At 74.3% G+C, this 57,219-nt stretch carries 48 protein-coding genes (2 of these 48 running past the window's edge); 29 read left to right on the forward strand and 19 right to left on the reverse strand.

The window, feature by feature from the left end:
• Positions 1–118, forward strand: partial view of an NAD(P)-dependent oxidoreductase gene (locus IFT77_RS14120; RefSeq protein ID WP_192042500.1) — the final stretch only. The gene continues 899 nt to the left of window position 1, outside the view; the window shows 118 of its 1,017 coding nt (coding positions 900–1,017); its start codon lies off the left edge, out of view; its stop codon occupies positions 116–118.
• 18 nt (positions 119–136) lie between these two features.
• On the opposite strand, the gene IFT77_RS14125 is transcribed toward IFT77_RS14120, so the two are convergent.
• Entirely contained in the window at positions 137–1,051 is a 915-nt protein-coding gene (locus tag IFT77_RS14125) for a sugar-binding transcriptional regulator (RefSeq protein WP_192042501.1), read from the reverse strand.
• A gap of 125 nt (positions 1,052–1,176) precedes the next feature.
• On the opposite strand from IFT77_RS14125, the gene IFT77_RS14130 reads away from it, so the two are divergent.
• The 3 genes from IFT77_RS14130 (at position 1,177) to IFT77_RS14140 (ending at position 4,734) form a co-directional block, all read left to right on the forward strand.
• Positions 1,177–2,481 (forward strand): MFS transporter, encoded by a 1,305-nt coding sequence (locus IFT77_RS14130; protein ID WP_192042590.1) that lies wholly within the window; start codon positions 1,177–1,179, stop codon positions 2,479–2,481.
• A 62-nt stretch (positions 2,482–2,543) separates the two neighbouring features.
• On the forward strand, positions 2,544–3,197 hold the full coding sequence (locus IFT77_RS14135) for a class II aldolase/adducin family protein (protein ID WP_371741070.1): 654 nt from the start codon (positions 2,544–2,546) through the stop codon (positions 3,195–3,197).
• 22 nt (positions 3,198–3,219) lie between these two features.
• Positions 3,220–4,734, forward strand: a complete 1,515-nt coding sequence (locus IFT77_RS14140; RefSeq protein ID WP_371741071.1) for an aldehyde dehydrogenase family protein — start codon at positions 3,220–3,222, stop codon at positions 4,732–4,734.
• Between the two features lie 203 nt (positions 4,735–4,937).
• Here IFT77_RS14140 and IFT77_RS14145 read toward each other — a convergent pair whose 3' ends face one another.
• Entirely contained in the window at positions 4,938–5,312 is a 375-nt protein-coding gene (locus IFT77_RS14145; protein ID WP_192170331.1) for a hypothetical protein, read from the reverse strand.
• A gap of 51 nt (positions 5,313–5,363) precedes the next feature.
• Here IFT77_RS14145 and IFT77_RS14150 point away from each other — a divergent pair, with 51 nt between their 5' ends.
• On the forward strand, positions 5,364–5,987 hold the full coding sequence (locus IFT77_RS14150; protein ID WP_192170332.1) for a DUF6518 family protein: 624 nt from the start codon (positions 5,364–5,366) through the stop codon (positions 5,985–5,987).
• 51 nt (positions 5,988–6,038) lie between these two features.
• On the opposite strand, the gene IFT77_RS14155 is transcribed toward IFT77_RS14150, so the two are convergent.
• Entirely contained in the window at positions 6,039–6,383 is a 345-nt protein-coding gene (locus IFT77_RS14155; protein WP_192042504.1) for a hypothetical protein, read from the reverse strand.
• A gap of 201 nt (positions 6,384–6,584) precedes the next feature.
• Between IFT77_RS14155 and IFT77_RS14160 the strand changes: the two genes are divergently transcribed.
• Entirely contained in the window at positions 6,585–7,547 is a 963-nt protein-coding gene (locus tag IFT77_RS14160; protein ID WP_192170333.1) for a RimK family alpha-L-glutamate ligase, read from the forward strand.
• A 161-nt stretch (positions 7,548–7,708) separates the two neighbouring features.
• Here IFT77_RS14160 and IFT77_RS14165 read toward each other — a convergent pair whose 3' ends face one another.
• The 5 genes from IFT77_RS14165 to IFT77_RS14185 form a co-directional block, all read right to left on the reverse strand.
• Positions 7,709–8,002, reverse strand: a complete 294-nt coding sequence (locus tag IFT77_RS14165) for a DUF2470 domain-containing protein (protein WP_197980863.1) — start codon at positions 8,000–8,002, stop codon at positions 7,709–7,711.
• A complete protein-coding gene (locus tag IFT77_RS14170) occupies positions 7,999–8,811 on the reverse strand; it encodes a heme oxygenase (biliverdin-producing) (RefSeq protein WP_371741072.1) in 813 nt (270 codons plus the stop codon). Before IFT77_RS14170 ends, IFT77_RS14165 begins: the two co-directional genes overlap by 4 nt.
• Positions 8,808–9,824 (reverse strand): HtaA domain-containing protein, encoded by a 1,017-nt coding sequence (locus tag IFT77_RS14175; RefSeq protein ID WP_192170334.1) that lies wholly within the window; start codon positions 9,822–9,824, stop codon positions 8,808–8,810. The genes IFT77_RS14170 and IFT77_RS14175 overlap by 4 nt, the downstream gene beginning before the upstream one ends.
• Positions 9,817–13,029, reverse strand: a complete 3,213-nt coding sequence (locus IFT77_RS17350; RefSeq protein ID WP_192170335.1) for an HtaA domain-containing protein — start codon at positions 13,027–13,029, stop codon at positions 9,817–9,819. The genes IFT77_RS14175 and IFT77_RS17350 overlap by 8 nt, the downstream gene beginning before the upstream one ends.
• 160 nt (positions 13,030–13,189) lie before the next feature.
• Positions 13,190–14,395 (reverse strand): hemin ABC transporter substrate-binding protein, encoded by a 1,206-nt coding sequence (locus IFT77_RS14185; RefSeq protein ID WP_192170336.1) that lies wholly within the window; start codon positions 14,393–14,395, stop codon positions 13,190–13,192.
• A gap of 23 nt (positions 14,396–14,418) precedes the next feature.
• Between IFT77_RS14185 and IFT77_RS14190 the strand changes: the two genes are divergently transcribed.
• From IFT77_RS14190 to IFT77_RS14200, 3 genes are all read left to right on the forward strand, one after another.
• Positions 14,419–15,534, forward strand: a complete 1,116-nt coding sequence (locus IFT77_RS14190) for a FecCD family ABC transporter permease (RefSeq protein ID WP_371741073.1) — start codon at positions 14,419–14,421, stop codon at positions 15,532–15,534.
• On the forward strand, positions 15,531–16,412 hold the full coding sequence (locus IFT77_RS14195; protein ID WP_197980864.1) for a heme ABC transporter ATP-binding protein: 882 nt from the start codon (positions 15,531–15,533) through the stop codon (positions 16,410–16,412). The genes IFT77_RS14190 and IFT77_RS14195 overlap by 4 nt, the downstream gene beginning before the upstream one ends.
• Before the next feature lie 87 nt (positions 16,413–16,499).
• Entirely contained in the window at positions 16,500–18,209 is a 1,710-nt protein-coding gene (locus IFT77_RS14200; RefSeq protein ID WP_371741074.1) for an FAD-dependent oxidoreductase, read from the forward strand.
• A gap of 31 nt (positions 18,210–18,240) precedes the next feature.
• Here IFT77_RS14200 and IFT77_RS14205 read toward each other — a convergent pair whose 3' ends face one another.
• Together IFT77_RS14205 and IFT77_RS14210 are read right to left on the reverse strand one after the other, a co-directional pair.
• Positions 18,241–18,462 (reverse strand): hypothetical protein, encoded by a 222-nt coding sequence (locus tag IFT77_RS14205; RefSeq protein WP_192042509.1) that lies wholly within the window; start codon positions 18,460–18,462, stop codon positions 18,241–18,243.
• 181 nt (positions 18,463–18,643) lie between these two features.
• Positions 18,644–19,792, reverse strand: a complete 1,149-nt coding sequence (locus tag IFT77_RS14210) for an NAD(P)-binding domain-containing protein (RefSeq protein ID WP_371741075.1) — start codon at positions 19,790–19,792, stop codon at positions 18,644–18,646.
• Positions 19,793–20,061: 269 nt separating this feature from the next.
• Here IFT77_RS14210 and IFT77_RS14215 point away from each other — a divergent pair, with 269 nt between their 5' ends.
• The 5 genes from IFT77_RS14215 (at position 20,062) to IFT77_RS14235 (ending at position 32,060) form a co-directional block, all read left to right on the forward strand.
• Positions 20,062–26,946, forward strand: a complete 6,885-nt coding sequence (locus IFT77_RS14215; RefSeq protein WP_192170337.1) for an IPT/TIG domain-containing protein — start codon at positions 20,062–20,064, stop codon at positions 26,944–26,946.
• A gap of 115 nt (positions 26,947–27,061) precedes the next feature.
• Entirely contained in the window at positions 27,062–27,715 is a 654-nt protein-coding gene (locus IFT77_RS14220) for a hypothetical protein (protein WP_192170338.1), read from the forward strand.
• Between the two features lie 183 nt (positions 27,716–27,898).
• Entirely contained in the window at positions 27,899–29,530 is a 1,632-nt protein-coding gene (locus IFT77_RS14225) for an APC family permease (RefSeq protein ID WP_192170339.1), read from the forward strand.
• On the forward strand, positions 29,527–30,798 hold the full coding sequence (locus IFT77_RS14230) for a saccharopine dehydrogenase family protein (RefSeq protein WP_192170340.1): 1,272 nt from the start codon (positions 29,527–29,529) through the stop codon (positions 30,796–30,798). The genes IFT77_RS14225 and IFT77_RS14230 overlap by 4 nt, the downstream gene beginning before the upstream one ends.
• Positions 30,799–30,890: 92 nt before the next feature.
• Positions 30,891–32,060 carry an AI-2E family transporter gene (locus IFT77_RS14235; RefSeq protein WP_192170341.1) on the forward strand — a complete coding sequence of 390 codons (1,170 nt, stop codon included), beginning with the start codon at positions 30,891–30,893 and terminating at the stop codon, positions 32,058–32,060.
• Positions 32,061–32,119: 59 nt separating this feature from the next.
• Here the strand turns inward: IFT77_RS14235 and IFT77_RS14240 are convergent, their stop codons facing one another.
• The gene (locus tag IFT77_RS14240) at positions 32,120–32,590 is read right to left on the reverse strand and encodes a hypothetical protein (protein ID WP_192170342.1); all 471 of its coding nucleotides are present in this window, start codon (positions 32,588–32,590) and stop codon (positions 32,120–32,122) included.
• Between the two features lie 433 nt (positions 32,591–33,023).
• On the opposite strand from IFT77_RS14240, the gene IFT77_RS14245 reads away from it, so the two are divergent.
• The gene (locus IFT77_RS14245; protein ID WP_192042516.1) at positions 33,024–33,293 is read left to right on the forward strand and encodes a GlsB/YeaQ/YmgE family stress response membrane protein; all 270 of its coding nucleotides are present in this window, start codon (positions 33,024–33,026) and stop codon (positions 33,291–33,293) included.
• Positions 33,294–33,361: 68 nt separating this feature from the next.
• On the opposite strand, the gene IFT77_RS14250 is transcribed toward IFT77_RS14245, so the two are convergent.
• On the reverse strand, positions 33,362–34,387 hold the full coding sequence (locus IFT77_RS14250) for a substrate-binding domain-containing protein (RefSeq protein ID WP_192042517.1): 1,026 nt from the start codon (positions 34,385–34,387) through the stop codon (positions 33,362–33,364).
• Between the two features lie 146 nt (positions 34,388–34,533).
• Here IFT77_RS14250 and IFT77_RS14255 point away from each other — a divergent pair, with 146 nt between their 5' ends.
• From IFT77_RS14255 to IFT77_RS14270, 4 genes are all read left to right on the forward strand, one after another.
• Positions 34,534–35,823: an ABC transporter substrate-binding protein gene (locus tag IFT77_RS14255; RefSeq protein WP_192042518.1), complete on the forward strand. Its 1,290-nt coding sequence runs from the start codon at positions 34,534–34,536 to the stop codon at positions 35,821–35,823.
• Positions 35,824–35,830: 7 nt separating this feature from the next.
• Positions 35,831–36,853 carry a carbohydrate ABC transporter permease gene (locus IFT77_RS14260; protein ID WP_123546985.1) on the forward strand — a complete coding sequence of 341 codons (1,023 nt, stop codon included), beginning with the start codon at positions 35,831–35,833 and terminating at the stop codon, positions 36,851–36,853.
• Positions 36,850–37,791, forward strand: coding sequence for a carbohydrate ABC transporter permease (locus IFT77_RS14265; RefSeq protein ID WP_192170343.1), 942 nt, complete (start codon positions 36,850–36,852; stop codon positions 37,789–37,791). Before IFT77_RS14260 ends, IFT77_RS14265 begins: the two co-directional genes overlap by 4 nt.
• Before the next feature lie 122 nt (positions 37,792–37,913).
• Complete coding sequence (locus tag IFT77_RS14270) at positions 37,914–40,250, forward strand: glycoside hydrolase family 3 N-terminal domain-containing protein (RefSeq protein WP_244638845.1); 2,337 nt, start codon at positions 37,914–37,916, stop codon at positions 40,248–40,250.
• 141 nt (positions 40,251–40,391) lie between these two features.
• Here IFT77_RS14270 and IFT77_RS14275 read toward each other — a convergent pair whose 3' ends face one another.
• Positions 40,392–41,861: a hypothetical protein gene (locus tag IFT77_RS14275; protein WP_192170344.1), complete on the reverse strand. Its 1,470-nt coding sequence runs from the start codon at positions 41,859–41,861 to the stop codon at positions 40,392–40,394.
• 29 nt (positions 41,862–41,890) lie between these two features.
• The gene (locus tag IFT77_RS14280) at positions 41,891–42,859 is read right to left on the reverse strand and encodes a helix-turn-helix domain-containing protein (RefSeq protein WP_192170345.1); all 969 of its coding nucleotides are present in this window, start codon (positions 42,857–42,859) and stop codon (positions 41,891–41,893) included.
• A gap of 110 nt (positions 42,860–42,969) precedes the next feature.
• Between IFT77_RS14280 and IFT77_RS14285 the strand changes: the two genes are divergently transcribed.
• Entirely contained in the window at positions 42,970–43,563 is a 594-nt protein-coding gene (locus IFT77_RS14285) for an isochorismatase family protein (RefSeq protein WP_192170346.1), read from the forward strand.
• A 97-nt stretch (positions 43,564–43,660) separates the two neighbouring features.
• On the opposite strand, the gene IFT77_RS14290 is transcribed toward IFT77_RS14285, so the two are convergent.
• The 3 genes from IFT77_RS14290 to IFT77_RS14300 all read right to left on the reverse strand — a co-directional run bounded on the left by IFT77_RS14290 (position 43,661) and on the right by IFT77_RS14300 (position 46,824).
• On the reverse strand, positions 43,661–45,205 hold the full coding sequence (locus IFT77_RS14290; protein ID WP_192170347.1) for a PepSY domain-containing protein: 1,545 nt from the start codon (positions 45,203–45,205) through the stop codon (positions 43,661–43,663).
• On the reverse strand, positions 45,202–46,005 hold the full coding sequence (locus IFT77_RS14295) for a DUF1775 domain-containing protein (RefSeq protein ID WP_192170348.1): 804 nt from the start codon (positions 46,003–46,005) through the stop codon (positions 45,202–45,204). The genes IFT77_RS14290 and IFT77_RS14295 overlap by 4 nt, the downstream gene beginning before the upstream one ends.
• 123 nt (positions 46,006–46,128) lie before the next feature.
• Positions 46,129–46,824: a hypothetical protein gene (locus tag IFT77_RS14300; protein ID WP_244638826.1), complete on the reverse strand. Its 696-nt coding sequence runs from the start codon at positions 46,822–46,824 to the stop codon at positions 46,129–46,131.
• Between IFT77_RS14300 and IFT77_RS14305 the strand changes: the two genes are divergently transcribed.
• The 5 genes from IFT77_RS14305 to IFT77_RS14325 all read left to right on the forward strand — a co-directional run bounded on the left by IFT77_RS14305 (position 46,823) and on the right by IFT77_RS14325 (position 51,298).
• Complete coding sequence (locus IFT77_RS14305; protein ID WP_192170349.1) at positions 46,823–47,560, forward strand: SDR family NAD(P)-dependent oxidoreductase; 738 nt, start codon at positions 46,823–46,825, stop codon at positions 47,558–47,560. The genes IFT77_RS14300 and IFT77_RS14305 overlap by 2 nt on opposite strands.
• Before the next feature lie 203 nt (positions 47,561–47,763).
• A complete protein-coding gene (locus IFT77_RS14310; RefSeq protein WP_192170350.1) occupies positions 47,764–48,582 on the forward strand; it encodes an SDR family oxidoreductase in 819 nt (272 codons plus the stop codon).
• Positions 48,583–48,726: 144 nt separating this feature from the next.
• The gene (locus IFT77_RS14315) at positions 48,727–49,422 is read left to right on the forward strand and encodes a DUF2071 domain-containing protein (protein WP_192170351.1); all 696 of its coding nucleotides are present in this window, start codon (positions 48,727–48,729) and stop codon (positions 49,420–49,422) included.
• 221 nt (positions 49,423–49,643) lie between these two features.
• Positions 49,644–50,681 carry an SDR family NAD(P)-dependent oxidoreductase gene (locus IFT77_RS14320; protein ID WP_192170352.1) on the forward strand — a complete coding sequence of 346 codons (1,038 nt, stop codon included), beginning with the start codon at positions 49,644–49,646 and terminating at the stop codon, positions 50,679–50,681.
• Between the two features lie 23 nt (positions 50,682–50,704).
• The gene (locus tag IFT77_RS14325; RefSeq protein WP_192170353.1) at positions 50,705–51,298 is read left to right on the forward strand and encodes a TetR/AcrR family transcriptional regulator; all 594 of its coding nucleotides are present in this window, start codon (positions 50,705–50,707) and stop codon (positions 51,296–51,298) included.
• A 32-nt stretch (positions 51,299–51,330) separates the two neighbouring features.
• Here IFT77_RS14325 and IFT77_RS14330 read toward each other — a convergent pair whose 3' ends face one another.
• Both IFT77_RS14330 and IFT77_RS14335 read right to left on the reverse strand, forming a co-directional pair.
• Positions 51,331–51,615, reverse strand: coding sequence for a hypothetical protein (locus IFT77_RS14330; RefSeq protein WP_192170382.1), 285 nt, complete (start codon positions 51,613–51,615; stop codon positions 51,331–51,333).
• Positions 51,616–51,789: 174 nt separating this feature from the next.
• Positions 51,790–53,973: an alpha-galactosidase gene (locus tag IFT77_RS14335; protein ID WP_192170354.1), complete on the reverse strand. Its 2,184-nt coding sequence runs from the start codon at positions 53,971–53,973 to the stop codon at positions 51,790–51,792.
• 127 nt (positions 53,974–54,100) lie between these two features.
• Between IFT77_RS14335 and IFT77_RS14340 the strand changes: the two genes are divergently transcribed.
• From IFT77_RS14340 to IFT77_RS14355, 4 genes are all read left to right on the forward strand, one after another.
• Positions 54,101–55,279: an ROK family protein gene (locus IFT77_RS14340; protein ID WP_192170355.1), complete on the forward strand. Its 1,179-nt coding sequence runs from the start codon at positions 54,101–54,103 to the stop codon at positions 55,277–55,279.
• Positions 55,280–55,358: 79 nt separating this feature from the next.
• Positions 55,359–55,928, forward strand: coding sequence for a helix-turn-helix transcriptional regulator (locus IFT77_RS14345; RefSeq protein WP_192170356.1), 570 nt, complete (start codon positions 55,359–55,361; stop codon positions 55,926–55,928).
• Entirely contained in the window at positions 55,925–57,070 is a 1,146-nt protein-coding gene (locus IFT77_RS14350) for a serine hydrolase domain-containing protein (protein WP_192170357.1), read from the forward strand. Before IFT77_RS14345 ends, IFT77_RS14350 begins: the two co-directional genes overlap by 4 nt.
• A protein-coding gene (locus IFT77_RS14355) for a hypothetical protein (RefSeq protein ID WP_192042535.1) crosses the window boundary here: on the forward strand, positions 57,067–57,219 show its beginning. The gene runs 213 nt beyond the window's last position; the window shows 153 of its 366 coding nt (coding positions 1–153); its start codon is at positions 57,067–57,069; its stop codon lies beyond the right edge, outside the window. The genes IFT77_RS14350 and IFT77_RS14355 overlap by 4 nt, the downstream gene beginning before the upstream one ends.

Raw genomic sequence — 57,219 nt, forward strand, 5'->3', positions numbered from 1 at the left:
CGACGTCATCGTTGAGCACTCGAGGATCGCGGCGGAGGCGCTGCGGGCGTGGCACGCGGACGAGCCCGTCCGAGCCGTCGCGAACCAGCGCGACCTCGCGGCAGCCGTGTCGTCCTGACCCGTCCGCGCCCGCTCGTCAGCGCAGGAGCACCCGGGCGGTCTCGACGTCGGTGACCAGGGCCGTCGCGAGGCCGCCCTCGAGCGCGGCCCGGAGGGGCTCGACCTTGGCGGGCCCGCGAGCGATGACGAGGCGACGCGGGATGCGCCGCAGGGCGTCGAGGGTGAGGCTCACCACGCGGCGGTCGAGATCGCTGTCGATCGGGCGGGCCGAGCGGTCGAAGTACCGGCCCGCGAGGTCGCCGACCGCGCCCCTCTTCGTCAGGTCGTTCCGCACCTCCTCGTCGAGGGAGGGCAGGAGCAGGCCTTCGCCCAGGGACATCCCGCCGAGGCCGGAGATCATGACGTCCGCCTCGGCGGCGCGTGTCATCACGGCTCTCACCGACGGATCACTGAGGGCGAGGCGCGCTGCCTCCTGCGTCGCGGCCACCAGTGGCGCGGGGACGTGGAAGGCCTGCCCGCCGGTGCGGGCGGCGAGCTGCAGCGCGAGTTCGTGGGGATTGGAGGCGACGGCGCGACCGCCCGTGGAGCCGCCCAGAGGGACGAACTCCGCGCCCGGCCGGGGATGGTCCCCGAACGCCGCGACGGCCGCCGCGACGGCGCTCGACAGGCTCAGGGCGACGACGGTCTCTCCGTCGGTGACCGACTCGACGGCCTCGGCCCCGACCGTCGCGAACGAGCGGGCGTCCTTCTGCTGGTCGCCGATCGACGGCGAGAGCCACACCTGGGAGAGGCCGAACCGGTCCGTGAGGGCATGCTGCTCGTCGGCGAAGAGCGGCTCGTCGCTGTGCACCGTGATCTCGACGATTCCCTGTGCCCGCGCATCGGCGAGCAGCCGTGTCACCCGGATGCGCGACAGCCCCAGGGCCGTCGCGATCTCCTGGTGCGTCATGCCGAGCTCGTAGTACATGCGTGCGACGCGACCCAGGAGCATCTGGCCATCTTCCCACCCGCTTGACACCGACGCCGTGCCGCCCCAGGATAAGTGCATCGGTTCAGAACCTTGAACATATGTTCACCATCAGGTCGGCCACCGATCCACTCAACGAGGAGTACGACATGGTCAGCACCCCCGCCCCCGTCAGCGAGGGCCGCTTCGCGCGGCTGCTGCGCACCCAGGGAATCTCCCGCCCCATCGCCTGGGGCTTCGTCGCCGTCACGATCTTCATGGTGGGCGACGGCATCGAGGCGGGGTTCCTCTCGCCCTACCTGGACGAACTCGGCTTCTCGAACGGGGACATCGCCCTGCTCTTCTCGGTGTACGGCATCGTCGTCGCGGTCGCCGCCTGGCTCAGCGGGGCACTCGCCGAGGCCTGGGGCCCGAAGCGGGTGATGATGCTCGGATTCGGCATCTGGTTCGTCTTCGAGATCGTGTTCCTGCTGTTGGGGGTCATGCAGCAGAACTTCGCGGTCATGCTCCTGGCGTTCGGCATCCGAGGCCTCGGCTACCCGATGTTCTCGTACGGGTTCCTGGTGTGGGTGACGATGGGCACCCCCGAGCCGGTGATGGGCAGGGCGGTCGGCTGGTACTGGTTCTTCTCCACGCTCGGCCTCGGCGTGATCAGCTCGTACTTCGCCGGCGCGGTCATCGGCACCCTCGGCGAGCTCGGCACCCTCTGGACGTCGCTGGCCTTCGTCACCGTCGGCGGCCTGATGGTCGCGTTCCTGCTGCGAAATCCCGTCCGCGAGCCGGTCACCCTGAGCAACAGCGTCCGGGGAGTCGTCAGCAGCATCACGATCGTCGGATCACGACCCAAGGTCGGGATCGGCGGAGTCGTGCGCATCATCAACACGCTGTCGTTCTACGCCTTCGTCGTGTTCCTCAGCACCTACATGGTCCGCGAGATCGGCTTCACGCAGGGGCAATGGCAGGTCATCTGGGGCACGATGCTCGCGGCCAACGTGGCCGCCAACCTCATCTCGGGGTACCTCAGCGACTGGATCGGCCGCATCAACGTCATCGCGTGGGCGGGCGGCATCGGCTGCTTCGCGACCGTCCTCGCGCTGTTCTACGTGCCCACGGCCCTGGGCCCGGCCTTCGGCGTCACGCTCGTCATCGGCATCTTCTACGGTCTCGCCCTCGGCATGTTCGTGCCTCTGTCGGCGGTCGTCCCGCTCCTGGCCCCGCGCAACAAGGCGGCCGCGGTCGCGATCCTCAACCTGGGCGCCGGCCTCAGCCAGTTCGCCGGGCCCGTCATCGCCGGCCTGGTGACCCCGCTCGGCGTCCAGGGGACCGTCTGGATCATCGCGTCGTTCTACCTGGTCGGCTTCGTCCTGACCTTCTTCCTGCGGCAGAACGACGCCGAGCGGGACGAGGCCCGGGCCATCTCGGACGAGGAGGCGGCCCTGGTCGCCGCCGTCTAGCCGCACCCCGTCCGGCCGGGTGCGCCCTGCGCCCGGCCACCGCCTCCTCGGAAGGAACCACCGTGACCACCACCACCACCACCACCGACGTCGACCTCGACCTCGACGCGACGATCGCTGAGCTCATCGACGTGGGCCGCACCGCCGTCGACCGAGGCCTCGTCCTCGCCTCGGGCGGCAACCTCTCCGCCCGGGTGGGCGCGGACCGGTTCGTCGTGACCGGCGCCGGCACCTGGCTCGACCGGCTGACCCCGGAGCAGTTCGCCCTCATGGGCCTCGACGGCGAGCACCTGGGCGGCGCCGAGAAGCCGTCGAGCGAGTGGAAGCTGCACCAGCGCAGCTACCAGGTGCGCAGCGACGTGAACGCCGTCGTCCACGTGCACCCGCAGGCCGCCGTGCTGCTCGACGCGCTGGGGCACCAGGTCCGGCTCTTCACTCTCGACCACGCGTACTACGTCAAGAGCGTCGGCAGGACCGACTTCCACCCCAACGGCTCGGACGCCCTAGCCGACTCCGCCGCGGAGCAGGCGACGGAGCACGACTGCATCATCATGGGCCACCACGGCTGCTCGGCCCTCGGCGAGAGCATCGAGATGGCGTTCCGTCGGGCCCTGAACCTCGAGGAGGCGGCGACCGCGACGTTCCGTGCGCTCCAGCTCGGGGACACCACGACCACCTTCCCCGCAGCGGCCTTCGACGCGCTGCACCACGCCTGAGTCGCCGAGGAGCACCCACATCGTGACCACCGCCGCGCCCCACACCGTCGACGACCAGATCGACGCCACCACCCGCGCGTTCCTCGAACGCCCCCCGCGCCTCCTCATCGACGGCGAGCTGGTGGAGGCCCGGTCCGGCCGGACCCTCGACGTCGTCGACCCGGGCACCGGGCAGAAGATCGCCGTGGCTGCCGCCGGCGACGCGCTCGACGCCGACCGGGCCGTCGGTGCGGCGCGTCGTGCGTTCGAGCCGGGCGCGCCGTGGCGGACCATGTCCGCCCTCGACCGCGGGCGCCGCATCGAGCGCTTCGCCCGCCTGCTCGAGGAGCATGCCGACGAGATCGTCGCCCTGGAGGTGCTCGACGGCGGCAAGCTGCGTGGGGCCGTCGTCGCGGGAGACCTTCCGCTGGCGGTGAAGCACCTCGACTACTTCGCCGGCTGGGCCTCGAAGATAGAAGGGAACACGATCCCCGTGTCGGTGCCCGACACCATGGTCCGTACCGAGCGCGAGCCCGTCGGCGTCGTGGCGCAGATCGTGCCGTGGAACTTCCCGCTGCTGATGGCCATGTGGAAGATCGCCCCGGCGCTCGCCGCGGGCTGCACGATCGTGCTGAAGCCGGCCGAGAACACTCCGCTCACCGCGATGCGGTTCGGCGAGCTGGCTCTCGAGGCCGGCATCCCGCCGGGGGTGCTGAACATCCTCACCGGCTTCGGCGCCGAGGCGGGGGAGGCGCTCGTCGACCACCCGGGCGTGGACAAGGTCGCCTTCACCGGCTCGACCGCCGTCGGCATCCGCATCGCGCAGAGGGCGGCGTCGCAGGTCAAGCGCGTCACCCTCGAGCTCGGCGGCAAGAGCCCGAACATCGTCTTCGCCGACAGCCCCGTCGAGGAGGCCGCGCTCGGCGCCGCGTCCATCTTCGGCAACGCGGGTCAGGCCTGCTCCGCCGGCACCCGGCTCTACGTCGAGCGGAAGTCGTTCGACGACGTGGTCGGCCGGCTGAGCGAGATCGCCTCGGGCATGCGGATCGGACACGGCCTCGCCGAGGGCAGCGACCTCGGGCCCGTCATCAGCGATCGCCAGCACGAGCGCGTCCGCGGGTACATCGACGGCGCGCTCGAGCAGGGTGCGACCCTCGCCGCCGGCGGGTCGAGCATGCCCCGCGGGGTCGACGACCGCGGCTACTACGTGCAGCCGACCGTCCTCACCGACGTCGACGACACCTTCACCGCCGTGCGCGAGGAGATCTTCGGCCCCGTCGTCGTCGCCCAGCCGTTCGACGACCTCGAGGACATCGCTCGACGCGCGAACGACTCGCCCTACGGTCTGGCTGCCGGCATCTGGACCCGCGACATCGCCCGGGCGAACCGCTTGGCGCGGCTGCTCCAGGCCGGCACCGTCTACATCAACATGTACGGCCAGACCGACGCCGCTGCACCGTTCGGCGGCTACAAGCAGTCGGGCTACGGCCGCGACATGGGGCACGCCAACCTCGAGAGCTACCTCGAGACGAAGACCGTCTGGACGAGCTTGGCCTGAACCGCCGCGAGCGGCCGTCAGGGGACTCGAGGCCTGCCCGACTCGTCGGATAGTCGGCAGAGGGTCGTCTCGCTCACGGAGCGAGGCACGGACGTCAGGGAAGCCATGATCGACGCCGTCATCGCGCACGGTCCGCTCAGCACGCTCGACCAGGACGAGCTCGCCGTCGTAGGGCGGCTCCTGGCCAAGGCGCTCCGCCTGAGCTAGTCCTTGACGGCCGGAGGCGCGGGGCGAGGGTGCCGGATCGTCGCGACGGTGCCCGTCACGCAGACGGCCGTGGCGACGAGCAGCGCGACGAGGATCAGCACGTCCACGAGGGCTGCGCCGCCCTCGTCGGTCGCCATCCTCACGATGACGCTCACCACGCAGGACAGCCACACGACCGCGGCGATGCCCCAGCCCACGGAGGAGCCGCGGAACGTCGGCTTCTGCAGCCGGAGTCGCCCCTGGTCGCGGTTCGTCTCGTCGTCCATCGTCGTGGTCCCCTCGTCGTCGTCGACCTCTCCACCGTACGTCGGGCCCCCTCGCCGGCTCAAGGGCCGGGCCGCGAGCGGGTCCTCCTCCAGGATGGCGAGCATCGTCCGCGCGAGAGGGTCGGCGCGCGGCCGCCGACCTGTGATGCTCGCTGGATGACCCGTTCACTGGTGACGACCCTCGCGTGGTGGCTGCTCGGCGCGGCCGTGGGGCTCGTGCTCGGCGGTGCGACCTCACCCGGCCAGCAGTACCTGCCCGGCGGGCTGAGCTCGTTCGCGAACTCGAGCGGCGGCTGGACGATCCTCACCTTCGCGACGGTCGTTGTGGTCACCCGCAGGCCGAGCGCCCGGAGGTGGGGGACGGCAGCCGGGCTCGGTCTCGTCGTCTTCCACGCCGCGGTCCAGGGCTACGTGGTCGTGTCCACCCTGCGGGGCTTCCCCGACTCGTACGGTCCGGGCGACTTCTGGTTCACGGCGGCGACCCTGGCCGGGCCGGTCATCGGGCTCGCCGGGCTGTGGTGGTGGTCGCGGAGCCCCGTGCTCCGTGCGGCGGGGATCGCGGTCCTCGCCGCCGTGATGATCGGCGACGGCGTCTCCGGCATGGTCCGTGTCGCCGACACGACCGGGACGACCTGGTGGCTGATCAGCATCGCCGTGGGCGTCACGGCTCTCGGCTGGGTCGTGGTCCGGCGACTCGACGGGTGGCGGGAGCGTGCGCTCGCCGTCGGGCTCACGGCCGTCGGGGCCGCGGCTTTCGTCGCCCTGTTCAGCGTGCTCTGACGGTGCCCGCCTCGAGGCGACCGTCGGCCGGGACGGCACGCCTGACACGAGCTAGACGGCGGGGCAGGTGAAGGTGCCGGACGCGCCCTCGTGGACGCCCGGGCCGAGGTCGGCGCAGACACCAGCCTGGCCGGCGAACACGGCCTGGAAGTAGACGACCCCGGCGATGAACGCGGCGGTCGTCGCGAGGCCGACGATGATCCCGACGAGGGCGACGGTGTCCTTCTCGCCTGCCCGGCGAGCGCGGAGCAGGGCGACCACGCTGACGACGACGCCGACGGGACCGGCGACGCAGGCGAGGATCAGACCGAGGACGGCCAGGCTGCGGGGGTTCGGCGGGGGCGGCGGCGTCGCGACGACCCTGGCCTCACGGGCGCGGCCCCGGTTCCTAGCCACGGGCGGGCATGTCCGAGTTGCGGCGCGACGACGACGAGCGTGCACACGAGGCGACGGACGTCGTGGTCATCGTGCCTCCTTCCCGGACGACGGTCGAGGACAGGCTATTCGCCGTCCTCGACCGCAGCCTGCACGACCTCGCGTCACGTCACGCTTCGTCACCGTCGTGCGGGTGTCGGCGGCGGCGGGCAGGGTGGGGGGATGAGTTCCCCCGACCCGGACACCGCCGAGCTGGCACCCGTCGTCCACGTGCTGCACGACAACGAGGAGTGGCTGCCGCCGCTGCTCGCCGCGCTCGACGCCGCGGGGGTGCCGCACGCTGAGCACCTGCTCGACGGGACCTCCTTCGACCTGTCGGCCGCGCCTCCTGCGGGGGTGTTCTGGTCGCGTCTGAGCGCGTCGGCCGCGACCCGCGGCAGGGCGACGGCGAAGGAGGTGGCGCGCGCGACCCTGCGCTGGGCCGAGCGGCACGGTCGCCGGGTCGTCAACGGCAGCGGCGTGGTCGAGCTCGAGGTGAGCAAGGTCGCGCAGTACCTGGCTCTGTCGGCGCACGGCTTCGACGTGCCGCGGACGGTCGCGGTGTTCGGCACCGCCGACCTCAAGGAGCGAGCGCGCGAGCTGCCGACGCCGTTCATCACGAAGCACAACCAAGGCGGCAAGGGCATCGGGGTCCGCCGGTTCGACGACCACGAGTCGTTCGACGCGTACGTCGACGGCCCCGACTTCGAGCAGCCCGCCGACGGCGTCACGCTGCTGCAGGAGTACCTGCAGGCCGAGGAGCCGTTCGTCACCCGCGCCGAGTTCGTGGGCGGCCGCTTCGTCTACGCGGTCAGGGTCGACACGTCCGCCGGCAGCTTCGAGCTGTGCCCGGCGGACGCCTGCGTCGTCCCGGCGGGTGAGGACCCGGCGACCTGGGCGCCGTTCGCGGTGCGTCCGTCGGTGACGGCCGAGCACCCGCTCGTGGTCCGGCTCGAGGAGTTCCTCGCCGCGCAGGGCATCGAGGTGGCCGGCGTCGAGTTCATCGAGACGGTCGACGGCCGCGTCGTGCCCTACGACGTCAACACGAACACGAACTACAACCCGGACGTCGAGCGGGAGTCGTCGGTGTCGGCGACGGCGGCGCTCGCCGATTTCCTCGGGGGCGCGCTGGCAGACGCCGCGTAGGCGCGCCGACGGCCGCCGCCGGGTGCCGACGCGTCCGGCGCCCGGTGCCGCCCGGGTCCCGACGCCAAAGCGACGAAGGGACGCGGGGCCCGCGTTGTTTCGTCGTTTTCGCGTCGGCACACCCGGCCGCGACCGCCACCGGCCCGGCGCGGCCGCGGGCGTCAGCGGCCGTCGAACAGCTCGACCACCTGCCGTCGCACGGACGCGCGGTCCGTGATCGGCGCGGGCCACGGCACGGTGAGCACTCCCTCGACGCCGTCGGCGTCGGTGACCGACCAGGTCGTCTCGAGCGCGTCGAACCCGAGCATCAGCGCGGCCGTCGCCCCCGCGGCCCCGTGTCGACCCACGATGACGACCCCGTCGGAGGCGTGGTCGTCGCGCATGTGCGCCAGCACCGCCTCGACCACGTCGTCGCCGAAGGGCAGCCGACGGGCGTCGGCGTCGGCGCGGCTCACGAGGAGGCTCCCGTCGCGACGGCAGTGGACGGGCCCGCAGTGGCCGGGCCCGGCGCAGCCCCGAGGCCGCGCTCGGCGTCGAGCTCCGCGAGGAGGCGGGCGTTCAGGTCGTAGGCGTGCAGGACCTCCGTGACCATCGCCTCCTCGTCTTCCTCGCCCCAGGGGAGGGAGTCGAGCCGGGCGCGGTACTCGTCCTTGAAGGCGGTCGGGTCGGGGACGCCGTCGAAGGTGAAGAACGTCGTCGCCTCGTCGAGCAGCCCGTAGCGCTGCCGCAGGGCACGGCCGATGTGCTGCCCGCCCGACAGGTCGCCGAGGTAGCGCGTGTAGTGGTGCGCGACGAACGCGGTCGGCGACGACGAGGCAGGGCCCCGGAGGCGGTCGACGTACTCGACCGTCGCGGGCACGGCGTCGAGACGGTCGCGCCAGCCGGGGCCGGCCAGGTGTGCCAGGTCGGCCTCGAGCGACGGCAGCCGTGTCAGTCGGTAGGTCACGAACGCGCCCGCGACCGGGTGCGTTGCCGCGCCGACGGCCGCCTGCTCGAGCGCTCGGTACACGTGCCAGTACTGGGCGAGGAGGCGGACGAGGTCGTCCCTGGTGCAGGTGCCGCGCATCAGGTCGGACATGAACCCCGCCCGGCTGCTGGTGCCGTGGCCGCTGCGCGTGCGGGTGCGCAGCCGCTCCGAGAACGGGACGGGGGCCGGCGGCACGGCCGGATCGAGCTCGTCGACGGTCGTGTCGCCGAGGGAGGCGCGGGGCGCGCCCAGGGGCTCGGCGGCGATCGTGGGGGGAGGTGCGGCGGTGGTGGTCACGATGTCTCCTTCTCGTCGTCGTGCGCGGTGTGGGACGTTCCCGTCGTCGAGCTGTCGGTCGAGCCGCCGGTCGTCGAGGCGCCGGCGGCCCGCCGACGACGGCGCACGAGGAGCCACGCGAGCGCCCCGAGCAGCGCCGCCGCGGCGACCGCCGACCAGGCCAGGGCGGCCGGCGTCGGGCCGGTGTCCGTCGCGGTGCCGGTGCTCGCGTCCGGCGAGCCCGCCGCCGCAGGGGCGGACGTGGCCGTCGGCGACGCGTCGGCCTCGTCCTCGGAGGCGACCGCCGCCTCCTCGGCGTCGACCGGTGCGGTGCAGGCGACCGGCACGTCCGCGGTCAGCGGGTCGAGTGCAGTGCCCGGCTCGTAGCTGCCGAACGCGGCGGCTCCCTCGGCGGTCAGCGTCGTCGGCGCCCCCGCGAACGAGAGCGCTCCCGTGGACGGATCGACGGGCGAGGCGCTGAGGTCGACGTCGGCGAAAGGGACGTCGGGCGAGCTGACGGCCACCCCCTCCTGCGTCGTGCCGGCCACGTCGAGCAGCAGCTGGGCCGAGGTGGCCGACGTGAAGCGCAGCACCGGGTCGGCGATGGTCGTGTCGAGCACGCCCTGGTGGCCGGTGAAGCGGACGCTGCCGCCGAACGCGACGTCGCCGGCCGCACCGGCCGTCGGGTCGCCGAGCTGGCCTGCTCCGGAGGACCAGCCGAACGACGGCGTCGCGTAGGTCGCGCCTCCCTCGGGCGTCCAGGCGCCCTTGGCGATCGATCCGCTGATGTACGACCGGAACGACTCCTTCACGCCCCAGCTCAGGGTCGCCCCCGAGACGGTGCACGAGGAGGCGCCCGTCGCGGCGGCAGCACCGGCGACGGCCCCCGAGGGGGCCGGCAGCACCGCCGCGGCGGCCGCCAGGGCGAGAGCCCCGACGACCACCGCGGCGGTGCGGCGCCGAGCGGCGCCTGCGGCACGCGCGCCGCCGGCAGTGCGCGCGCCGTCCGCACGGCGCACCCGAGCCTCAGGCACGGGAGGCCTCGAGCACAGCTGCACCCTCGAGCGCACCGGCGCGACGACGGCGCACGGCCACCATCCCGAGCCCGGTGAGCAGCAGCAGCGACCCGAGCAGCAGGCCGCCGAGGCCCTGGTCGCCGCCCGTGAACGCGAGGGCGGACCCCGCCGGTGCGGTGCTGCCGTCGCAGGCGACGGTGGCGCCGAGCGGCATCGAGAACGACACGGGGTCGAGCGCCTCGCCCGCCTCGTAGAAGTCGCCGAACGCGACGGCGCCGGCCGCGGTGAGCGTGGCGGGCACGCCCGACCAGCCGAGGGCGCTGTCCGTGGCCGTCCGCGAGCCCTGGCCGAGGGCGAGGGTCGCCAGGGCGAGGCCCTTCGTCGTGACGGCGGCCCCGCCGGCGAGCGGCTTGCTCGTCATGTCGACGACGAGGGTCGCCTGGCTGCCCGAGACGAGCTGCACGCGCGGTGCCGAGATCGTCATGTCGAGCGAGCCTCCGTGGCCGGTGAAGTGGACTCCGCCGCGCCAGCTCGCCGAGCCGCGGCCGGCCTCGGTGTTCACCGAGCCCGAGCCGCCCGACCAGGCATAAGCCCCGCCGGAGGTGGTGGTCACGCCGTCGAGGGACACTGCGCCCTTCGCGATCGGTCCCGTGATGTACGAGCGGTAGCTCTCCTTGACGCCCCAGCTGAGGGTCGCGCCGCTGACCGCGCGGGCGACGCAGCGGTCCTGCTCGGCGGCCGCGCCGGTCGGCGTGCCGGTGCCGGTCGGGACGACGCCGTTCCCGGGGCCGGTGCCCGCGCCTCCTCCGGGCAGCGGGGCGACGATCGGGGTGTCGCCGCCGGGCTCGGCGACCGCGGTGCGGAAGCCGAACGAGACGGGGTCGGCGGCCTGCCCGCGGTACTGCGCCCAGCCAGCGGGCGACAGGGTGTCGCTGAAGGTGCCCGCGACCGAGTCCCAGCGGGCGGTCGGCGCCGCGGCGGCGTCGAGGGCGGCGAGCAGGCTCACGGCGGGAGCGCCGGTCGCGGTGCTCTGGTTCGTCGCGCTCGGGACCGCCGTGCTCTGCGCCAGGCGGACGAGCTCGATCCGCCCGGTCGAGTCGAGGCCGGCCGTGTCGTTGGTCGAGGTGCGGGCGGTGAGCACCGAGCCGCCGTCGGCGGTCGTCGTCACCCACGGGTCGGCGAAGCCGATGCTGAAGCCGTGCGAGGCGCTCGTGAAGAGCACGGCGCCCGTGTAGCGGATGGTGCCGAGCCCCGTGGCGGGGTCGAAGTCGCCGCCGTCGACCTGGTCGAAGACGAAGCGCCCGTCGGGGGCGACGGTGGCGCCTCCGGAGACCGCCGTCGTGCCGGCCGCGACGGTCGCGAGGTAGCCGCGCCAGGAGTCCTTGAAGCCCCAGGCGAGGTTGCCCTGCCCGGCCTCGGGCTCGGTGCCGGGGACCTCGGGGTCGGGCGTCTCGGGCTCGGGCGTCGTCACGGGTGCGGCGCCCCAGGCGAGCGAGACGGGCGACGGCGGCTTGGTCGCGTTCGCGGCCGTGGTGCCCGACGTGTAGTAGAAGGCGCGCACGGCGCTCGGGACCTGCAGCACGAAGGCGTTCGACCAGGCGTCGTCGAAGTCGCGGCTCCAGGTGCCCTGCGCGGTCGTGCCCTCGTAGGCCAGGGGAGCGGTGAGCTCTCCGTCGGCGGCGAGGTCGGGGAACGCGGCCCCGGTCACGGCGGCGACGACGGTCTCGACCGGTGCGGAGGCGTTCTCCGCGCCGACGCCGGTGCGGACGCCGGCGCTCCAGGTGCCGGTGCCGTCGGAGGCGATCGACAGCGACGGGTCGACGAGCTCGACCCACTGGCCGGCGGGCGGGAAGAAGCTCGCGTACGCCGCGACCCTCATCGTGCCGGTGAAGTCGACGACGACGCAGTCCGCGTCGCCGATGGCGGTGCCGCCGGTGAGCGCGAAGGTCTGGCCGTCCTCGGCGAGCGAGATGCCGCCTCCTGCGGTCTTGGTCCAGCCGGAGCTGTAGGTCGACCAGCCCCAGCGGGCCGTGACGTCGTCGGAGGTGGCGACGGCCGCGCTGCCCGGCGTGCAGGCCGCGGGCTGCGTCGCGTCGACGACGGACCAGTTGGCTGCTGAGGTCGCGCCCTGGCCGGTGCCCATCAGCGGAGCCGAGGAGGCGCGGAACGCGGTGCTGCCGGAGGTGCCGCCCGCGTAGGCGGCCGAGATCGCGTGGCCGCCGGGCGCGAGGGGCGTCGTCAGCGTGGCGACGCCGTCGACGAGGGGAGCGGTGCCGAGGTCGACCGGCGTCGTGGAGCCGGCCGGGGTCGCGCTGAAGGCGACGGCGCCGGTGGGCGTCGACGTGCCGTCGGAGGCGACCGTCGCGGTGAAGGTCGAGGGGGCAGGCGCGACGACCGGGGCCGGGGTCGTCGCCGCGACCTTCGTGGTCGTTTCGAGCGTCGTGACGGGGTCGGGGTCCGCGGTCGGGTCGGGCGTCGGCTCGGGGTCGGGGGTCGGCTCGGGCTCGGGCTCGGGCTCGGGCTCGGGCTCGGCCGCGAGCGTGCGGTCGACCGTGATCGTGACGGGGTCGAGCGACGAGCCGGTCGCGCGCACCTGAGGCGTCTGCGAGGCGTCGGAGCCCTCGAGCAGCGCGAGCACCTGGGCGCCCTGCGCGGTGATCGCGGCGGGGGCGGCGGTCCAGGTGATGGCGGTCGGCGTGCTGACGGCCTGCACGGCCGAGAGGTCGACCGTCGCGAACGTGCGCGTGGCCTTCGCCGCCGTCGGCAGGGCCGGGTTCAGGTCGTGCGACGAACCGGCGGTGGTGCCGGAGATCGTGGCGACGCCCCCGGAGATCGAGACCGTGGGGGAGCCGAGGTGCACGTAGTTGCCCTGGGCCGTGCCGACCTGGGCGTCGCTGCCGAGCACGTAGCCGATGCGCGCGGTGCCCGAGAAGGCGAGCTCGCCCTGCTGGGAGGCGTCGTCCCACGTGCCGCCCGAGAGCGGGAAGGTCGCGAGGTCGTCGACGAACGAGGCGGGGGCCGTGGCCGTGCGGTAGTTCGCGAAGGTCGCCCGGTAGTCGGCGTCGATCCCCCATCTGAGGGAGCCGGCGGTCGCGTCGACCGGTGCTGCGGCCGCGGGTTCGACCGGGGCCGCGAGGCCGACGAGGCCGGCGCCGGCCACGAGCGACGCGGCGACGAGCAGGGACAGGTGGCGGCGCGCCGAGGCGCGCGGGAGTGGTGTCACAGAGGGGCTCCAGAGATGTCGGAGGGGCAGGTCGGACTCGACCGCCGGGGACTCCTGCACCGTATTTAGGTAAGCCTCATTAAGGCAAGCCTTACCTAACTATTGCCCTCCGTCGTTACCGGACCGTGACGTTCGGTCTCGGGCCGCTGCCGGGTGCGGCTCACTGGCCGGGCGCGTAGACCGCGCGGGCCAGTGCCTCGAGCACCTCCGGCGTGCGGGGGCCGAAGCTGAGCACCTGCCCGTCGGCCATGTCGACGAACCGCCGGTGCTCGCCGGCCGCCGTCAGCGCGACCGCGGGCTTCGCCGCGAGCAGTCCGTCGACGCCCCCGGCGCTCTCGAGGCCGCCCGTCATCACGAGGAACACGTCGGGGTCGGCCGCGACGAGCGCCTCGTCGGTCATCGGCCTCGCGCCGACCCATCCGATCTCGGCCGCCACGTCGACCCCGCCGAGCCCGTCGACGAGCGCGTCGGCGCCCGTCCCCTCGCCGAGCAGGTAGTAGATGCCCGCACTGCCGCGCAGGTAGAGGAACGCGATGCGCAGCCGGTCCGCCTCGGCGGCCGGGGCGAGCCCGGCGATCTGGGCCTGCACCTCCTTCGTGCGCTCGCCCACCGCGTCGGCCAGCGCCTCGCCGGCCGCGGGCACCCCGAGGGTGGCCCCGACCGAGCGCGCCAGGTCGCCCGCCCCGGCCGGCGACGGCTCGTTCTCGACGTAGACGACGGTCACCCCCGACTGGCGGAGCTGCTGCACGACGTCCGTCGGTCCGATGCTGCCGTCGGTGATCACCAGGGTCGGCTCGAGCGCCAGCACGGCCTCGGCGTTGATCGAGTGGCCCTCCTTCGTGACGACGGGCAGGTCGGCGGCGCTGTCGAAGGTCGTCGAGACGTCGCGTCCGACGAGCAGGTCGCCGAGCCCCAGCCCCGTGACCGTGGCTGCGAGCGCGCCCGAGATGTCGAGGGCGAGCAGCCGCGACGTCTCGGTGACGACCTGGGTCGTGTCACCGGTGAGGTCGTGGGAGGTCACCTGGGCAGGGAGGCTCGCGGTGCCGGGGTCGACGAGCGGCACGACCTCGTCGGAGGCGAGCACCGCGGTCGACGGGCCCTCGACCGCGCGCAGGTCGGCGGGCACGTCGAGCTCGTCGAGCGGGGTCGCTGCTGCTGCGCCTGTGCCGGTGCCGACGCCGGTGGTCCCGTCACCGCTCGCTGCGTCGCCCGATGTGCAGCCGGTCGCGACGAGGGCGATGCCGAGGGCGAGCGCGGTCGCGACGCCCGCCCGCCGCCGTCCGGCCTGCCTCGAGTCGCGGCGCGACGGGGGAGCCGAGGTGGGGGCCGGCGACAGCGGCGAGCACGGGAGATCGAGGGGCAACATGTAGGTAAGGCTATCCTTACCGAGTGCCCCTCCGCATCGACCGCTACGCAGACCCGCGCGCAGACCCCCGCGCGGCCCACCGCACCGGCCACCGCACCCGGCACCGCCGCCTGGTCGCCCTCACCCTCGTCGTGCTGCTCGCGCTCGTGCTCGTCGTGGCCGTGCTCTCGGCGGGCATCGGCCAGTACCCGGTCGCGCCGCGCGACGTCGTCGGCGCGGTGCTGAGGGCCTGGGGCGCAGGAGGCGCCCCCAGCGACCCCGACGCCCGCTTCGTCGACCAGGTGGTCACCGGCATCCGGCTGCCGCGGGTGGCCCTCGCCCTCGTGGTGGGCGCCGCGCTCGCCGCCGCCGGCACGCTGATGCAGGCCGTCTTCGCCAACCCGCTGGCCGAGCCCGCGGTGATCGGGGTCAGCTCCGGGGCCGCGCTGGGCGCCTCCTCGACGGTCGTGCTCGGCTGGGTGTCGGCCGGGCTCTGGGTGACGCCGACGGCGGCCTTCGCCTGCGGCCTGGTCACGACCCTTCTCGTCTACGGCCTCTCGCGCTCGGGAGGGAAGACCGAGGTCGTCACGCTCGTGCTCACCGGCATCGCCGTCAACGCGGTCGCGGGGGCGGGCATCGCGCTGCTGACGTTCCTCGCCGACACGCAGGCGCGGGAGCAGATCGTCTTCTGGCAGATGGGCAGCATCAACGGGGCGCTCTGGACCGACGTCGCGGTCGCGCTCCCGATCGTCGTGGTGGGTGTCGGCGGTGCTGCCCTGCTCGTCCGCAAGCTCGACCTGCTGGCCCTCGGGGAGCGGAGCGCCTCGCACCTGGGCGTCGACGTCGAGCGCCTGCGGATCGTCGCCATCGTGCTCGTCGCCCTGCTCGTCGGGGCCGGAGTCGCGTTCACGGGCATCATCGCGTTCGTCGGGCTCGTGGTGCCGCACCTGCTGCGGATGGTCGTCGGCCCGTCGCACGGCGGGCTGCTCGCCACGAGCACGGTCGCCGGGGCGCTGCTCGTGCTCGTCGCCGACACCGCCGCACGCGTCGTCGTGCCGAACGCCGACCTGCCGCTCGGGCTGCTCACCTCGCTGGTGGGCGGGCCGTTCTTCTTCTGGCTGCTGCGACGCACCCGGCGCCGGGCCGGGGGCTGGGCATGAGGGCCGGGAGGTCGGCGGCTGCGGAGGGCGAGCGCGAGATCCCCGCCGCCGCGCTGCGCGTCCGCGGCCTCGGGGTCGAGCTCGAGGGCACGACGATCCTCGACGGCGTCGACCTCGACGTCCGCCCCGGCGAGGTCGTGGCCCTGCTCGGCCCGAACGGCGCGGGCAAGTCGACCCTGCTCGGCTGCGTGGCCGGCGACGTCGCGGCCGCTCGCGGCACCGTGGAGCTGGACGAGCGCCTCCTGGGCTCCTTCAGCTCGGGAGAGCGGGCGCGTCGTCGCGGGGTCATGACGCAGGAGGCGCACGTCGCGTTCCCCTTCACGGTCGCGGAGGTCGTCGCGCTCGGCCGTGCCCCGTGGTCGCGCAGCCCGGAGGCGGACCGCGACGACGCCGTCGTCGACGAGGCGCTCGCCGCGACGGACACGACCGAGCTGCGCGACCGCCGGTTCCCGTCGCTGTCGGGGGGCGAGCGCGCCCGGGCCTCGTTCGCCCGGCTGCTGGCACAGCGGACGCCGGTGCTGCTGCTCGACGAGCCCACCGCCGCCCTCGACCTCGGCCACCAGGAGCAGCTGCTCGGCACCCTCCGCGACCTCGCCTCGGCGGGCGCCTCCGTCGTCGTGGTGCTGCACGACCTCAGCCTCGCGGCGGCCTGGGCCGACCGTCTCGTGCTGCTCGAGCGGGGCCGCGTCGTCGCGGCGGGCACCCCGGCCGAGGTGCTCACGGCCGAGCGCGTGTCGCAGGTGTACGGGCACCCGGTCACGATCGTGCCCGACCCGTCGACCGGGGCGCCGCTCGTCGTGCCGGTGCGGGTGCGCGGGGGGTCGCCTCGCGAGCTGCACCCCCGGATCGGCCTCACACCCTCGGTTCCGGGGACGTAGCGCTGGATCAGGGGTGCAGCCGGGACGGAGCGGGGGCCGCGAGCCTGGAGCGCGTCGCTACGCTGGGGGTCGGCAGGGGAGGTCGCCGTGGGGAGCACGAAGCCGGTCGCCATGGCGGCGGTCCACGCGCTGGTCGTCGGCGCCGCCGTCGCGGTCGCGACTCCGTGGGCGCTCGTCGTGCCGGTGCTCGTCTCCCTCCTGACGGGTCCGCTCGGTGGTGCGGCGGTGGCCGGGGTGCCCGCGTTCGGCATCCTGTGGCTCCTCGACGCGGCGTTCCGGAACGGCCTGCCCGGGTCGGGCCTGAGGGCGGCGCTGCCCGCCGGCGTGCTGGCCTTCGGGGCGTTCGCCGTGTGCTCGGCGCAGCTGCAGCTCCTCGAGGACCCCGACGCGGCACTGCCGTCGGACCTCGCCGTCGCGCTCTGGACGGGCGGGCTCAGCGCGGCGGCCGTGCTCGTGACGCACGTCCTGTTCGACCGCGACCCGACAGCCGCGCGCGCCGAGCCCGGCGCCGCCGATCCCGACCCCGGCCCCGGCGCCGGCGCCGCCGATCCGACCACGAGGAGCCCCGTGACCACGAGAGACGGCGCCGAGCCCGCCGCCCCCGCCGAGCAGGTCGAGCCGACCGAGCAGGTCGAGCCGACGGCTCCTGCCCGCGAGCGCTTCGACCACGTCGTCGTCGGCGCCGGCGTGATCGGGGCGGCGACTGCTCGTTCGCTCGCCAGGAGCGGCGCGCGCGTCCTGCTCGTCGAGCAGTTCGGCCGCGGCCACGACCGCGGCTCGTCGCACGGCGCGAGCCGGATCTTCCGTCGCGGCTACACCGCCGACGACCGGGTCGCGCTGACGGGCGACGCGATCACGGCCTGGCAACAGCTCGAGGCCGAGACGGGCCGCACCCTGCTCGACTTCACGGGCGCGCTCGACCACGGCGACGCGGTCGTGCTCGACGAGATCCAGGCGGCCCTCGAGCGCGGCGGCGTCGCGCACGAGCGGCTCACGCCCGACGAGGCCGCGGCGCGCTGGCCGGGGCTCCGCTTCGACACGAGCGTCTTGTTCCACGCGCAGGCCGGGCGGGTCCGCTCGGCCGACGCCGTCGAGGCGCTGCTCGACAGCGCGGCGGCCGCGGGCGCCGAGCTCCGCTTCGACACCGCCGTGGCCGGGATCGAGACGGCCGAGATCGAGACCGAGGGCGGCGACGTGGTGCTGCGTCTCCGGGGCGCAGGAGGCGCCTCCTCGACGGTCGTGTCGACCAGCGTCGTGCTCGCGGTCGGCTCCTGGGCGCGGTACCTGGCCGGGGACCTCGTGCGGCGCGGGGGAGCGGCGCTGCCCGAGGTCAGGGTCACGCAGGAGGAGCCCGCCCACTTCGCGACGGAGCTGCCCGACGACGCCTGGCCGAGCTTCGTCCACCACCCGACCGACCCGGCGCTGCGGGCCCGGGTCAGCACGATCTACGGGCTGCTCACCCCGGGCGAAGGCGTCAAGGTCGGGACCCACGGCACCGGCCGCGAGGTGCACCCCGACGCCCGTCTGGCCTCGCCCGGCGCGGAGGGGCAGGCCGTGCTGCGCGACTACGTCGCCGAGTGGGTGCCCGGCGTCGACGTCGACACGCTCGCGCCGATCAGCTGCCTCTACGACACGACCCCGAGGGAGGACCCGGTGCTCGACCGCGTCGGCGCCGTCACCGTCGCGACGGGGTTCTCGGGGCACGGCTTCAAGTTCGGCGCCGTCTTCGGCGAGCTGCTGGCCGGGGTCGCGACGGGCACCCCCGCGCCGGAGCGGTTCCGGCTGCGCCGCCGCTGAGCGCCGGCCGCGGCTCGGCGTGGAACCCGCGTCAGTCGTCGGTGCTGCGGCGTCTGCTGCCTTTCATCCCGAGGGCGACGAGCACGACGCCGACGACGAGCATCGGCACGCCCGCCCACGGGCTGTCGAGCGTCAGGAAGAGGGCGACGCCGACCAGGGCGAACACCACGCCGACGCCGACGTTGTCGTTCCGCTTCTTCTTCTCGGTGACGGCGTCCGCGCCTGCCTCGGTCTCGGGTCGCTCCTCGTCCATCGTCCAAGGCTAGGCAGGAGCGCCGGCAGCGACTTCCCCCACTCGACGGACCCGAGGAGGCGGCAGTCCCGCCCGCGCATCCCTCACGACGCGTCCCTCCGCGAGAGCGACGAAGCGACGCGATGTGCCGCGCAGGTTCGGCGCTTCGACGGAGCTTCGCGCGCGTCTCGCGGAGCTTCCGTCAGCAGGCAGGGCCGAGCAGGTCGCGCGCGAGCTCGCGCACCGCGGCGCGGCCGGCGCGGTTCGCGCCCACCGTCGACTGCGACGGCCCGAAGCCGATCAGGTGCACCCGCCGGTCGCGGGCGGCCCGGGTGCCGACGAGCGGGACGCCCCCGAGCGGCCCCCGCAGGTCGAGACCGTCGAGGTGCCCGACGCTCGGCCGGAACCCCGTCGCCCACAGCACGACGTCGACGCTCGTCGACGAGCCGTCGGCCTCGACGACGTGCCGCGGCCCCATCGCCGTGAACATCGGACGCCTCTGGAGCGCGCCGCGCCGCGCTGCCTCGCGGGCGTAGCCCGTCCAGATCAGCCCGGTGTACGACACGATGCTGCCCGGCAGGCGGCCGGCCGCAGCGTCCTCGGCGACGCGTCGCTCGACGTCGACGCCGTCCGACCCCGAGGTGAAGTCGTGGTCGAGGAAGACCGGCTCACGCCGCGTGTACCAGAGCGTCGTCGCGACCCGGCTGATCTCGTCGAGCAGCTGCACCGCCGAGATGCCGCCGCCGACGACGGCGACGCGCCTTCCCGCGAACTCGGCCGCCGAGACGTACTCGCGCGTGTGCAGCTGACGACCTGCGAACGAGGAGGCGCCGGGCACGTCCGGCAGCACCGGCTCGTCCCAGGTGCCCGTCGCGTTCACGAGCGCGCGCGTGGTCCACGTGCCGGCGTCGCTCTCGACCCGCAGCAGGCCCGCGGGGTCGTCGTCGACGGCGTCGACCCTCGTCACCTGCACGGGACGGTGCACCCGCAGCTGCTCCGCCTCCTCGTAGGCGGCGAAGTAGCGCGGCACGGCGACCCGGCTCGGCTCGGACTCGTCGACGGGCGGCAGCGCCATGCCCGGCAGGTCGAAGATGCCGTTGACGGTGGCCATCCGCAGCGACTCCCAGCGGTGCTGCCACGCGCCTCCCGGTGCCTCGCCGGCGTCGACGACGACGAACGTCGGCGCAGCGTCCGCAGAGCCAGAGCCAGAGCCAGAGCCAGAGCCCGAGCCCGCACCGCCCTCGGCCGCGACGAACCCCCGGAGGCGCAGGTGGTGCGCCGCGGAGAGCCCGGCCTGGCCTGCCCCCACGACGGTGACCGTCGCGTGCCGCAGGTCGTGGAGGAGGTGCACGGGACCACGCTACGGCGGTGACCCGGGAGGCCCGTCACGCAGCGCGCACGGCCGGTCACCCGCGCCGCCGGCGCCCCCCTCGCCCACCTCCTCCTGGACCCCCATTCCGGGGGTCGATCGGCCGGATCGGGGGACATGCGGCGAAATAGGTCGAGCGATCCTCGCCGACGTGCCCTATCGTCGGCCAGGTAGCGAGTCTGCTGCCTCGGTCTCACCAACCGACGGCGCAGGCGCCAACCACCGCTGCCATGAGGATCAGGAGCGAGTCCATGAGGACTGAAGCACTCGCGCGCGCCGAAAAAGGGCGACCGACCGCGCACCGTCACCACTCCAGGGCGAAGCAGGGCGTGGCCGTGCTCACGGCCGCCCTGCTCGGCATCGGCGGCAGCGTGCTCGCCGCGGCCCCGGCCACGGCCGCCCCGGCGGCCTCGATCGCCGAGGGCAGGTTCCTCGACGGCACCGCCCTCGGGCTCGACCTCGCGAACGTGCTGCTGCTGCAGCCCGCCGCCGCCACGAACACGGGGCAGCCGGCCCCGGTGACGCAGTCGACGCCCCTCGACGTGACGGTGCTCAACGCCGCCCGCGCCGACCTCGGCAGCGGCATCCAGCTGCTCGGCCCCAACGGACTCCTCACCGTCGGCGCCGTCAACGAGTTCGCGCAGGCGAACGCGAACGGCAGCTCGACCGCCGCCTCCGGCGCCGTGACGAACGCCGGCGGGATCGGCGTCGGCGGGCAGGCCGGGGTGCCGCAGGCGAACGCCAGCTTCAACCTCAGCCGCCTGGCGAACACGCAGGCGCTCGCGAACCTCCGGGTCACGACGGGTGCCCTCTCGGCCACCGCAGCGCAGGCCGCCGGGCCGAACGGGGTCCAGACCGGCGCGTACCAGATCGCCGACCTCGACCTCAGCCTCACCAGCCCGGTCCTCGCGACGACGATCAACGGCCTCCGCTCGACCCTCACGAGCCTGCAGCCGACGGTCGACGCGATCCCCGCCACGCTGACCGGCCTGCTCGGCCCGACCGTCCAGGTCTCCGGCCTCCCGAACCTGACCACCCTCGGCAACTCGCTCACGACCGTGACCAGCGCCGACGGGTCGATCACCGCGAACCTGCAGACGGGCGCCATCACGGTCGACGTCCCCACGGTCCTCGCGTCCCAGGGGCTGGACATCAACACGCTGCCGGCCGGCACCGAGCTGACGCCCTACATCACGACCGCGCTCACGACGCAGCTGCTCCCGGCCGTCACGGTCGCCCTGCAGTCCCTGGTGACGCAGATCACCAGCAGCCTCAACGGCGTCACGGCGACGGTCAACGCGCTCGGCCTCCGGGTCCCCGTCAACGTCGGTGTGCTCGGGCCCGTGCTCGCCGACGCGCTCGCCCTCGCCGTCGCGCCGGTGAACACCGTCATCGCTGGCCTCGGCACGACCGTCATCACCCCGCTCGCGAGCGCCCTCACCGGCGTCGTGTCGCTGCGGGCGAACAACAAGACGACCGCCGGCGGCACCTTCACGCAGAGCGCCCTCCGCGTCGGCCTGCTCGGCGTCCTCCAGGCCGGCACCGCCGTGGAGCTCGCCTCCGCCTCGGTCGGCCCGAACGCCGGCCCGCTCGCCGCGCCGACGCTCACCGGCATCACGCCCGTCGAGGGCCCGGTCGCGGGCGGCACCGCCGTCACGCTCACCGGCTCGGCCTTCACCGCGGACTCGCGCGTGAGCGTCGACGGCGGCGCGCCGATCACGCCCACGGCGGTCTCGGACGACGGCACCTCGCTCACCTTCGCCACGCCCGCCCACGCGGCAGGCCCGGTGCCGGTCACCGTCACAACCGCCGTCGGCACCTCCGGCCCGCAGACCTTCACCTACATCCCGGTCCCCGCGATCACGGGCCTCACCCCCGCCCAGGGCCCCGTCGGAGGCGGCACCACGGTGACCGTCGCCGGTTCCGGGTTCCTCGACGGCTCGACGGTCTCGGTCGACGGCTCCGCCCCGATCACGCCCGACAGCATCGCCGGCGACGGCTCCTCGCTCACGTTCACGACCCCGGCGCACGCCGTCGGGCCGGTCGGCGTGACCGTGACGACGCGCGGCGGCACCAGCGCCCCGCAGACCTTCACCTACCAGCCCGCCCCCGTCGGCGCGCCCGTCCTGACCGGCATCACGCCGGTCGAGGGCCCGGCAGGAGGCGGCACCCCCGTCACGATCACCGGTTCGGCCTTCACCGCCGGCTCGACCGTCTCGGTCGACGGGTCCGACCCGATCACGCCCGACACGATCGCGACCGACGGCACGACGCTGACGTTCACGACGCCCGCCCACGCCGCCGGCCCCGTGCCGGTGACGGTCACGAACGGCACGGGCACCTCGGCGCCCCAGACGTTCACGTACCTCGCGCCTCCGCTCGCCGCTCCCGTCCTGGCCACGATCACGCCCGACGAGGGCCCGGTAGGAGGCGGCACCTCCGTCACGATCACCGGCACCGGCTTCACCGCCGGCTCCACGGTCTCGGTCGACGGCTCCGCCCCGATCACGCCCGACGCGCTCGCCGACGACGGCACGTCGCTGACGTTCACGACGCCCGCGCACGTCGAGGGCACCGTCGCCGTCACGGTGACGAACGCCGGCGGCACGTCCTCGCCGGTGGACTTCACCTACACGCCCGCCCCGGCCACCGCGCCGGTGCTCGCGACGATCGCCCCCGACGAGGGACCGGCCGGAGGCGGCACCGCCGTCACGATCACCGGGACCGGCTTCACCGCCGACTCGACGGTCTCGGTCGACGGCTCCGCCCCGATCACGCCCGACGCCATCGCGACCGACGGCACGTCGCTGACGTACACGGCTCCGGCGCACGTCGCCGGCACCGTGCCCGTCACGGTGACGAACGCCGGCGGCACGTCGGCGCCGCTCGAGTTCACCTACCTGCCGGCCCCGCCGACGGCGCCCGTGCTCGCCACGATCGCCCCCGACGAGGGACCGGCCGGAGGCGGCACCGCCGTCACGGTCACCGGGACCGGCTTCACCGCCGACTCGACGGTCTCGGTCGACGGGTCCGCCCCGATCACGCCCACGGCGATCGCCGCCGACGGCACCTCGCTGACGTACACGGCTCCGGCGCACGTCGCCGGCACCGTGCCCGTCACGGTGACGAACGCGGGCGGCACCTCCGCCCCGCTCGACTTCACGTACCTGCCTGCTCCTCCTACGGCCCCGGTGCTCGAGACGATCGACCCTGCCCAGGGACCGGCCGGAGGCGGCACCGTCGTCACCGTGACCGGCACCGGCTTCACCGCCGGCTCGACCGTCACCATCGGCGACACGACGGGCCTCGTGCCCGACGCGGTCTCGGACGACGGCACGTCGCTGACCTTCACGACGCCGCCGAACGCCGCGGGCGACGTGACCGTCACGGTGACGACCGAGGGGGGCACCTCCGCACCGCTGCCGTTCACGTACACCGCACCTCCTGCGGGTGCTCCGGTGCTCGCGACGATCGACCCTGTCGAGGGACCGGTCGCCGGCCGCACCGTGGTGACGCTCACCGGCTCGGGCTTCCTGCCCGGCTCGACCGTCAGCATCGGCGACACGACGGGCATCGTGCCCGACGCGATCGACGTCGCCGGCACGACCCTGACGTTCACGACCCCGGCGAACGCCGCGGGCCCCGTGACCGTCACGGTGACGAACCTGGCGGGCACGAGCGCACCGCTCGGCTTCACCTACCTGCCTGCCCCGGCCGACGCGCCGGTGCTGATCTCGGCCACCCCGGCCGAGGGCCCGGTCGGAGGCGGCACGATCGTCACCGTCGCCGGCACGGCCTTCACGCCCGGCTCGACGGTCTCGATCGGCGACACGGTCGGCCTCGTGCCCGACTCGATCTCGACGGACGGCACCCAGCTGGTCTTCACGACCCCGGCGAACGCCGCGGGCCCCGTGAGCATCTCGGTCACGAACGCCGCCGGCACGAGTGCCGCGCTGCCGTTCACCTACCTGCCGGCCCCGGCCGACGCCCCCGTGCTCGCGACGATCGACCCCACCTCGGGCCCGGTCGGCGGCGGCACCCCGGTGACGATCACCGGCACCGGCTTCACGGCCGGCTCCACCGTCACGATCGGCGACACGACGGGCCTCGTGCCCGACGACATCGCGGACGACGGCACGTCGCTGACCTTCACGACCCCGGCCAACGCCGTGGGACCCGTGACGGTCACGGTGACGAACGACGCGGGCACCAGCGCCCCGCTCGGCTTCACCTACGTGGCGGCCCCCGCCGGCGCACCCGTGCTCACGACGATCGACCCCACCTCGGGCCCGGTCGGCGGCGGCACCCCGGTGACGATCACCGGCACCGGCTTCGCGGCCGGGTCGACCGTGTCGATCGGCGCATCGGCGGGCATCGTGCCCGACGACGTCGCCGACGACGGCACGTCGCTGACCTTCACGACCCCGGCGAACGTCGCCGGTCCCGTGCCGGTCACGGTGACGAACGACGCCGGCACCAGTGCTCCGCTGACCTTCACCTACGTCGCCGCACCCGTCACCGCACCCGTGCTGACGACGCTGGCGCCCGACTCGGGCCCGGTCGGCGGCGGCACCCCGGTGACGATCACCGGCACCGGCTTCACGCCCGGCGCCACCGTCTCGATCGGCGGCACGGCCGGCATCGTGCCGGACGACGTCTCCGACGACGGCACCGAGCTGACCTTCACGACCCCGGCGAACGTCGCCGGAGGCGTGCCGGTCACGGTGACGACCGACGGCGGCACCTCCGCGCCGCTGACCTTCACCTACCAGGCGGCCCCGGCGGGCGCACCGGTCCTGACGTCGCTGACGCCCGAGACCGGCCCGGCCGGCGGCGGCACCCCGGTCACGATCACCGGCTCGGGCTTCCTGCCCGGATCGACGGTCTCGGTCGGCGGCACCACCGGCATCGTCCCCGACACGATCGGGGTCGGCGGCACGACGCTCACCTTCACGACGCCTCCCGGCGCCGCGGGCGACGCTCCGGTGACGGTGACCAACCTGGCGGGCACGAGCGCGCCGCTCACGTTCACGTACCTGGCGCCTCCTGTCGGCTCGCCCGTGCTGACGGCCATCGCGCCCGACGCCGGACCGGCCGCGGGCGGCACTCCGGTGACGATCACGGGCACCGGCTTCACCCCCGGGTCGACGATCACGATCGGCGACGCGACGGGCATCGTCGGCACCCTCTCGCCCGACGGCACGCAGCTCACGTTCACGACCCCCGGCGGCACCGCCGGTGACGTGCCCGTGACCGTCACGAACGCGACGGGCACCAGCGCGCCCCTGACGTTCACCTACCAGGCGGCGCCCGTCGTCGCACCGACGCTGACGAGCCTGACGCCCGCCGAGGGCCCTGCGGGAGGCGGCACCCCGGTCACGATCGTCGGCACCGGCTTCACGGGCGACTCGACGGTCACGGTCGGCACCACGACGGGCATCGTGCCCCTCTCCGTCTCGACCGACGGCACCTCGCTGGTCTTCACGACGCCGGCCGGCGCCGTGGGCCAGTCCGACGTCTCGGTGACGACCCCGGCAGGCACGAGCGGCACCCTGCCGTTCACCTACCAGGCGGCCCCGGCCGGCGCGCCCGTGCTGGCGACGCTGTCGCCGACGAGCGGCCCGGCAGGAGGCGGCACCACGGTGACGGTCACCGGCACCGGCTTCACCCCCGGGTCGACGGTCTCCGTGGACGGCTCCGCGCCGATCACGCCCGTGATCGACGGTGCCGGCACGTCGCTGACCTTCACGACCCCGGCGCACGCCGCGGGCCCCGTGCAGGTCACGGTGACCAACGACGCGGGCACCTCCGCGCCGCTGCCCTTCACCTACCTGGCACCGGCGTCCACGGCGCCCCTGCTGCTGAGCCTGGCGCCCGCGTCCGGCCCGGTCGGCGGAGGCACCGTCGTGACGGTCACCGGCTCGGGCTTCGTGGTCGGCGTGACGACGGTCTCGGTCGACGGAGGCGCCGCCCTGACGCCCTCGTTCGTCTCGCTGGACGGCACGCAGCTGACCTTCACCACCCCGGCCGACACGGCCGGCCCGGTGCCGGTCACGGTGACCACCGCCGGCGGCACCAGCGCGCCGCTGACCTTCACCTACGTCGCGGCTCCCGCCGGGGCGCCGGTGCTGGCCTCGCTCACGCCGAGCTCCGGCCCGGTCGGCGGCGGCCAGACGGTGACGATCACGGGCACCGGCTTCGCGGCCGGGTCCACGGTCTCGGTCGACAGCGGGGCAGCGATCACGCCCGCCACGATCAGCGCCGACGGCACGTCGCTGACGTTCACCACTCCGGCACACGTCGCCGGGCTGGTGCAGGTGACGGTCACGAACGCCACGGGCACGAGCGCCCCGCTGACGTACTCGTACCAGGCCGCGGCCGCGCTGGCTCCCCAGCTGACGTCGCTGACGCCTCCCACGGGTCCCGTCGGAGGCGGCACCGTCGTCACCGTGACGGGCACCGGGTTCACGCCGGGCTCGACCGTCTCGGTCGGCGGCTCCGCACCCATCACGCCGGACAGCATCTCGGCCGACGGCACGACGCTGACGTTCACGACCCCGGCCGGCACGGCGGGCAGCACGACCGTCACCGTGACGAACGCCGCAGGGACCAGCGCCCCGCTGCCCTTCGTGTACGCCGAGGCGGGCGCGCCGCCCGTCGTCACGTCGCCGGTGCCGGGCCAGGTCGTCACGACGCCGAACCCGGTCGTCACGGGCACGGGGACGCCGGGCTACACGGTCACCGTGACCGTCCCCGGCCGGGTGCTCTGCACGACGGTCGTCGCGGCCGACGGCTCCTGGGCCTGCTCGCCGCTCGGCGGGCTGCCCGAGGGCACGTACACGCTGACGGCCACGCAGACCGGTCCTGACGGAGTCGCCTCGGCGGCCTCGGCTCCCGTCCGGTTCGCGGTCGACCTGCCGGCTACCGGCGGACCCGGTGCCGGGACGCCCGGCGCGGGCACGCCCGGCACCGGCGGCAACGGCGGCTCGGGCTCGGGCGGCTACTACAGCGGCACCGCGGGCAGCGGCCCGCTGGCCTTCACGGGCAGCGACACCGCGCCGGTCCTGCTGGCCGCGCTGCTGCTGATGGTCGCGGGCGGGTTCCTCACCCTGCGGAGGAGGTCGCGCCGCAGCTGAGCCCGCTCAGCGACCACAGGAGGTGCCCGTCCGGCCGTGCCGGACGGGCACCTCCTCGTCTGCGCCCGTGCCGTGGGCCGTGCCTCACGGGACGGTCTGTCGGTAGCGTCGGGGCATGAGCGATCCTGTGACTCCTCCCTCGGCCCACGTCCCCCCTCCGGCCGCAGCCTCGGCGTCCGCGGGCATCGACCGCAGGGCGCTCGTCGTCGCGGGCGCACTCGTCGGGCTGGCCGCCCTGGTCACGGCCGCGCGCTTCCTGATCGGCCTGGCCGCTCTCTCGACGACCTCGCTGTACGCGGTCCTGCCGGTCTTCGCCCTGATCGCGACCCTCGCCACGTCCGCGGGGCTCTGGCTGGTCAGCGGCCGAGGGGGCATCTGCGCGACCTCGTCCGCCGGACGCGTCGCGCTGCGCATCGCTGCCGTCACCCAGGTGCTCGTCGCCGTCCTCGCGTTCATCCCGGCCGTCCTCGCTGCGGGTCCGGGGTCGCTCGTCGTCCTCCTCCTCACGGTCGTGTCCGTCGTCGCGGCCCTCGTGGGCGCCGTGCTGGCAGCGCGCTCCGGCAGCGTCCGGGGCGTCGCGGGCTGGGTTCTCCTGCCGTGGGCGGTGGTGGCCCTCGTCCGCACCGTCGTGTTCTCCACCCCGGTCGGGTTCGCGCTCGGCGCCTCCTCCATCACGGCGTTCGCGTACGGCGGGCAGGTGCTCACGATCATCACCCTGCTCCTCGTGGCGGTCGCGTGGCTGGTCGCCGGGCTGCGCACAGCTCGCTGACCTGCCCGCCGCGCTCACGAAGAACCGGGTTCCGAACCATGAACCGCGACAGAGCGCGGTTCATGGTTCGGAACGCGGTTCACGGGCACGCGCGGCGGGCACGCGCGGCGGGCCGGGCGGCAGCCCGGGCGACAGCGACACAGGCTCGTTGACACGCCCGGGCGGCGGGACTACGTTCTGGCCATGAGCGGTCCCGACGCTTCTCCCGGCCGCGTGCCGACCCCCTCCTCGCGCCCGGCCGCCCCCGGTGCACCGGGGCCCGCCGCCACGGCCCCCGACACCTCTGCCCCTGGCGCCCCGTCCGCAGGCAAGGGCCTCGCGGCCGGCACCCTCGGCCTCTGGGGCTCGACCGTCATCGGCCTCGCGAGCACCGCGCCCGTCTACTCGCTCGTCGCGACGCTCGGCTTCGTGGTCGCCGCGGTCGGGGCGCAGGCGCCGATCGCGTTCATCGTGGCGTTCATCCCGATGCTGTTCATCGCCTTCGCCTACCGCGAGCTGAACCGGGCCGTGCCCGACTGCGGCACGACCTTCACCTGGGTGACGAAGGCCTTCGGCCCCCGCGTCGGCTGGATGGGCGGCTGGGGCGTCGCGATCGCCGGCATCGTCGTGCTGGCCAACTTGTCGCAGATCGCCGGACAGTACACCTGGCTGATGGTCGGCGACGGCTCGCTGGCCGAGAACGTGCCGCTCGTCACGGCGACCGGCGTCGTGTTCATCGCCCTGATGACCTGGATCAGCTACCGCGGCCTCGAGCTCGGCGAGCGCGTGCAGAACGTCCTGCTGGGCGTCCAGTACGTGGCCCTCGCGCTCTTCGTCGTCGTCGCGCTCTACAAGATCGCGACGGGCGACGCCCCGAACGCGACCCCGGTCGAGTGGAGCTGGTTCGACCCGACGGCGTTCACCGACTGGTCGGGGTTCGTCGAGGCCGTGCTGCTCGCCCTCTTCATCTACTGGGGCTGGGACGCCTGCCTCGCCCTCACCGAGGAGACGAAGGACCCGCAGCGCACCCCCGGCCGCGCCGCCGTGCTGTCGACGGCGATCCTGCTCGTCACCTACGTCGGCGTCACCGTCGTCGCGATGTCGTTCGCGGGCCTCGGCAGCACGGGCATCGGCCTCGCGAACGAGGCCAACGCCGACGACGTCTTCTTCGCGCTCAAGGACCCGGTGCTCGGCCCGCTCTCCGTCGTGCTCGTGATCTCGGTGCTCGTCTCGGCCGTGTCGTCGACCCAGACGACCATCTTGCCGACGGCCCGCGGCACGCTCGCCATGGCCGTCTACGGCGCCCTGCCCGCCCGGTTCGGCCGGGTGCACCCGAGGTTCCGCACCCCGTCGTTCTCGACCTTCGTGATGGGCGTCGTCGCGATCGTCTTCTACGTCGTCATGACGCTGGTGAGCGCGAACGTGCTGCAGGACTCGATCCTGTCGCTGGGCCTCGCCATCGCCTTCTACTACGGGCTGACCGGCTACGCGTGCGTCTGGTACTTCCGGCGCGAGCTGACGTCGTCGTGGCAGGCGTTCCTCTTCAAGGGCCTGCTCCCGCTGCTCGGCGCGCTGATGCTCACGTACGCCTTCGTGCAGTCGGTGGTCGACATGCTCGCGCCCGACTACGGCTACACGGTGCTGCTCGGCATCGGCGGCACCTTCGTGATCGGCATCGGCTCGCTGCTGCTCGGCGCCGTGCTGATGGTCGTCTGGTCGGCCTTCGCGGAGTCCCGTCCGTTCTTCCGCGGCGAGAGCCTGAACCGCGACACGGAGGTGCTCGTGCCCGACGAGCCCGAGATCTACACCCGCTCGATCGACGGAGGACTGGCATGACGACGGCACCCACCACACCCGCACCCGGCGACGTCGCCGCGGCACCGGCCCGCATCCTGATCGTCGGCGCGGGAGGCGTGGGCTCGGCCGCGGTCCGCATCGCCGTGCGTCGCGCCTTCTTCGAGCTGCTCGTCGTCGCCGACTACGACCCGGCCCGCCCGCAGGCGCTGGTCGACTCGCTGGCCGACCCGCGCCTCCTCGGCGCCTCGGTCGACGCGTCGAGCGCCGACTCGGTCACGGCCCTGATCCGCGAGCACGGGATCACGCACGTGCTGAACGCCGTCGACCCGCGCTTCGTGATGCCGATCTTCGAGGGCGCCTTCGCGGGCGGAGCGGTCTACCTCGACATGGCGATGAGCCTGTCGCGGCCGCACCCCGACGAGCCGCACGCGCTGACCGGCGTCAAGCTCGGCGACGAGCAGTTCGCGCAGGAGGCGCGGTGGCGGGACGCAGGACGACTCGCCCTGGTCGGCATGGGCGTCGAGCCCGGCATGTCCGACGTGTTCGCGCGCTGGGCGGAGGACGAGCTCTTCAGCGAGATCGACGAGCTCGGCGTGCGCGACGGCGCCGACCTGGTGGTCAGGGGCTACGACTTCGCCCCCTCGTTCTCGATCTGGACCACCATCGAGGAGTGCCTGAACCCCCCGGTGGTCTGGGAGGAGGGGCGCGGCTGGTACACCACCGCCCCGTTCAGCGAGCCCGAGGTCTTCGACTTCCCCGAGGGGATCGGCCCGGTCGAGTGCGTCAACGTCGAGCACGAGGAGGTGCTGCTCATGCCCCGCTGGACGAGCGCGAAGCGCGTCACCTTCAAGTACGGCCTCGGGCAGGAGTTCATCGACGTGCTGAGGACGCTGAACAAGCTCGGGCTCGACAGGACGGCCCCGGTCGACGTCAAGGGGGTGCAGGTCTCGCCGCGTGACGTGGTCGCGGCCGTGCTGCCCGACCCGGCGACGCTCGGCGACGTGATGTCGGGCAAGACGTGCGCGGGCGTCTGGGTGCGGGGCACGGGCAAGGACGGCAGGCCGCGGTCGACGTACCTCTACCACGTGGCCGACAACGAGACCTCGATGCGCGAGTACGGCTCGCAGGCCGTCGTGTGGCAGACGGCGCTCGGGCCGGTGATCGCCCTCGAGCTGCTCGCCACGGGCGTCTGGTCGGGCGTCGGGATCCTCGGGCCGGAGGCGTTCCCGGCCGGGCCGTTCCTCGACCTGCTCGCCTCGCCCGAGGGGCACGACTCGCCCTGGGGGATGGTCGAGAAGCCGATCTGAGCGGCGACGCGGCTCGGCCTCGGCGCAGCCGCGTCGGACCTCAGGCAGCCCTCCGTCGGCCCTCCGGCGGCGGCGACCGCCAGGATGGTCGGATGGCCCTCTCGCACCGTGCCCGCTCCGTCCGCCGCTCGACGGCGCCGTCCGGTGCGTCCGGCCCGTCCGACGCCTCGTCGTCCGCGCGCTCGACTGCGTCTCGTGACCAGTCGTCCAGCCCGCTGCGGCGCCCCGGCGCGTTCCGCTTCGGCCTGATCGCGACCCTCGGCGGCGGGCTCGGCGTCGGCATCATCGTCGCCCTGATGGCGCTCTCGACGATCCTCGTCTACATCGGCCTCGCGTTCTTCCTCGCCCTCGCCTTCGAGCCCGTCGTGCGGCGCCTCTCCCGGGCCGGCGCCCCGCGCTGGGTCGGCGTCGTCGTCTCGATCGTGCTCGTGCTCGGCGCGGTCGTCGGCATCCTCGCCGCGGTCGTGCCCGCGCTCGTCGAGCAGGTCGGGCACGTGATCCGCACGGCGCCCGCCGCCCTGCAGGACATCTCGCGCCAGCCGTGGGTGCAGCAGGCCGTCGAGACCCTCGGCCTCGAGGTCGACGTCGACGACGCGGTCGCCGCCGTGAGCTCGTACCTGCTCGACCCCGACCGCCTGCTCGCCCTGGGAGGCGGCGTGCTCGCCGTCGGCCAGGGCATCACCAACGGCATCACCGCGGTGATCATCGTCGCGATCCTCACGATCTACTTCGCCGTGACGCTGCCGCAGATGCTCCGCTCGCTCAGCCGGGCCGTGCCGCGCAGCCACCGCGAGCGCGTGATGGACATCTCGGACGAGATCTTCCTGTCCGTCGGCCGCTACGTCGCGGGGCAGGTGGCGCTCGCCGCGATCAACGCCGTCTTCGTCTTCGTGGTGCTGACCATCGCCGGCGGTCCGGTGCCCGTGCTCTTCGCCGCCCTGGCGTTCCTCGGAGCGCTCATCCCCGTCGTCGGCACCGTGGTCGCGTACGCGATCATCATCGCGGCGACCCTGAGCGTCTCGCCGGTGACCGCGATCGTCGTCGGCGTGGTGCTGCTGGTCTACGCGCAGATCGAGGCGTACGTGCTCACGCCGCGGGTCATGTCGAAGGCCGTGGCCGTGCCGGGGGCACTGGTCATCGTGGCGGCCTTCGGGGGAGGTGCGCTCGGCGGCGTGCTCGGCGCGCTCGTCGCGATCCCGATCGCCACGGCGGGGGTCGTCGTGTTCGAGCGCGTCGTCGTGCCGCGGCAGCAGAGGGTGTAGCGGCCCCGGCCGTCAGAGGAGCAGGCGCCGAGGGCGAGGAAGTGCCGCGGCTCAGGCCGTCAGGCAGTCGGCGCGTCGTCGGCGTAGCCCGCGGGCCGTGCCGGTCGAGCCGGGCGGAACGCGGGAGCCGGCTGCGTGCGGTCGTCGGGGTCGCGAGGCTCGGGCGGGCGGGTGCGGAGCGGCGCGTCGTCGGCGGACTCCGCGGCGTGCTCCTCCTCGTCGACCGAGCTGCCGGACGCGGCGTCCACGAAGCGCGCCCCGCCCACGGCGGCGGCGCGGCGCACGAGCTCGGCGACGAGCGCCTCGTCCTCGGGCTCGAGCTCGTCGTCGGGGGCGGTCTCGATCATCAGCTGGCTGGCGGGGCCGAGCAGCAGCTCGGCGGTCGCCGCCGACCCGTGCTCGTCGCTCGTGGGCACGTCGACGATGTCGGTCGTGCCGTTCTGCCCGAGGGCCGCGGCGTAGGCGATGACGGCCTCGGCGATCGCGTCGCCCGTCATCACGCGGTTCTCGCCGTAGACGATGTACTTCATGGTCCCCCTCGGTAGGCCTCCAGCATGCTCCGCCGGGCGTGTGCGCGCTCGCGGGAGGCGCCTCCTGCGACGAGCGGGAAAGTCACCCGATCGGGGGGTGCCTCGGCTCCGAAGACATGCCCGGGTGTTCCCTAGGCACCCGGCACGGCTCGCGGCCGTGCACCTCCGGGAGCCCGAACTCCCGGTGGGCGCCGAGAGCCCCGACTCTCGGCACGGGCTCCTGCGTCAAGGGCGACGCACGAGCCTGCCAGGGGGGCTCATCAGGGGCCCCGGCTCCGGACACCTCCCGTTCACCTAGCCCTCGTGCCGTCGGCGCACAAGGGGGTGTTCCTGATTGATTCCGGACAAAGTGCCCGTCTGGGAGCAAGCTGGTGGTCGACCTCGGGTCGCCTGCCCCGAAGCGGCCCCTCATCATCTTCAGAAAGGGCTCACCATGAGCTTCCTCGCCTTCATCCTCCTCGGCCTCATCGCCGGCGCCATCGCCAAGCTCATCCTCCCCGGCCGTCAGGGCGGCGGATGGCTCGCCACCCTCGTCCTCGGCGTGGTCGGCGCCCTCATCGGCGGCTGGGTCGGCGGCGCGCTGTTCAACGTCGGCTACGACGGCTTCTTCTCCATCCAGAGCTGGCTCATCGCCATCGTCGGCGCCATCGTCGTCCTGCTCATCTGGGGCCTCATCACCGGTCGTCGCGGCGCCAAGCGCTGACCCGACCCGCAGCACCCGAAGGCCCCCGTCGCTCTGCGGCGGGGGCCTTCGCCGTCCCCTGCCGCCCGCTAGCGGCCGTTCGGCGCCGGCACCGGGCCGGTCGTGCCGCGGACGACCAGCTTCGTCGGCAGCTGCACCTCGGGCCGGTCGATGACCCCGCCCTCGAGCAGCGTGAACAGCATCGTCGTGGCGACGGTCCCGAGCCGGTGCATCGGCTGCCGCACGGTCGTCAGCGCGGGCTGCTCCCGTGACGCCTCGGGGATGTCGTCGAACCCGACGAGGCTGAGGTCGTCCGGCACCCGCAGGCCGAGCTCGTGGGCCGTGCGCAGCACGGCGATCGCCGACAAGTCGTTGGCGGCGAACACGCCGGTCGGGCGGTCGGCCGGCCTGACGTCGAGCAGCTCGCGGGCGGCACGGCGTGCGGCGCCCATCTCGAAGTCGCCGTCGCGGGTCAGCGCCGGGTCGCGCGTGATGCCCGCCGAGCGGAGCGCGTCCGCGTAGCCGGCCTCGCGCAGCGACGCGGAGCGCAGGTCGGGCCGCCCGGCGAGGAACCCGATGCGCCGGTGCCCCAGGGAGACGAGGTGCTCGACCGCCTGCACCGCGCCTCCTCGGCTGTCGGCCTCGACGCTCGGCAGGTCGGCGCGCCCCTTGTGCGGGTCGACCGCGACGACCGGCACGCTCGTGGTGGTCGTGAGGACCGACGGGGTGACGAGGATCGCCCCGTCGATGAGCGTGCCGCTGAGGCGGCTGAGCGAGCGCCGCTCCCAGCCGTCGGCGCCGCCCTGGTGCGCGCCGCTGTAGGCCAGCAGGTCGTACTCGGCGCCGAGCTGGCGCACGGCGGTGCCGACGCCCTTGAGCACCTCCGAGCTGAACGGCTCGAAGTCGGCCACGAGCACGCCGATCACGCCGGTGCGGCGGGCCCGCATGCTGCTGGCGACGAGGCTCGACTCGTAGCCGAGCGCGTCGACCACGGCCATCACCTTCGCCGTCGTCTCGGGGGAGACCCCGTACCGGCCGTTGACCGCCTTCGACACGGTCGCGAGCGAGACGCCCGCCGCCGCGGCGACGTCGTGGATGGTCGGACGAGCGTTCACGAGCGCGAGCCTAGCCCTGTCGAAATGGTTTTCGAAAACGTTTGACACCCTCTCGGCCATTTCTGACACTGGTCCGACGCAGCACATCGGAGCGCTGCGTCCCGGGCCGACCACGGCCGCTCAACGACGAGGAACAGGTGGCACTGATGACGACGACGACCCGACGACTCCTGGCGGGGTCCGCAGCCCTGCTGGTGGGAGCAGGACTCCTGACCGGCTGCAGCGCAGGCGGTTCCGGGGGAGCCGACGACGGCACCCTCACCCTGTGGCAGAACTCGACCACGGGCCCCGGCCAGGACTTCTGGGTGAAGGCCGCGGCCGACTTCACGGCGGCCAACCCCGACGTCGACATCGACGTCCAGACCGTGCAGAACGAGGACTTCGACAGCAAGCTGCAGACCGCCCTGAACTCGGGCGACGCCCCCGACGTGTTCCTGCAGCGCGGCGGCGGCAAGCTCCAGGCGATGGTCCAGGCCGGGCAGGTGAAGGACATCACGGACGGCATCTCGGACGACGCCCGCGCCGACATCAGCGAGGGCACCTTCGGGGCCGGCTCGATCGACGGCAAGGTCTACTCGATGCCGATCGCCGTGCTGCCCGGCGGCTTCTGGTACAGCCAGGACGTCTTCGACGCGGCGGGCATCACGACGCCCCCCACGACGATCGACGAGCTCGACGACGCCGTCACGGCGCTGAAGGACTCGGGCACCCAGCCCGTCGCTCTCGGCGGAAAGGATGCCTGGCCCGCCGCGCACTGGTACTTCTTCTTCGCCCTGCGTGCCTGCAGCAGCGACACCCTGGAGCAGGCCGCGACCGACCGCGACTTCAGCGACCCCTGCTGGGTCGACGCGGCGCAGGACCTCGCCGACTTCCGCGACACCGAGCCCTTCAACGAGGGCTTCCTCACCACGGCCGCCCAGCAGGGCGCCGGCAGCTCGGCCGGCCTCATCGCCAACAAGCAGGCCGGCATGGAGCTGATGGGCGCGTGGGACCCCGGCGTCATCGCCTCGCTCACCCCCGACGCGAAGCCCCTGCCCGACCTCGGCTGGTTCCCGTTCCCCGCGATCGACGGCGGCGACGGCGAGCCCGGCGCGATCATGGGCGGCGTCGACGGGTACTCGTGCTCGGCCGGCGCGCCCGACTCGTGCGTCGACTTCCTGAACTACCTGGCCACCCCCGACGTGCAGGAGGCCTACTACAAGGCCTTCAACGCGCCTCCGGTGAACACGGTCGCCCAGGAGGCCGTCACGGAGCCGTACCTGCAGGAGGTGCTGGCCGCCTACAACGACGCCCCGTTCGTCTCGCAGTGGCTCGACACCGTCTACGGCCTCAACGTCGGCAACGCGATGAACGTCGCCGTGGTCGACCTGCTCTCGGGCGACGGCACGCCGCAGGAGTTCGTGGACGCCGTCGACGCGGCCGCCAAGAAGGCGTAGGCCCCTCGTGAGCCTCCGCGAACCCCCCGTGCGGCCCGCCGCACCAGCCGGGGCTCACGCCACCGCCGGGGGCGAGGCAGTCGCCTCGCCCCCGGCGGCCTCCCGGGCCGTGTCCCGGCAGGGGCGTGGTGCCCGCGGTCTCGAGATCGCGCTGCTGGTCGGCCCGGCCCTCGTGGTCTTCCTGGCCTTCGTGGTCTTCCCGATCGTGATGGCCGCCTACTACGGCTTCTTCAGCTGGCAGGGCTTCGGCCCGCCGACCGACTTCGTCGGGTTCCGCAACTACCTGACGATCTTCCAGGACACGACGTTCCTCGACGCCCTGCGCCACAACGCCACGATCGTGGTGCTCTCGCTCGTGCTGCAGGGACCGGTCGCGATCGGCCTCGCGCTGCTGCTCAACCGCAAGCTGCGCGGGCAATCGCTGATCCGGGTGCTGATCTTCGTGCCCTACGTGATCAGCGAGGTCGTCGTCGGCACCGGCTGGAGCCTCATGCTCCAGGGCAGCGGCGCCGTCAACGACGTGCTGACGAAGGTCGGCCTCGGCGCCTTCACGCAGGACTGGCTCGCCGACCCGAGCATCGCCATCTGGACCCTGCTCGTCATCATCACCTGGAAGTACGTCGGCTTCGCCGTGATCCTGTTCCTCGCCGGCCTGCAGGGCGTGCCCGAGGAGCTCAGCGAGGCGGCGGCGATCGACGGCGCGAGCTGGTGGCAGATCCAGCGCCGCATCACGCTGCCGCTGCTCGGCCCGACCCTGCGCATCTGGGCGTTCCTGTCGATCATCGGCTCGCTGCAGCTGTTCGACCTCGTCTACATCATCTGGGGCCAGTACATCGCGGCCACCGCCGGCACCTCGACCATGGCGACGTACATGGTCGCCAACGGCCGCACCTCGGGCAGCTACGGCTACGGCAACGCCGTCGCCGTCGTGTTGTTCCTCATCTCGCTCGTCGTCGCCCTCGTCTACCAGCGCTTCGTGCTGCGGCGCGACACGGCCGGCGCCCTCACCACGTCAGGAGACGAGTCATGACCGCGAGCACCCTGCCCGTGCGCCCCCGCGGCGCGGCGGGCCCGGACGGCGGAGGCGCGGGCACACCAGCGCGCACGCCCCGGTCCACGGCCGACCGGCCTACCCCCAGGAGGCGCGGCATCGCCGACCCCGGACGCGGCGTCGCGTACGTGGTCGCGGCGGTCGTCATCGTGGCGATGCTCGCCCCCGTGGCGTTCATCGTGATCGGCGGCTTCCGCACCAACGCGCAGATCACGACCGACCCCTCCGGGTTCCCGAGCCCCTGGCAGGTCGGCAACTACCTCGACGTGCTGACCGGCGGCACCTTCTGGCGGCAGGTCGGCAACTCGCTGATCTCGGCCGGGGCCACGACGATCGGCACGGTCGCCCTCGGCCTCGCCGCGAGCTACGTGCTGGCGCGCTACCGGTTCGCCGGGCGCGGGGTGCTCTACGCGCTCTTCGCCGCCGGGCTGATGTTCCCGATGACCGTGGCCATCACGCCGCTCTACCTCGTGATCCGCGACCTCGGGCTGACGAACTCGCTGGCCGGGGTGATCCTGCCGCAGATCGCCTTCGCGCTGCCGACGACGATCATCATCCTCGTGCCGTTCCTGCGGGCGATCCCGGACGAGATCGAGGAGGCCGCGTTCATCGACGGCTGCAGCCGACTCGGGTTCTTCTTCCGCATGGTCGTGCGCCTGTCGCTGCCGGGGGTGATCACGGTCGGCATCCTCGCGTTCATCGGCGCGTGGAACTCGTACCTGCTGCCGCTGTTCATCCTCAACGACCCGTCGACGTTCACCCTGCCGCTCGGCGTGCAGGCGTTCTCGTCGCAGTACTCGGTCGACACGGCACGGGTGCTCGCCTTCACGGCGCTGTCGATGCTGCCCGCGCTGATCTTCTTCAGCCTGTTCGAGCGCCGCATCGTGGGCGGCCTGACGGGGGCGGTGAAGGGATGACCATCGAGATGCAGCACGAGACGGATCGCCGCGGCGACGAGGGCCGGGCCGGGGAGGCGCGGGCCGCGACGAGCGCGACCGGTCTGGTCCTCAGCGACCGCGTCCGCCGCCTCCTCGACGACATGTCGCTCGACGAGAAGCTGGCCCAGCTGGTCGGCTGGTGGGTCGACCAGGGCGGCGGCGCCGTGGCGCCGATGCAGGGCGCGATGACCCCCAGCGACGACTACGGAGCGGCGACCGAGCACGGGCTGGGGCACCTGACCCGGGTCTACGGGACGCGGCCGGTCGACCCGGTGCAGCGCGCCTCCTGGCTGTGGGAGGAGCAGCGCCGGCTGCGCACCGAGACGCGTCTCGGCATCCCGGCGATCGTGCATGAGGAGTGCCTGACGGGCCTGGCCGCCTGGCAGGCCGCGACGTTCCCGACGCCCCTCGCGTGGGGCGCCTCCTTCGATCCCGACCTCGTGGAGCGGATGGCGGCGCTGATCGGCGGCTCCATGCGCGAGCTCGGCGTGCACCAGGGCCTCGCGCCGGTGCTCGACGTGGTCCGCGACCCGCGGTGGGGACGCGTCGACGAGTGCATCGCCGAGGACCCGTACGTCGTGGGCACCATCGGCACCGCGTACGTGCGCGGCCTGCAGTCGGCCGGGGGGCACGCCACGCTCAAGCACTTCGTCGGCTACTCGCTCTCGGACGCGGGCCGCAACCACGCCCCGGCGAACGTCGGGCCGCGCTACCTCGCCGACGTGCTGCTGCCGCCGTTCGAGATGGCCGTGCGCGACGGCGGCGTCCGCTCGGTGATGAACTCCTACGCCGAGGTCGACGGCGTGCCCGTCGGGTCGACGCCCGAGTACCTGACCGACCTGCTGCGCGGCGAGTGGGGCTTCGACGGCGTCGTCGTGTCCGACTACTTCGCGGTGGCCTTCCTCGAGGTCATGCACGCCGTCGCCGCCGACCGCGGAGAGGCCGCCGCGCTCGCCCTCGAGGCGGGCATCGACGTCGAGCTGCCCACCGGCGACGCCTACCTCGCCCCGCTCGCCGAGCGCGTGCGGGCCGGGCTGGTCGACGAGACGCTGGTCGACCTCGCGGTCGCCCGCGTGCTCGCGGAGAAGGAGGAGCTCGGCCTGCTCGACGAGGCCGCCCTCGACGCCGCGGAGGCCGCGGGGCCGCCGACCGAGATCGACCTCGACAGCCCGGCGCACCGCGCGGTCGCGCGCCGCCTGGCCGACGAGTCGGTCGTGCTGCTCACGAACGACGGGGTGCTGCCGCTCGGCGGCGGCGCCGGGGCCGGCCCGAGCGCCGGCCCGGCCCGCGTCGCCCTGATCGGCCCGAACGCCGACAGCGCCGAGGCGCTGATGGGCTGCTACTCGTTCGTCAACCACGTCCTCGCGCACCACCCCGGGGTGCCCACGGGCATCGCGGTGCCGACCGTGGCGGAGGCGCTCCGCGAGGAGCTGCCCGCCGCCGAGCTCGTCGTCGTGCCCGGCTGCGAGGTCGAGGGCGCTCTCGACGCAGACGCCCGCGCGGGCATCGACGAGGCGGTCCGCGAGGCAGCCGCCTCCGACGTCGCCGTCGTCGTGGTGGGCGACCGCGCCGGGCTCTTCGGCCGCGGCACCGTCGGCGAGGGCAACGACGTCGAGAGCCTCGAGCTGCCGGGACCGCAGCGCGACCTGGTGGAGGCGGTCGTCGCCTCCGGCACCCCTGTCGTCCTGGTCGTGCTCTCGGGTCGTCCCTACGCGATCGGCTGGGCGGTCTCCGGGCCGAGCGCCCCAGCGGCGGTCGTGCAGGCGTTCTTCCCGGGGGAGGAGGGCGGCCCCGCGATCGCCGGCGTGCTCTCGGGCAGCGTCGTCCCGTCGGGCCGGCTGCCCGTCTCGCTGCCGCGGTCGGCCGGTGCGCAGCCGTTCTCGTACCTGCACCCGCCGCTCGGCGGCCCGAGCGAGGTGACGAGCGCCGACAGCACCCCGGTGCTGCCGTTCGGCCACGGCCTGTCGTACACGACCTTCGAGCGGTCGGGGCTCGTCGTCGAGGCGGCCGACGGTCCGGGCCGCGCGGACCGCGACGGGGCGTCGGGCCGGTCGGGCGAGGTGCCCGCAGGAGGCGCGTTCACCGCGACCGTGACGGTGCGGAACACGGGCGGCCGGGCCGGCGCCGACGTGGTGCAGCTCTACGCGCACGACGTCGTCGCCTCGGTGACCCGTCCGGTCGCGCAGCTGCTCGGCTACGCCCGGGTCGAGCTCGAGCCGGGGCAGGAGGCGCGGGTCACGTTCCGCGTGCCGACGCAGCGCCTCGCGTTCAGCGACCGCCGGATGCGGCGCGTGGTCGAGCCCGGCGCCGTCGAGCTCTGGGTCGGTGCCTCGTGCGCCGAGCGCGAGACGGAGGCGTCGCTCGCGATCACCGGGCCGGTGCACCTCGTCGGGCCGGGCGACGCCCGCGTCGTCGCCGTCGAGGTCGAGCTGCACTGAGCCCGGCCCGCCGGCACGCGGCCCGGCCCCGAGCTGCACCCCTGAACCGGAGCTGCACCCCGTGATCCGGGGGTGCAGCGCCGAATCGGGGGTGTAGCTCGCGCCGTGCTCAGCCCGACCGCGGCTGGGGCGGGACGCGCTCTACCGCTGAGTCCGGCCGGGTCGGACGCCAGGGAAGCGCGCGTCCAGCTGCGCGTCGATCGCCTCCGCGAGGACGTCGCCGACATCGATGAACACCGTCTCGGCGGCGTCCGACATCGCCGACCCCACAGGCTCGCCCCGGTCGAGTGGCTCGTCGCCCCCTGCGCCGGCGAGCCCGCGCTGCACCAGCACCTCGGCCGCGTCCACCAGCAGCCCGACGGTGTGGCCGTCCCGGCCGAGGGCGTCGAGCACGTCGCCCAGGACGAGGGGCGCCACGGCGTCGAGGGTGTGCGGCCACAGATCCTCCTGCTCCGGGTCGTCGAGCAGCTCCCACCACCCCGTCGTGAGCTGGTGGAGCAGGGCCGGCTCCACGTACGAGAAGAGCGTCCTCCAGGGCGGCGTCCCGGCCAGGTCCTGCAGGGACGTGGGCAGCCCGGGCGAGCTCCGGGCGACGGCGGCGCCGACCCGCGTCCGGGCGAAGGGCGTCGCGGTCCGGAGCTCGGCACGTCGCTGCTCCGACTCGACGATCGCGGCGTACCAGGCGGGCAGGTGCTCCGGCGACCGGGGGTGCGTCTCGAGGTCGGCGACCCACTCCGCGTCGCCGGGGCGCGCGTCCGCGGCACGCTCGGGCGCGCGCCAGCGGTCGGTCGCCTGCAGGTGCGTGTGCGGCCGCATGTCGAGGTTGAGCCGCAGGTCGAAGGAGGCGTCCGGGAAGACGGTGAGGAACGCGCTCAGCCAGGCGCCCCGGTCCGGGTCGGTCGTGGTCTCCCGCAGCTCGCGGAGCAGGTCGTGGACCCTCGCCCCCACGAGCGGGTCGCCGCGGTGCACGGTGCCGTCACGCAGCAGCGTCGTGCCGGTGCTCCAGGAACTCCGGTCGAGCACGACGAACTCGTGGTCGGTCCGCGACCAGGCCAGGCCCCGGTGCGCGTCGACGACGTCCATGGCGAGCTGGCGGACGAGGAGGCGCGCCTCGCCGCGCGTCCCGGGCTCGAGCAGCTCGTCGTCGGAGCTCACGGGCCGCCGGACGGCCTTCGTCAGCCACGCCGGCGTGTGCCTGCGGGACCGGGGGAAGTCGGCGAGGTCCAGCACGAAGTCGGTGTCGTAGGGGAGCGGCGGCACGGGCCACGCGCCCGCGCGGGCGGTGTCGCGGAGGAACTCCGGGCGGCCGTCGTGGTCGTAGGAGAACGTCTCGTGCACCGTCTCGCCGGTGAGCCTCCGGCTCACGTGCAGCGACGCGACGAACCAGGCGCCCCGGTCGGCGGTCGCGGTCTCGCGGCGGAGGTCGACGAAGGTCGACCGCAGTTCGTCCGGCACCGGGACGAGCCGGCGCCCGTGCTGCGGGTGCGACGCGAAGATCCGGCAGGTCGTGATGCCGGCGACCTCGCCGAAGACGACGTCGAGGCCGTCCCACGGGACGCGGCCCGCCGCGCGGCGGGCCAGCTCGACGACGTCCTGTTCGAGGGGGTGCACGGACCCACGGTACCGACTGCCCCGCCCCGTCACCCGGTGCGGAACGCCTCGCGGTAGCGACCCGGCGAGACGCCGACCTCGCGGGTGAAGTGCTCGCGCATCACCGCGGCGTTGCCGAACCCCGCCGTGGTGGCGACCGTCTCGACCGGGCAGTCCGTCGCCTCCAGCAGGTCCCGGACGAGGGCGACGCGCTGGCGCGCGATCCAGGTGGAGACGGACGACCCGGTCCGCGCCCGGAACGCCCGGGTCAGGGAGCTGCGACTCAGGTGGGCGACCCCGGCGAGCACGTCGATGGTGAGCGGCTCGGCGAGGTGGGCGGTGGCCCAGGCGCAGGCACGCCCGACCGCGTCGTCGGTCGGGTCGAGGAGCAGGGGCTGCTCGACGAACTGCGCCTGGCCGCCGGGACGGTGCGGCGCGGCGACGATCCGACGCGCGACGCCGTTGGCCACGGACCGGCCCGCGTGCTCGGCGAGGAGGTGCAGGCACGTGTCGATGCCCGCGCTCGCCCCGGCGCCGGTCAGCACCGAGCCCTCGTCGACGTAGAGCGCCGTCGCGTCGAGCTCGACGGCGGGGAAGCGACGGCGGAAGGCGTCGGCCCACCGCCAGTGGGTCGTCGCGCGGCGGCCGTCGAGCACGCCGGCCTCGGCCAGGACGAACACGCCGAGGCAGAGCCCGACGATCGTCGCGCCTCCCGCGTGGGCCCTGCGGATCGCGTCCACGACGAGGGCGGGCGCCGGAGCGGACGGGTCGCCCCACCAGGGCACGATGACGACGTCGGCCGTCTCGAGGGCCTCGAGCCCGTGCTCGACGACGATGCCGAAGCCCGCGCTCGTGGTGAGCGTGCCGGGCGTGGTCGTGCAGACCACGAGGCGCCAGTCGTCGCCGTCGCGAGCGACGAGGTCGTCTCCGGGGTCGTGGTCGAGCACGAGCGACGGCACGGAGAGGTGGAAGGGGCTGATGCCGTCGAACGCGACGACGGCCACGGAGCGTGACGACACGGGCCCCTCCTCGAGTCCGATCCGATCCTGGCGTCGGTCGACCCGGATGCACCTGGGCAGGTCGCGCCAGGTGGCCCAGAATCTAACTCACCGACCTGAAAGGACATGACATGTCACCCTCCACCACCCTCCGCGACGTGAACGACCTCCCGACGACACCTGCCGTCCTCGCCGACTCGACCGTGATCCTCGTCGACTACCAGGTCACCTACACGACGGGCGTCATGGAGCTCGAGGGCTGGGAGCCGGCCCTCGCCGCCGCGGCCGACCTCCTCGCTCGTGCACGGTCCGCCGGCTCGACGGTCGTCCACGTCGTCCACGACGGCGGCTCGGGCACGCCCTACGACATCAGCGCTCCGATCGGCCAGGTGCACGAGCGCGTCGCACCGATCGACGGGGAGGCGGTGGTCGTCAAGAACGCGCCGAACGCCTTCGTGGGCACCGACCTCGGCGACGTCGTCGACGCGGCGGGCCACGCCGACGTCGTCGTCGCCGGCTTCATGACGCACATGTGCGTCACCTTCACCGCCGAGGGGGCCTTCCTCCGCGGGAACAGGCCGACCGTCGTCGCCGACGCCTCGGCCACTCGGTCGCTGCCCGGCGTCGACGGGCCCGTGGCGGCGCGCGACCTGCACCGTGCCGCCCTGGCGACGATCGGCGACCTCTACGCCGTCGTCGTGCCGACCGCCGCCGAGCTGGGCTGAGCTCGAGCCCCCTCCCCGCACCGCGCCACACCCCGGAACCCGCACCACACCCCGAGTGATCAAGGTGTCGTGCGGGTCCCGGGGTGTCCCGGCAGCGCTACGCGCGGGTGCGGGCCGCCGTCACGAGGGCGTCGACCACGATGAACAGCACGAGCCCGAGCCCGACCATGGGCAGGAACAGCCCCACCACGAGGCCGACGGCGACGACCGCGACGAGCCCCTGCCACGGGGCGCGGACGAGAGCGCCTGCGGGAGCAGGGCGTCCGGCACGGAGGCGGCCGGCACCTCCTGCGGGGCCTCGACGCCACCACATCAGGTAGCCGAACACGACCATCGCGGCGACCCCGAGGGCCGTCACGACCAGGAGGAGCTGGTTCGGCAGGCCGAACATGGTGCCCATGTGCGTGTCGACGCCCCAGCGGGCCAGCTTCGCCATCAGCGGGTGGTCGGCGAAGTCGGTCCGGTCGACGACGGCGAGCGTCGCTCCGTCGACCGCCGTGGAGTCGACCTGGGTCGGCCAGCTCCGCTTGATCTCGGTCACGGTCCAGGTGCTGTCCGCGTCGGCGGGCGGCTTGATCTCGACGAGGCCGGTGTCGACGTTCACCGTGCGCGCGACGGCGAGCACGTCGTCGAACAGGGCCGGGTCGACGCCGGAGACGCCGGGGGCGGCCGCTCCGTGGTGACCGGCGTGGGGGTCGGCCGCGACGCCCGCGGCGTCGGATGCAGCGCCTCCTGTCGTGCCTGTGCCTGCGCTGGTGCCCTCGGCAGGCAGTGCGGTGTCGAGCGTGGGGGCGGTCCAGCTGAGTGCGGCGCGCAGCGCGGTGACGTTGTCGCCGGCGTGCTGGGACCAGGTGATGCCCGTCGCCGAGAGGAACAGCGCGCCGACCGTCAGCACGACGCCGACGGACGCGTGCCAGGAGAACAGCCGACGCAGGCCCGTCGCGTGCAGGTCGGGCCGCACGAGGTCGCGCCGCGCCCGTGCACGGGCCTGTCCCGGACCACGTGCGCGCAGGCGGCGGGCGATCCACAGGCCGAGGCCCGCGAGCACGACGACGCCGAGCCAGCTGGCGGCGAGCTCGCTGTAGAGGCGGCCGACGTCGCCGAGCCCGAGGCTGCGGTGCAGGTCGGAGATCGTCGTGCGCAGCGGCAGCGACCCGCTCGTGCCGTAGACGGGCAGGTCGCCGCGGATCTCCGCCGTCGCCGGGTCGACGAAGATCGCCCTGGTCTGGCTCTCGATCAGGTCGTCGCCGCTGAAGAGCACGCGCGTGGTGTCGCCCGGCTCGGGTGCGGGACGCACGGCGACGAGCTCGCCGCCGTCGCCGACCACCCGCTCGGCCGCCTCGACCTGGTCGGCGAGCGGCAGCGCCGGCCCGGTGCCCGGAGCCGTCAGCTCGTCGGCGTAGACGACCTGCTCGAGCGTCGGCGCGAGCGCGTAGGCCGCGCCGGTCAGGGCCGCGACGAGGATGAACGGCCCCACCACGATCGCCGCCCAGAAGTGCAGGCGCAGCAGCAGCGGGCCGAGCCAGCTGCCGATCCCGCCGGGTGCGCGGGGCTCGCGAGCGGGGGCGCTGTCCCTCGCCCGGGCTGATCCGTCTCGTGACGGATCAGCGGGAGCGGGGACAGGAGGGGCGCTCGCGCTCATCGGCGGGCCTCCGCGGCGCGACGGCGCAGGGTCGTCGTGAGCAGGACTAGCCCGACGACTCCCACGACGAGGGCACCCACGGCGAGGGCCCTGGCCGTCTCGTCGACGGGAGCAGGTGCCGAGGAGGCGGCGGCTGCCTCCTGCGAGCCGGTCCCGTCGTCGGTGCCGCTGGCACCCGCTCCGCCGCCGTCCGCATCGGTCAGGGTCAGGACGGGGGCCGGCGACGCGGGCTCCGCCTCGGAGCCCGGCTCGGCGACCTCGACCCAGTCGTACGAGCCGACCTCGCAGGTCTGCACGGTGGGGAACGCGACGAGGTCGCCTGCCGCTCCCCCGACCGGGAGCAGGGCCGAGACGGCGACCGTGTCGCGGAAGCCGTCGGGGAGGGCGGAGCCCGGGTCGGCCGTCCAGGTGACGGTCGTGCCGGTGGCCGTCCCAGTGTCGGTGCTGGTGCTGGTGCTGGTGCTGGTGCCGGTGTCGGTCTCGGCGGTGTCGGCACCGACTGCTGCGACGGCCGGCACCTCGGTGATCGACCAGCCGGGCTTGACGGTCGGCGTCACGGCCTGGACCTCGGCGGGGAACGTGACGGCGAGGGAGGTGGTGGGGGATCCCTCGCAGCCGTGGCCGACCGCGAAGGTCAGCACGCTGAGCGCCGCGGGCGCGGTCGACGAGGCCTCGAGCTCGACGTGGGCCTGGGCCGTGAGCGGCGTGGCGACGGCGAGGGCGAGCCCCGCGGCGGACGCGACGACGGTGCCGACGACGAGGGTGCGGGCAGGGGAGGTGGTGCGGGCGCGTGGGCGCATGGAGGTGTCCTTCGGGCAGGCGGGGCGGACCCCGCGGCGACAGGGGAGGCCGTCCGGGCCGGACCGGCGGGAGCGGTCGGGCACGCACGACGCCGCGCCCGCCGTCAGGAGGCGTGCGCGGCTCTAGGTCGTCGCCGGCGCGGGCGGCCCGCGCAGGGCTCGCGTGGTAGCGAGCAGCAGGGTGACGAGCGGTCGCGGGGCACGCTCGACGCGCACGGCGCCGCGCGGCCGGTGCGGCACGACGAGCGCCGTCACGCGGACGACGAGCCGCACGAGCACCAGCCCCAGCGCGCGGACGAGCTGCCGCACGGCCGACGTCCCCGCGCGGAGCGACGCGATCGTCACGAGTCCGGCCACGACGTGCGCGCCGACCATGCTGCCGTCGTGGGCTCCGGCGGCGAGCTCGGGCAGCACGGCGGCTCCGGGGAGGTGGTGGCCGGCGTGCGTGCCGCCCGCGCCTCCTGCGCCCTGGTCGTCGGTCATCGGGGCCATGCCGCCCGCGAGCGTGAAGACGGCGTGCAGCAGGCCCTGGGTCGCCGCGACGGCGACGACGAGCCGAGGGAGCGTCACGCGGCGGCCGCCGAGCGCGAAGCAGACGAGCACGCTGACGACGACGGCGGTGCCGAGCAGCAGCGCGGGAGGGAACGTGCCGCCGCCGAGGGCGTGCGCGGCGGCCGTGACGAGGGTGCTGACGCCCGCGGACAGGGCGGCGCGCAGCATGCGCTGCCGGCGTGCGTCCACGGGGGCCTCCTGGGGGTCGGGCTCCACGGTAGCCGAGCGGGGGGCGGTGTCGGGGGCAGGGTGCAGGATGGGCCGCATGGCACACCTCCTCGTCACCGGTTCCTCCGACGGCCTCGGGCACGGCTCGGCCGCGGCCCTCCTCGAGCAGGGGCACGACGTCGTCGTGCACGTGCGGGGCGAGCAGCGGAGGGAGGCGGTGGCCGGCCTCCTCGAGCGTGGCGCGCGCCTCCTCGTCGCCGACTTCGGGGTGCGCGACGACGTCCTCCGCGCCGTCGCCGAGCTGAACGACGGCCCGGCCCTCGACGGCGTCGTGCACAACGCCGGCGTCTACTCGGGCGCGCCGTTGATCCCGGTCAACGTGGTCGCGCCGTACCTGCTCACTTCCCTGCTCGAGCACCCGACGCGGCACGTCTACCTCAGCAGCGGGATGCACCGCAGCGGCACCGCCTCCCTCGACGGGATCGACTGGGCCGGCGGGCGCGCGACCGGCAGCTACTCCGACAGCAAGCTGTTCGTCACGGCCCTCTCGGCCGCGGTCGCGCGCCGGTCGCCGGGCCTGTTCACCGCCTCCGTCGACCCGGGGTGGGTCGCGACGAAGATGGGCGGCCCCTCGGCCCCCGACGACTTCGAGCTGGGCCACCGCACGCAGGACAGGCTGGTCGTCGGCGAGGGCGCCGACTCCGGCGTCAGCGGCGCGTACTGGCACCACGATCGGCAGCAGCAGCCGGAGGCCGCGGCGCTCGACGAGGCGTTCCAGGACGAGCTGCTCGTCGCGCTCGCCGAGGCCACCGGCGTGGAGCTGCCGCACCGCTGACGCGGACGCCGCCCCGCCAGCTGCGGGGACGCCGGCCGCCGCCTCCATGGGGACGACGCGTCCGCCTGCCGTCGTGCAGGGCGACAGGTGATGTTGATAGCGACAGGTGTAGCGTATGAGCCGATCTCGTGCGCGAGCACGCGGTCAGGACTCGCCGCACCGCTGAGCTCCGAGCCCTTCATCGTCGAAGTCAGGAGAGCACCATGACCACCACGCCCGCACCTGCCCCCACGCCCGCCGTCGACCGCTTCGCCGGCAAGGTCGTCCTCATCACCGGCGGGGGCTCCGGCCTCGGCCGTGCCGCCGCCGTCCGCCTGGCCGCGGAGGGCGCCTCCCTCGCCCTCGTCGACGTCAGCGAGAAGGGCCTCGCCGACAGCGTCGAGGCGATCCGGTCGTCCACGCCCGACGCCGAGGTGCTGACCGTCGTCGCCGACGTGTCGAAGGAGGCGGAGGTCGACTCCTACGTCACCGCCACCCTCGAGCGCTTCTCGCGCATCGACGGCTTCTTCAACAACGCCGGCATCGAGGGCCGCCAGAACCTCACCGAGGACTTCACGGCCGACGAGTTCGACAAGGTCGTGGCGATCAACCTGCGCGGCGTGTTCCTCGGTCTCGAGAAGGTGCTCGCGGTGATGCGCCGACAGGGCTCGGGCATGGTCGTCAACACGGCGAGCGTCGGCGGGATCCGCGGCGTCGGCAACCAGTCCGGCTACGCCGCGGCCAAGCACGGCGTCGTCGGCCTGACCCGCAACTCGGCCGTCGAGTACGGTCGGTTCGGCATCCGCATCAACGCGATCGCCCCCGGTGCCATCTGGACGCCGATGGTCGAGGCCTCCATGACGCAGATCAGCGCCGACGACCCCCGCGGTGCGGCCGAGCAGTTCATCCAGGCCAACCCCACGAAGCGCTACGGCGAGGCCCCCGAGATCGCGTCGGTCGTCGCGTTCCTCCTCTCGGACGACGCCTCCTACGTCAACGCGGCCGTCGTGCCGATCGACGGCGGGCAGTCCGCGGCGTACTGACGCCGCCTCCCGAGGGTCGTCGCCGGCACGGGCACAGGCACGGGCACGGGCGAGTTCGTCGGTCTCGGGCCGTCGTGGTCGCCCGGCCGCGACGAACCCGCCCGTCTGCGGCACGTGGCGCGCGGCGGGGCGTAGAACGGACGCGTGTCCGCCGCCCCGCCGCTCCCGCACCGACCTGTCACGCAGCACGACTGGCGCGAGGTCGTCGGCCTGCACTGGCGGGTCGAGCCCGACCGCGTCGCCCCGCTCGTGCCGCCCGGCACTCGCCCCGACGAGCACGACGGCGCGGCCTGGGCCAGCCTCGTCGCCTACCGCTTCGTCGACAGCACCGTGCCGCCCCTGCCGAGGCTCGGCCGCCTCGGCACCATGACCGAGGTCGTGGTGCAGCTGGCGACGGTCGACGACGCCGGCAGGCAGGGCGTCGCCTACCGGTCGATCGACACGCAGCACCTCCCCGCCGTGCTCGCCGCGCGCACGATCGGCCTGCCCTACGTCTGGGCCCGGGCCGGGTCCCGCGTGCGGCCGGACGACGTCGCGCACCGCACGCAGCGGCACCGAGGAGGTGCGGGCAGCCTCGTGCGCGTCGCCCCGGGCGACGAGGCGGTCGCGCCCGACCCGGCCCTCGAGTTCCTGACGGAGCGCTGGGGCGTGCACGCCCCCTCCTTCGGCTCGACGCGCTGGTGGCGGAGGGCCCACGAGCCCTGGCCCCTGCGGACCGCGACGGTGACCCGCCTCGACGACGAGCTGCTCGCGGCGGCCGGCCTGCCCGGCCTCGTCGACCGCGAGCCTGACCTCACGACGTGGTCGCCCGGCGTCGTCGTCCGGTACTCGCGCGGCTGACGCCCCTGGTCGTCTCCTCATTCAGGAAGATCAGTCCTGCGCCGTGCGGCGGGGGGAGGCGCAGTCCTGAATCGTGCACGGATCAGGAAAGCGGAAGGCTCGGGTCCTGAATTGCGACAGCTCGCGCGGCTGACCCGTCGCGCGGCTGACGCTCAGCCTCCGCCCTTACGCTCCTCAAAACGAGACGATCAGTCTCGTTACACGCGAGGAAGCGAGACACCATGACCACGAACGACCGCCCGCTGACCGGCTCCACCTCCATCGGCGACTGGCTCGACCACCCCGAGGGCGGCGCCCTCGTCCGTGAGGTGCTCGGGCAGGGAGGCGCGTTCGACGAGTCGTCGCTCGCTCCCGTCCGCGGCCTGCCGCTGCAGCAGCTCGTCGCGCTGAGCCAGGGCCAGCTGCCGCAGGCCCTCGTCGACGACCTCGTGCTCCGGGCCAACGGCGGCGTGGTCCCCGAGGAGGCGGCGGGCGACGACGACACCGGCCCCTGGCGCGAGAAGGCCACGCCGGGCCGGTTCACGGGCAAGACCGTGGTCGTGACCGGCGCGGCCTCCGGGATCGGCCGGGCGACCGCCTCCCGCGTGGCCCGCGAGGGCGGCCGCGTCGTCGCCGTCGACCTGTTCGCCGACAAGCTGGAGGCGCTCGTCGCCGACCTGCCCGGCATCGACGTCCCCCTCGTCACGGTCGTCGGCGACATCACGGCGCAGGACGACGTCGACCGCATCGTCGCCGCCGCCGACGGGCGCATCGACGCCCTCGCGAACATCGCGGGCATCAACGACGACTTCTCGCCGCTGCACGAGACGAGCGACGCGATGTGGGACAAGGTCATCGCCGTCAACCTCACCGGCGCGTTCAAGCTCTCGCGGGCGGTGCTGCCGCTCATGCAGGAGGCGGGCCGCGGCTCGGTCGTCAACGTCGCCTCCGAGGCGGGGCTGCGCGGCAACGCCTCGGGCAACGCCTACACGGTGTCGAAGCACGGCGTGGTCGGCCTGACGAAGTCGGCCGCCTTCATGTACGCGGGCCAGGGCATCCGGGTCAACGCGGTGGCGCCCGGCGGCGTCGCGACGGGCATCCCGTTCCCCGCGGCCGTGTCCGAGGTCGGGTCGGCCCGGCTGCGGCCGTTCCAGGCGGCGATCCCGAGCGTCGCGACCGCCGAGGAGCTGGCGGCGTCGATCACGTTCCTGCTCAGCGACGACGCGGTCAACATCAACGGCGCGATCCTCGCGAGCGACGGCGGCTGGTCGGTGCAGTAGCGGCGATCGGCCAAGCTGGAGCCATGACCACGACACGACCCGGCCGGGCTCGCAGCGAGGAGGCGCGCCTCGCGATCCTGCTGGCGGCCCGCGACGAGCTCGCCGAGCGAGGATACGACAAGCTCTCGCTCGACCGGGTCGCGGCGGCGGCCGGCGTCGGCAAGCAGACGATCTACCGCTGGTGGTCGTCGAAGGCGGCGCTCGTGGCCGAGGGCGTCCTCGAGGGGCACCTGATGCCCGGCCTCGCCGTGCCGAGCCCCGAGACCGACAGCGACGACGTCTGGGCCGACGTCGCCGGGTGGCTGCGCGACTTCGGCCGGGCGCTCGCGACGCCGTCGACGGCCGCCCTGCTGAGGGCGACGTCGGCGGCCACGGCAGAGGACGACGAGGTGGCGGCTCGCTACGACGAGCAGCTCACGACGGTGACGAGGGTGGCCCTCGAGTCCCGGTTCGACCGCGCGGCGGAGGCAGGCCAGGTACGTGCGGACGCCCCGATCGCGACGGCGGTCGAGGCGTTGGTGGGTCTGCTCAGCTACCACATCGTGACGCGGCGGGAGCTGACGGAGGAGTCGATCGACGGCGTCGTCCGACTCCTCCGGGACGGCGTCGGCGCCTGAGGCCTGGGCCCGAGGTCCGCGCCTGCAGCGGACTACTGCTTGGGCGGGCCCGGCTTCGGGTGCCCGGGGATCGAGTCGCCCGAGAGGTTCAGGTCCGCGGGGTCGACGTCGATCGTGCCGACGTCGTCGGGCCCGCCCGAGCCGGGCAGGGTCTTGACGGCGTCCTTGTCGATGTCGTCGTCGATCGCGGGGGAGTCCGACACGGGCGTCGACTGCATCTCCTCCACGGTCTCCTCGCTGGTCGCGGTCGAGGTGGTGGGGTCGTCGGTCTCGTGCTTCGCCTCGGAGGGGCGAGTGGTGTGATCGTCGTTGGTCATGGGCGCGAGCGTACGCCGTGTCCCGAGGGGCCACACCCAGGAGGCGGTGATCGCCTTCCGAGGGACTCGCTCGCTTCATGGGGGAAAAGGGACGACATGGACGGGCGCCCACGTCCATGTCGTCCCTTCTCGCCTACGACTCGCGAGGGGCGGGTCGGGGCCGGCCCGCGCCTCCTACAGGGCGGTCGCGCGCAGCAGCAGCAGCTGCTCGGGGTGCAGCGCGGGCAGCTGCAGCCCCTGCTCGGCGAGCACGCCGCCCGACAGCACGACGCCCCCGTCCACGATCCACGGCGGCGGCGAGTCGGACCGCGTGCGCGGCACGTCGCCGGGCGCCTGCAGCTCGACGCGGTACCGGCGTGCCGGGTCGAGCCCCGGCAGCGGCACGGACCCCGTCGCCGAGGTGAGCGGCGTCGTCAGCTGGACGAAGGCGAAGAGGGCGTCCGACCCGTCCTGCGACACGACGCCGTGCAGGAGCGACGACTCGTCGACGTGGTCGGCGCGCACGACGCGACCGGTGTGCACGAGCGGACGCACCTCCTTGTAGAGGTCGACCCAGCGGGCGAGCTCGGCGCGCTCGTCGGCGGAGGCGCGGGAGACGTCCCACTCGATGCCGAAGTGGCCGAACAGCGCGGTGCCCGCGCGGAACGCGAGGGTGTGCGTGCGGCCCGTCGAGTGCGAGTGCGGCGAGCCGACGTGCGAGCCGACGATCTCGCCGGGCAGCAGCTGCGAGGTCCAGCGCTGGATCTGCTGGCGCTCGAGCGGGTCGATGTTGTCGCTGGCCCAGACCCGGTCGGTGCGCTCGAGCACACCGAGGTCGGCTCGGGCGCCGCCGGACGAGCACGACTCGATCTCGACGGCCGGGAACCGCCCGCGCAGCTCGTCGAGCAGGCGGTAGAGCGCGAGGGTCTGCTCGTGCACGCCCGGCGTGCCGGTGGGGGAGTGGCCGGCCTCGAGCAGGTCGCGGTTGTGGTCCCACTTGACGTACGCCACGTCGTGCGAGCCGAGCAGGTCGGTGAGCCGCTCGAGCAGGTACGCGTACGCCTCGGGGTGCCCGAGGTCGAGCACCTGCTGGCTGCGCCCGGTCATGGGGAGCCGGCCGGCCGGCGCGAGCATCCACTCGGGGTGCGCGCGGGCCAGGTCGCTGTCGGGGTTGACCATCTCGGGCTCGACCCAGATGCCGAAGTCGAGGCCGAGCTCGCGGACGGCGCCGATCAGCGGCTCGAGGCCGTCGGGCCAGACCGTCTCGTCGACGAACCAGTCGCCGAGGCCGGCCGTGTCGTCGCGTCGCCCGCGGAACCAGCCGTCGTCGAGCACGAACCGCTCGGCGCCGACCTCGGCGGCCGCGCGGGCGAGCTCGACGAGCCGGTCGAGGTCGTGGTCGAAGTACACGGCCTCCCAGGTGTTGAGGACGACGGGCCGCGGCGACGAGGGGTGCCCGGGGCGCGACCGGAGGTGCTCGTGGAACCGTGCCGCGGCGGCGTCGAGGCCTCGCCCCCAGGAGGCGTAGACCCACGGCCCCTGGTACGTCTCGCCGGCCGCGAGCCGCACCTCGCCGGGCAGGAGCAGCTCGCCGCCGCCGATCACGCTCGTGCCGCTCGCCATGCGCTCGGCGTACTCGCGGTGGTCGCCGCTCCACGCGACGTGCAGCGTCCACACCTCGCCGGACGAGAAGCCGAAGCCGGGCGTGCCGGCGGCCAGCACCAGGGAGGCGTCGGCCCCGGTCCGCCCGCGCCGCGAGTCGCGCAGGTGCGCGCCCACGACGAACGGCAGCCGCTGCGGGGCGCGCTCGCGGCCCCACCGGCCGGCGAGGTCGAGCACCTCCTGGGCGCGCCGGGGCACGGGCAGGGCGATCTGCAGCGAGTCGACGACGAACTCGTCGCCGGAGGTGCGGGTGACCGCGGCACGGCTGCGCAGCAGCCCGGACCCGAGCAGCTCGACGACGACGTCGACCGCGAGGCCCGACTGCTCGTCGACGCCGTGCACGGTGAGGACGCGGCCCTCGAGCGTGGTGGCCTCAGCCCGGAAGAGCGGCGTCCACGCCGTCCCCGCGCTGTGCCCCTCGATGCCGGGCTGGCCCCGCCAGCCGCCCGAGGCGAGCGGCAGCAGCTCGACGACCTCGGGCTCGTCGAGCTCGTTCGGCACGACGCCGGCGAGACCGCCGCGGACGACGGCGTCGAGCTCGTCCGCCGACAGGTCGCCCAGTGCGGCGCCCCACCAGGCGACGACGGGCAGGCGGCCCGCGCCGAGGTCGAGCACGACGCTCACGCCGCCGGAGGTCAGGTGGACTACCGAGGGGACCGCGGCAGCGGTCGACCCTCCGGTCGCGGGGGTGGTCGTGGGGTCGGACGGCGTCGTCATCGTGCTCCTCGGGCGGGGTCGCGTGCGGCCGAGGGGGTCGACCTCGACGCTTATTTGTAGTGCGCAACGATCTGATCGGTCAAGCAGGTGGGCCGTCACTACACTGCTGATCGTCGGAGGAGGCACCGTGGGAGACGAGACCGGGACGGGTCCTGCCGCGACGCCCGCCTCCCTCCTGCCGCGGCGGGGCACCGGTCACCAGGTGGTCGTCGAGCTGCTGCTGCACGGCCCGCTGACCCGCGGCGGGCTGGGCCTCGCGCTCGGGCTCACGCCGGGCTCGGTGACGCGCGCGGTCCGGCCCCTGCTCGACGCCGGGGTGGTGTCCGAGCTCGGCCCGGTGCTGGGCCCCGGCCTCGGCCGCCCGGTGACCCCGCTCGACCTGGTCGTCGACCGCGACGTCGTCGTCGGCGTCAAGATCACCACGGGGCGGGTCTGGGGCGTGGTCGCCGGCCTGCGCGCCGAGGTGCTGCACGACGCGTCCGTCGAGCTCCCCTCGACGGATCCGGGCGTCGTCGTCGCCGCGGTCGCCGATCTCGTGCGCCGACTGCTCGCCCTGTGCCCGGACCGGGCCGTCCACGGGGTCGGGGTGAGCGTCGGCGGACAGCTCGACGCCGACGGCCGCGTCTCGGTCGCGCCGCTGCTCGGCTGGGTCGACGTCGACCTCGGCGCCGCCCTCCGGCAGCGCATCGACCTGCCCGTCGTCGTCGACAACGACGTCGTCTCGCTCGTCCGCGCCGAGCGCTGGCTCGGGGCCGCGCGCGACCTCGACCGCTTCGCGCTGGTCACGATCGGCGCCGGCCTCGGCTACGCGCTCGTCGTCGGCAGGGAGATCCTCGAGCTGCCGTCGAGCGCACGGAGCCCGATCGCCCACGTGCCGCTCGGCATCGGCGACGGCGTGTGCGACGAGGGCCACCGGGGGTGCGCCTCCTCGGTGCTGGCCCTGCCGGCCGTGCTCGACCGGGCCGCCGGGGCCCTCGGGCGGGGCGGCGACGTCTCGCTCGACGACCTGCTGGCCGCGCACTCGTCCGGGGAGGCCGGGGCGACGGCCGTCGTCGAGGAGGCGGCGGAGGCGCTGGGTGCGCTGCTCGCGCTCGTCGCCGACCTGGCCTGGCCGCGCGCGATCGTCGTCACGGGCGACGGGATCGGGCTGGCCCTGGCGGGCCGCGACGTCGTCGACACGGCGATGCGGGCTCGTCGGGCTGCGGACGCGGAGCCCGTGACGGTCGACCTGCAGGCGACCGGGTTCACGCGGTGGGCGCGTGGCGCGGCGGTCGCGGCGGTCGAGACGTTCGTCGTCGGCCGGTGACCGCCGGGTCCTTCCGCTGCAGGACGCCCTAGCCTCCACATCTGCTGACTTCCTCCGTAATTCTGGTTATGGTGGAGTGATGATCCCTACCGATCCTCTCCGCGCCGAGCTCGACGAGCTGCGCGAGACCCTGGCCGGAGCCCTCGCGCGCCTCGACGTGCTCGAGCAGGCGGCCGGTGCCGGCGCCGGTGCCGGCGAGGCGGCGGGCGCCTCCTCGGCTCCTGCTGCCGCGGGCTCCTCGGCCGACGTGTTCTGGGCGCTCGACGGCGTCAAGCAGCGCCTCGACCCGCCGGGAGGCATCGTCTTCGCGGGCTCCGTCGCGGTGCCCGCGGGCCCCGTCGACTGGCAGATCACGCTGACGACCGACGGGCTGCTCTCCGCCGACTGGGCGCAGGTCGCTCCGTCGCTCGCCGCGCTCGGCAACGCCACACGGCTCGGCCTGCTGCAGGCGGTCGTGGGAGGTGCGGACACGGTCGCGCAGATCTCGGCCGAGGGAGGCCTCGGGTCGACCGGGCAGCTGTACCACCACCTGGGGCAGCTGGTCGCGACGGGGTGGCTCGTGGCCGTGGGGCGGGGGCGCTACGCCGTGCCGCCCGAGCGGGTCGTGCCGTTGCTCGTCGTGCTCGGCGCCGCGGGGAGGACCTCGTGAGCGGGGCCGAGCGTCGCACCGGCGGCACCACCGGCGGCACCGTCGGCAGCACGGGCCGTGGCGGCCGTGGCGGGCGCCGCGTCGTCGCCGCCGTGGTCGCGGGCGTCGTCACGCTCGGCCTCGGCGCCGCCGCGATCCCGCGCCCGCCGTCGCTCTCGACCGAGGCGACCGGCGACGAGGCGCTGATCCAGCGGGTCCGCGACGAGCTGCCCGCCGGCGCCTTCGACCGGCTCGCCGTCGCGGTCGTCGACGGCGACGAGGTCACCCGTGCCGAGTTCGGCACGGCCACGGGGCCGGGGGCCGACGAGTTCGAGATCGGGTCGGTGACGAAGACGGTCACCGCCTCCTTGTACGCGGTCGCCCAGCAGCGCGGCGAGGTGCAGCGCGAGAGCACGCTCGGCGAGCTCCTCGGGGTGACGGGCGACGCCTCCTCGATCACCCTCGAGGAGCTGGCGACGCAGCACAGCGGCCTGCCGCGGCTCCCCGCCGACCTGCCGTTCACGGGGCGGGTGCTTCTCTCGAACTTCTCGGGTGCCGACCCGTACACCGACGACGTCGCCGCGCTCGTCGGGCAGGCCTCGCGGGCCGAGGTCGACGACGAGAAGCCGTACGGCTACTCCAACTTCGGGATGGCTCTGCTCGGGCAGGCGCTGGCCGCGGCGGCCGACACGCCCTGGGAGCAGCTCGTCGCCGAGCGCGTCGCCGAGCCGCTCGGCCTGGCCGACACGTACGCGCCGGGCGACCCGGACGGGCTCCGCGCGGACGCGCCCACCGGCTTCACGTCGAGCGGGCGGCACGCGGACGCCTGGACGATGCGGGCCTTCGGCCCCGCCGGCAGCGTCCGCTCGACCCTCGACGACATGGTCGCCTACACGATGGCGCAGCGCGACGACCGGGCCCCGGGAGTGATCGCGACCGAGCCTCTCGTCGAGGCGGGCGGCGGGGGCGCAGAGATCGGCTGGGCGTGGATGACGACGCCGCACGACGGCGACGGCACCTCGACCTGGCACAACGGGATGACGGGCGGCTACGCGAGCTTCGTCGGCTTCGACCGTGACTCCGACCGTGCGGTGGTCGTGCTGAGCAGCTCGGCCGTCAGCCTCGACGACCTCGCCTTCGAGCTGCTGGAGGAGGAGAAGTGACCTGGATCTCGGCCGTCGTCGTCGGCGTGCTCGCCCTGTTCGTGCCGGGGGCCTTCGCGTTCTCGGTCTGGACCGCGAAGGAGGCGCGGCGCACCCGCAGCCGCGTCGACCTGCTGATCGCCGCGCTGAACTCGGTGGTGGTCCTGGTG

It is taken from the genome of Frigoribacterium sp. CFBP 13729, from assembly GCF_014841875.1.
In the GTDB taxonomy this organism is placed as follows: Bacteria; Actinomycetota; Actinomycetes; order Actinomycetales; family Microbacteriaceae; genus Frigoribacterium.

Bases quoted from the DNA above. Each gene is read 5' to 3' on its own strand.
- IFT77_RS14125 (WP_192042501.1), bottom strand. From the start codon at position 1,051: ATGCTCCTGGGTCGCGTCGCACGCATGTACTACGAGCTCGGCATGACG.
- IFT77_RS14130 (WP_192042590.1), top strand. From the start codon at position 1,177: ATGGTCAGCACCCCCGCCCCCGTCAGCGAGGGCCGCTTCGCGCGGCTG.
- IFT77_RS14145 (WP_192170331.1), bottom strand. From the start codon at position 5,312: ATGCTCGCCATCCTGGAGGAGGACCCGCTCGCGGCCCGGCCCTTGAGC.
- IFT77_RS14150 (WP_192170332.1), top strand. From the start codon at position 5,364: ATGACCCGTTCACTGGTGACGACCCTCGCGTGGTGGCTGCTCGGCGCG.
- IFT77_RS14160 (WP_192170333.1), top strand. From the start codon at position 6,585: ATGAGTTCCCCCGACCCGGACACCGCCGAGCTGGCACCCGTCGTCCAC.
- IFT77_RS14185 (WP_192170336.1), bottom strand. From the start codon at position 14,395: ATGTTGCCCCTCGATCTCCCGTGCTCGCCGCTGTCGCCGGCCCCCACC.
- IFT77_RS14195 (WP_197980864.1), top strand. From the start codon at position 15,531: ATGAGGGCCGGGAGGTCGGCGGCTGCGGAGGGCGAGCGCGAGATCCCC.
- IFT77_RS14205 (WP_192042509.1), bottom strand. From the start codon at position 18,462: ATGGACGAGGAGCGACCCGAGACCGAGGCAGGCGCGGACGCCGTCACC.
- IFT77_RS14215 (WP_192170337.1), top strand. From the start codon at position 20,062: ATGAGGACTGAAGCACTCGCGCGCGCCGAAAAAGGGCGACCGACCGCG.
- IFT77_RS14220 (WP_192170338.1), top strand. From the start codon at position 27,062: ATGAGCGATCCTGTGACTCCTCCCTCGGCCCACGTCCCCCCTCCGGCC.
- IFT77_RS14225 (WP_192170339.1), top strand. From the start codon at position 27,899: ATGAGCGGTCCCGACGCTTCTCCCGGCCGCGTGCCGACCCCCTCCTCG.
- IFT77_RS14230 (WP_192170340.1), top strand. From the start codon at position 29,527: ATGACGACGGCACCCACCACACCCGCACCCGGCGACGTCGCCGCGGCA.
- IFT77_RS14235 (WP_192170341.1), top strand. From the start codon at position 30,891: ATGGCCCTCTCGCACCGTGCCCGCTCCGTCCGCCGCTCGACGGCGCCG.
- IFT77_RS14240 (WP_192170342.1), bottom strand. From the start codon at position 32,590: ATGAAGTACATCGTCTACGGCGAGAACCGCGTGATGACGGGCGACGCG.
- IFT77_RS14245 (WP_192042516.1), top strand. From the start codon at position 33,024: ATGAGCTTCCTCGCCTTCATCCTCCTCGGCCTCATCGCCGGCGCCATC.
- IFT77_RS14255 (WP_192042518.1), top strand. From the start codon at position 34,534: ATGACGACGACGACCCGACGACTCCTGGCGGGGTCCGCAGCCCTGCTG.
- IFT77_RS14265 (WP_192170343.1), top strand. From the start codon at position 36,850: ATGACCGCGAGCACCCTGCCCGTGCGCCCCCGCGGCGCGGCGGGCCCG.
- IFT77_RS14270 (WP_244638845.1), top strand. From the start codon at position 37,914: ATGTCGCTCGACGAGAAGCTGGCCCAGCTGGTCGGCTGGTGGGTCGAC.
- IFT77_RS14285 (WP_192170346.1), top strand. From the start codon at position 42,970: ATGTCACCCTCCACCACCCTCCGCGACGTGAACGACCTCCCGACGACA.
- IFT77_RS14290 (WP_192170347.1), bottom strand. From the start codon at position 45,205: ATGAGCGCGAGCGCCCCTCCTGTCCCCGCTCCCGCTGATCCGTCACGA.
- IFT77_RS14295 (WP_192170348.1), bottom strand. From the start codon at position 46,005: ATGCGCCCACGCGCCCGCACCACCTCCCCTGCCCGCACCCTCGTCGTC.
- IFT77_RS14305 (WP_192170349.1), top strand. From the start codon at position 46,823: ATGGCACACCTCCTCGTCACCGGTTCCTCCGACGGCCTCGGGCACGGC.
- IFT77_RS14300 (WP_244638826.1), bottom strand. From the start codon at position 46,824: ATGCGGCCCATCCTGCACCCTGCCCCCGACACCGCCCCCCGCTCGGCT.
- IFT77_RS14310 (WP_192170350.1), top strand. From the start codon at position 47,764: ATGACCACCACGCCCGCACCTGCCCCCACGCCCGCCGTCGACCGCTTC.
- IFT77_RS14320 (WP_192170352.1), top strand. From the start codon at position 49,644: ATGACCACGAACGACCGCCCGCTGACCGGCTCCACCTCCATCGGCGAC.
- IFT77_RS14325 (WP_192170353.1), top strand. From the start codon at position 50,705: ATGACCACGACACGACCCGGCCGGGCTCGCAGCGAGGAGGCGCGCCTC.
- IFT77_RS14330 (WP_192170382.1), bottom strand. From the start codon at position 51,615: ATGACCAACGACGATCACACCACTCGCCCCTCCGAGGCGAAGCACGAG.
- IFT77_RS14335 (WP_192170354.1), bottom strand. From the start codon at position 53,973: ATGACGACGCCGTCCGACCCCACGACCACCCCCGCGACCGGAGGGTCG.
- IFT77_RS14345 (WP_192170356.1), top strand. From the start codon at position 55,359: ATGATCCCTACCGATCCTCTCCGCGCCGAGCTCGACGAGCTGCGCGAG.